56 protein-coding genes and 3 pseudogenes (1 of these 59 running past the window's edge) are annotated in these 57,671 nt (G+C 33.4%); 19 read left to right on the top strand and 40 right to left on the bottom strand.

Features of this window, described 5'->3' with window-relative positions; genetic code table 11:
• The 3 genes from MKY90_RS12235 to MKY90_RS12225 all read right to left on the bottom strand — a co-directional run.
• On the bottom strand, positions 1-254 hold the 5' portion of the coding sequence (locus MKY90_RS12235) for a hypothetical protein (RefSeq protein ID WP_098168196.1). Its footprint begins 13 nt before the window's first position; only the first 254 of its 267 coding nucleotides appear in the window; the start codon lies at positions 252-254; its stop codon lies off the left edge, out of view.
• A 78-nt stretch (positions 255-332) separates the two neighbouring features.
• Positions 333-1,616: a PTS sugar transporter subunit IIC gene (locus tag MKY90_RS12230; RefSeq protein ID WP_002136305.1), complete on the bottom strand. Its 1,284-nt coding sequence runs from the start codon at positions 1,614-1,616 to the stop codon at positions 333-335.
• A gap of 11 nt (positions 1,617-1,627) precedes the next feature.
• Entirely contained in the window at positions 1,628-1,933 is a 306-nt protein-coding gene (locus tag MKY90_RS12225) for a PTS sugar transporter subunit IIB (RefSeq protein WP_000865888.1), read from the bottom strand.
• A gap of 226 nt (positions 1,934-2,159) precedes the next feature.
• Between MKY90_RS12225 and MKY90_RS12220 the strand changes: the two genes are divergently transcribed.
• Positions 2,160-3,719 (top strand): glycoside hydrolase family 10 protein, encoded by a 1,560-nt coding sequence (locus MKY90_RS12220; RefSeq protein WP_098168195.1) that lies wholly within the window; start codon positions 2,160-2,162, stop codon positions 3,717-3,719.
• Between the two features lie 56 nt (positions 3,720-3,775).
• Here MKY90_RS12220 and MKY90_RS12215 read toward each other — a convergent pair whose 3' ends face one another.
• From MKY90_RS12215 to MKY90_RS12205, 3 genes are all read right to left on the bottom strand, one after another.
• On the bottom strand, positions 3,776-4,609 hold the full coding sequence (locus MKY90_RS12215; RefSeq protein WP_002035109.1) for a DUF3974 domain-containing protein: 834 nt from the start codon (positions 4,607-4,609) through the stop codon (positions 3,776-3,778).
• 24 nt (positions 4,610-4,633) lie between these two features.
• Complete coding sequence (locus MKY90_RS12210) at positions 4,634-5,746, bottom strand: toxic anion resistance protein (RefSeq protein ID WP_002085564.1); 1,113 nt, start codon at positions 5,744-5,746, stop codon at positions 4,634-4,636.
• 348 nt (positions 5,747-6,094) lie between these two features.
• Entirely contained in the window at positions 6,095-6,688 is a 594-nt protein-coding gene (locus MKY90_RS12205; protein WP_002085565.1) for an O-methyltransferase, read from the bottom strand.
• A gap of 305 nt (positions 6,689-6,993) precedes the next feature.
• Here MKY90_RS12205 and MKY90_RS12200 point away from each other — a divergent pair, with 305 nt between their 5' ends.
• Positions 6,994-7,152, top strand: a complete 159-nt coding sequence (locus tag MKY90_RS12200) for a hypothetical protein (RefSeq protein ID WP_098168194.1) — start codon at positions 6,994-6,996, stop codon at positions 7,150-7,152.
• Between the two features lie 35 nt (positions 7,153-7,187).
• Here the strand turns inward: MKY90_RS12200 and MKY90_RS12195 are convergent, their stop codons facing one another.
• The 3 genes from MKY90_RS12195 to MKY90_RS12185 all read right to left on the bottom strand — a co-directional run bounded on the left by MKY90_RS12195 (position 7,188) and on the right by MKY90_RS12185 (position 9,745).
• A complete protein-coding gene (locus MKY90_RS12195; protein ID WP_098168193.1) occupies positions 7,188-8,057 on the bottom strand; it encodes a sigma-70 family RNA polymerase sigma factor in 870 nt (289 codons plus the stop codon).
• Positions 8,035-9,345, bottom strand: coding sequence for a phytoene desaturase family protein (locus tag MKY90_RS12190; protein ID WP_061689417.1), 1,311 nt, complete (start codon positions 9,343-9,345; stop codon positions 8,035-8,037). Before MKY90_RS12190 ends, MKY90_RS12195 begins: the two co-directional genes overlap by 23 nt.
• A 94-nt stretch (positions 9,346-9,439) precedes the next feature.
• On the bottom strand, positions 9,440-9,745 hold the full coding sequence (locus MKY90_RS12185) for a luciferase domain-containing protein (protein ID WP_002085572.1): 306 nt from the start codon (positions 9,743-9,745) through the stop codon (positions 9,440-9,442).
• A gap of 206 nt (positions 9,746-9,951) precedes the next feature.
• Here MKY90_RS12185 and MKY90_RS12180 point away from each other — a divergent pair, with 206 nt between their 5' ends.
• Entirely contained in the window at positions 9,952-11,340 is a 1,389-nt protein-coding gene (locus MKY90_RS12180) for an HD domain-containing protein (RefSeq protein WP_149190498.1), read from the top strand.
• Between the two features lie 293 nt (positions 11,341-11,633).
• Positions 11,634-12,266 carry a cupin domain-containing protein gene (locus MKY90_RS12175; RefSeq protein WP_063219359.1) on the top strand — a complete coding sequence of 211 codons (633 nt, stop codon included), beginning with the start codon at positions 11,634-11,636 and terminating at the stop codon, positions 12,264-12,266.
• A gap of 619 nt (positions 12,267-12,885) precedes the next feature.
• Here MKY90_RS12175 and MKY90_RS12170 read toward each other — a convergent pair.
• Positions 12,886-14,160, bottom strand: coding sequence for an exosporium glycoprotein BclB-related protein (locus MKY90_RS12170; RefSeq protein ID WP_341091446.1), 1,275 nt, complete (start codon positions 14,158-14,160; stop codon positions 12,886-12,888).
• 475 nt (positions 14,161-14,635) lie between these two features.
• Here MKY90_RS12170 and MKY90_RS12165 point away from each other — a divergent pair, with 475 nt between their 5' ends.
• On the top strand, positions 14,636-14,926 hold the full coding sequence (locus MKY90_RS12165) for a DUF4183 domain-containing protein (RefSeq protein WP_063219527.1): 291 nt from the start codon (positions 14,636-14,638) through the stop codon (positions 14,924-14,926).
• 62 nt (positions 14,927-14,988) lie between these two features.
• On the opposite strand, the gene MKY90_RS12160 is transcribed toward MKY90_RS12165, so the two are convergent.
• Positions 14,989-16,053, bottom strand: a complete 1,065-nt coding sequence (locus MKY90_RS12160; RefSeq protein WP_341091444.1) for a DUF4183 domain-containing protein — start codon at positions 16,051-16,053, stop codon at positions 14,989-14,991.
• A 323-nt stretch (positions 16,054-16,376) separates the two neighbouring features.
• Between MKY90_RS12160 and MKY90_RS12155 the strand changes: the two are divergent.
• Positions 16,377-16,811, top strand: a pseudogene (locus MKY90_RS12155) (BclA C-terminal domain-containing protein).
• Between the two features lie 323 nt (positions 16,812-17,134).
• Here the strand turns inward: MKY90_RS12155 and MKY90_RS12150 are convergent.
• Positions 17,135-17,692 carry a helix-turn-helix domain-containing protein gene (locus MKY90_RS12150; protein ID WP_002141752.1) on the bottom strand — a complete coding sequence of 186 codons (558 nt, stop codon included), beginning with the start codon at positions 17,690-17,692 and terminating at the stop codon, positions 17,135-17,137.
• A 117-nt stretch (positions 17,693-17,809) separates the two neighbouring features.
• On the opposite strand from MKY90_RS12150, the gene MKY90_RS12145 reads away from it, so the two are divergent.
• The 3 genes and pseudogenes from MKY90_RS12145 to MKY90_RS12135 all read left to right on the top strand — a co-directional run bounded on the left by MKY90_RS12145 (position 17,810) and on the right by MKY90_RS12135 (position 20,334).
• Entirely contained in the window at positions 17,810-18,394 is a 585-nt protein-coding gene (locus MKY90_RS12145) for a LysE family translocator (RefSeq protein WP_002141751.1), read from the top strand.
• A gap of 142 nt (positions 18,395-18,536) precedes the next feature.
• Positions 18,537-19,292 (top strand): annotated as a pseudogene (locus tag MKY90_RS12140) (glycosyltransferase family 2 protein).
• Between the two features lie 181 nt (positions 19,293-19,473).
• Positions 19,474-20,334 carry an exosporium protein D gene (locus MKY90_RS12135; protein ID WP_098168188.1) on the top strand — a complete coding sequence of 287 codons (861 nt, stop codon included), beginning with the start codon at positions 19,474-19,476 and terminating at the stop codon, positions 20,332-20,334.
• 158 nt (positions 20,335-20,492) lie between these two features.
• Here MKY90_RS12135 and MKY90_RS12130 read toward each other — a convergent pair whose 3' ends face one another.
• The 6 genes from MKY90_RS12130 to gabT form a co-directional block, all read right to left on the bottom strand.
• Positions 20,493-22,289, bottom strand: coding sequence for an ABC transporter ATP-binding protein (locus MKY90_RS12130; protein WP_002085618.1), 1,797 nt, complete (start codon positions 22,287-22,289; stop codon positions 20,493-20,495).
• On the bottom strand, positions 22,282-24,042 hold the full coding sequence (locus tag MKY90_RS12125; protein ID WP_341091439.1) for an ABC transporter ATP-binding protein: 1,761 nt from the start codon (positions 24,040-24,042) through the stop codon (positions 22,282-22,284). The genes MKY90_RS12130 and MKY90_RS12125 overlap by 8 nt, the downstream gene beginning before the upstream one ends.
• A 262-nt stretch (positions 24,043-24,304) precedes the next feature.
• Positions 24,305-24,901, bottom strand: coding sequence for a DUF1349 domain-containing protein (locus MKY90_RS12120; RefSeq protein ID WP_002127357.1), 597 nt, complete (start codon positions 24,899-24,901; stop codon positions 24,305-24,307).
• A gap of 33 nt (positions 24,902-24,934) precedes the next feature.
• Positions 24,935-25,819, bottom strand: coding sequence for a GNAT family N-acetyltransferase (locus tag MKY90_RS12115; protein WP_002085624.1), 885 nt, complete (start codon positions 25,817-25,819; stop codon positions 24,935-24,937).
• 262 nt (positions 25,820-26,081) lie between these two features.
• Complete coding sequence (locus MKY90_RS12110; protein WP_002136285.1) at positions 26,082-26,771, bottom strand: MOSC domain-containing protein; 690 nt, start codon at positions 26,769-26,771, stop codon at positions 26,082-26,084.
• Positions 26,772-26,785: 14 nt separating this feature from the next.
• Complete coding sequence (gabT, locus tag MKY90_RS12105; protein ID WP_002136283.1) at positions 26,786-28,111, bottom strand: 4-aminobutyrate--2-oxoglutarate transaminase; 1,326 nt, start codon at positions 28,109-28,111, stop codon at positions 26,786-26,788.
• A 129-nt stretch (positions 28,112-28,240) separates the two neighbouring features.
• On the opposite strand from gabT, the gene MKY90_RS12100 reads away from it, so the two are divergent.
• Complete coding sequence (locus MKY90_RS12100) at positions 28,241-29,143, top strand: LysR family transcriptional regulator (RefSeq protein WP_085963395.1); 903 nt, start codon at positions 28,241-28,243, stop codon at positions 29,141-29,143.
• A gap of 308 nt (positions 29,144-29,451) precedes the next feature.
• Here the strand turns inward: MKY90_RS12100 and MKY90_RS12095 are convergent, their stop codons facing one another.
• Positions 29,452-29,781: a heterocycloanthracin/sonorensin family bacteriocin gene (locus MKY90_RS12095; protein ID WP_002141746.1), complete on the bottom strand. Its 330-nt coding sequence runs from the start codon at positions 29,779-29,781 to the stop codon at positions 29,452-29,454.
• 1,146 nt (positions 29,782-30,927) lie between these two features.
• On the bottom strand, positions 30,928-31,080 hold the full coding sequence (locus MKY90_RS12090; protein WP_002012858.1) for a hypothetical protein: 153 nt from the start codon (positions 31,078-31,080) through the stop codon (positions 30,928-30,930).
• A 432-nt stretch (positions 31,081-31,512) separates the two neighbouring features.
• On the opposite strand from MKY90_RS12090, the gene MKY90_RS12085 reads away from it, so the two are divergent.
• Complete coding sequence (locus tag MKY90_RS12085) at positions 31,513-33,141, top strand: YVTN family beta-propeller repeat protein (RefSeq protein WP_341091435.1); 1,629 nt, start codon at positions 31,513-31,515, stop codon at positions 33,139-33,141.
• Between the two features lie 362 nt (positions 33,142-33,503).
• Here MKY90_RS12085 and MKY90_RS12080 read toward each other — a convergent pair whose 3' ends face one another.
• Entirely contained in the window at positions 33,504-33,755 is a 252-nt protein-coding gene (locus tag MKY90_RS12080) for a DUF3947 family protein (RefSeq protein ID WP_061688794.1), read from the bottom strand.
• A gap of 1,151 nt (positions 33,756-34,906) precedes the next feature.
• Positions 34,907-35,221: a hypothetical protein gene (locus MKY90_RS12075; RefSeq protein WP_341091434.1), complete on the bottom strand. Its 315-nt coding sequence runs from the start codon at positions 35,219-35,221 to the stop codon at positions 34,907-34,909.
• 2 nt (positions 35,222-35,223) lie between these two features.
• On the opposite strand from MKY90_RS12075, the pseudogene MKY90_RS12070 reads away from it, so the two are divergent.
• Positions 35,224-35,310 (top strand): annotated as a pseudogene (locus tag MKY90_RS12070) (tyrosine-type recombinase/integrase); the annotation flags it as partial.
• Between the two features lie 112 nt (positions 35,311-35,422).
• On the opposite strand, the gene MKY90_RS12065 reads toward MKY90_RS12070, so the two are convergent.
• Complete coding sequence (locus tag MKY90_RS12065) at positions 35,423-35,686, bottom strand: hypothetical protein (protein ID WP_044441703.1); 264 nt, start codon at positions 35,684-35,686, stop codon at positions 35,423-35,425.
• A 53-nt stretch (positions 35,687-35,739) separates the two neighbouring features.
• Entirely contained in the window at positions 35,740-36,864 is a 1,125-nt protein-coding gene (locus MKY90_RS12060) for a C45 family autoproteolytic acyltransferase/hydolase (protein ID WP_061688798.1), read from the bottom strand.
• A gap of 376 nt (positions 36,865-37,240) precedes the next feature.
• On the opposite strand from MKY90_RS12060, the gene MKY90_RS12055 reads away from it, so the two are divergent.
• Complete coding sequence (locus MKY90_RS12055; protein ID WP_061688792.1) at positions 37,241-37,672, top strand: hypothetical protein; 432 nt, start codon at positions 37,241-37,243, stop codon at positions 37,670-37,672.
• Between the two features lie 107 nt (positions 37,673-37,779).
• Here MKY90_RS12055 and MKY90_RS12050 read toward each other — a convergent pair whose 3' ends face one another.
• Positions 37,780-38,823: an aspartate-semialdehyde dehydrogenase gene (locus MKY90_RS12050; protein WP_061688791.1), complete on the bottom strand. Its 1,044-nt coding sequence runs from the start codon at positions 38,821-38,823 to the stop codon at positions 37,780-37,782.
• A gap of 129 nt (positions 38,824-38,952) precedes the next feature.
• Between MKY90_RS12050 and MKY90_RS12045 the strand changes: the two genes are divergently transcribed.
• Positions 38,953-39,822: a LysR family transcriptional regulator gene (locus MKY90_RS12045; protein ID WP_061688790.1), complete on the top strand. Its 870-nt coding sequence runs from the start codon at positions 38,953-38,955 to the stop codon at positions 39,820-39,822.
• 113 nt (positions 39,823-39,935) lie between these two features.
• On the opposite strand, the gene MKY90_RS12040 is transcribed toward MKY90_RS12045, so the two are convergent.
• From MKY90_RS12040 to MKY90_RS12030, 3 genes are all read right to left on the bottom strand, one after another.
• A complete protein-coding gene (locus tag MKY90_RS12040) occupies positions 39,936-40,541 on the bottom strand; it encodes a PRK06770 family protein (RefSeq protein WP_002085644.1) in 606 nt (201 codons plus the stop codon).
• A gap of 257 nt (positions 40,542-40,798) precedes the next feature.
• Positions 40,799-41,440 (bottom strand): AAA family ATPase, encoded by a 642-nt coding sequence (locus MKY90_RS12035; RefSeq protein WP_061688797.1) that lies wholly within the window; start codon positions 41,438-41,440, stop codon positions 40,799-40,801.
• Positions 41,441-41,457: 17 nt separating this feature from the next.
• Complete coding sequence (locus tag MKY90_RS12030) at positions 41,458-42,354, bottom strand: CPBP family intramembrane glutamic endopeptidase (protein WP_341091428.1); 897 nt, start codon at positions 42,352-42,354, stop codon at positions 41,458-41,460.
• Between the two features lie 383 nt (positions 42,355-42,737).
• On the opposite strand from MKY90_RS12030, the gene cspD reads away from it, so the two are divergent.
• Positions 42,738-42,941, top strand: coding sequence for a cold-shock protein CspD (cspD, locus tag MKY90_RS12025; RefSeq protein WP_002012849.1), 204 nt, complete (start codon positions 42,738-42,740; stop codon positions 42,939-42,941).
• Positions 42,942-43,027: 86 nt separating this feature from the next.
• Positions 43,028-43,213 (top strand): cold-shock protein, encoded by a 186-nt coding sequence (locus MKY90_RS12020; RefSeq protein ID WP_000286202.1) that lies wholly within the window; start codon positions 43,028-43,030, stop codon positions 43,211-43,213.
• A 43-nt stretch (positions 43,214-43,256) separates the two neighbouring features.
• Here MKY90_RS12020 and MKY90_RS12015 read toward each other — a convergent pair whose 3' ends face one another.
• Entirely contained in the window at positions 43,257-43,808 is a 552-nt protein-coding gene (locus tag MKY90_RS12015) for a GNAT family N-acetyltransferase (protein WP_002031946.1), read from the bottom strand.
• 230 nt (positions 43,809-44,038) lie between these two features.
• On the opposite strand from MKY90_RS12015, the gene MKY90_RS12010 reads away from it, so the two are divergent.
• Complete coding sequence (locus MKY90_RS12010) at positions 44,039-44,587, top strand: hypothetical protein (protein ID WP_098168179.1); 549 nt, start codon at positions 44,039-44,041, stop codon at positions 44,585-44,587.
• Positions 44,588-44,652: 65 nt separating this feature from the next.
• Here MKY90_RS12010 and MKY90_RS12005 read toward each other — a convergent pair whose 3' ends face one another.
• From MKY90_RS12005 to MKY90_RS11985, 5 genes are all read right to left on the bottom strand, one after another.
• Positions 44,653-46,053 (bottom strand): protoporphyrinogen oxidase, encoded by a 1,401-nt coding sequence (locus tag MKY90_RS12005; protein ID WP_002031950.1) that lies wholly within the window; start codon positions 46,051-46,053, stop codon positions 44,653-44,655.
• Positions 46,054-46,113: 60 nt separating this feature from the next.
• Complete coding sequence (locus MKY90_RS12000) at positions 46,114-46,842, bottom strand: alpha/beta fold hydrolase (protein ID WP_002141734.1); 729 nt, start codon at positions 46,840-46,842, stop codon at positions 46,114-46,116.
• Positions 46,843-46,956: 114 nt separating this feature from the next.
• The gene (locus tag MKY90_RS11995) at positions 46,957-47,106 is read right to left on the bottom strand and encodes an aspartyl-phosphate phosphatase Spo0E family protein (protein WP_002012842.1); all 150 of its coding nucleotides are present in this window, start codon (positions 47,104-47,106) and stop codon (positions 46,957-46,959) included.
• A 241-nt stretch (positions 47,107-47,347) separates the two neighbouring features.
• Positions 47,348-48,298: a hypothetical protein gene (locus tag MKY90_RS11990; protein ID WP_098168178.1), complete on the bottom strand. Its 951-nt coding sequence runs from the start codon at positions 48,296-48,298 to the stop codon at positions 47,348-47,350.
• A 486-nt stretch (positions 48,299-48,784) separates the two neighbouring features.
• Complete coding sequence (locus MKY90_RS11985) at positions 48,785-49,402, bottom strand: XRE family transcriptional regulator (protein ID WP_176523433.1); 618 nt, start codon at positions 49,400-49,402, stop codon at positions 48,785-48,787.
• 114 nt (positions 49,403-49,516) lie between these two features.
• Here MKY90_RS11985 and MKY90_RS11980 point away from each other — a divergent pair, with 114 nt between their 5' ends.
• Positions 49,517-50,407 (top strand): DMT family transporter, encoded by an 891-nt coding sequence (locus MKY90_RS11980; RefSeq protein WP_098634986.1) that lies wholly within the window; start codon positions 49,517-49,519, stop codon positions 50,405-50,407.
• A 201-nt stretch (positions 50,408-50,608) separates the two neighbouring features.
• Here the strand turns inward: MKY90_RS11980 and MKY90_RS11975 are convergent, their stop codons facing one another.
• The 5 genes from MKY90_RS11975 to catA form a co-directional block, all read right to left on the bottom strand.
• A complete protein-coding gene (locus tag MKY90_RS11975) occupies positions 50,609-51,514 on the bottom strand; it encodes a DUF2935 domain-containing protein (protein ID WP_078185920.1) in 906 nt (301 codons plus the stop codon).
• Between the two features lie 305 nt (positions 51,515-51,819).
• Positions 51,820-52,332 (bottom strand): GNAT family N-acetyltransferase, encoded by a 513-nt coding sequence (locus tag MKY90_RS11970; RefSeq protein WP_012260925.1) that lies wholly within the window; start codon positions 52,330-52,332, stop codon positions 51,820-51,822.
• Between the two features lie 187 nt (positions 52,333-52,519).
• Positions 52,520-53,464, bottom strand: coding sequence for a GNAT family N-acetyltransferase (locus tag MKY90_RS11965; protein WP_176523432.1), 945 nt, complete (start codon positions 53,462-53,464; stop codon positions 52,520-52,522).
• A gap of 37 nt (positions 53,465-53,501) precedes the next feature.
• Positions 53,502-54,026 (bottom strand): GNAT family N-acetyltransferase, encoded by a 525-nt coding sequence (locus MKY90_RS11960; RefSeq protein WP_002141727.1) that lies wholly within the window; start codon positions 54,024-54,026, stop codon positions 53,502-53,504.
• A gap of 224 nt (positions 54,027-54,250) precedes the next feature.
• On the bottom strand, positions 54,251-54,901 hold the full coding sequence (catA, locus tag MKY90_RS11955; protein ID WP_098168173.1) for a type A chloramphenicol O-acetyltransferase: 651 nt from the start codon (positions 54,899-54,901) through the stop codon (positions 54,251-54,253).
• A 201-nt stretch (positions 54,902-55,102) separates the two neighbouring features.
• Between catA and MKY90_RS11950 the strand changes: the two genes are divergently transcribed.
• Positions 55,103-55,285: a DUF4021 domain-containing protein gene (locus tag MKY90_RS11950; RefSeq protein ID WP_002012828.1), complete on the top strand. Its 183-nt coding sequence runs from the start codon at positions 55,103-55,105 to the stop codon at positions 55,283-55,285.
• Between the two features lie 48 nt (positions 55,286-55,333).
• Here MKY90_RS11950 and MKY90_RS11945 read toward each other — a convergent pair whose 3' ends face one another.
• The gene (locus tag MKY90_RS11945) at positions 55,334-57,565 is read right to left on the bottom strand and encodes an MMPL family transporter (protein ID WP_341091418.1); all 2,232 of its coding nucleotides are present in this window, start codon (positions 57,563-57,565) and stop codon (positions 55,334-55,336) included.
• Between the last annotated feature and the right edge of the window lie 106 nt (positions 57,566-57,671).

Genomic DNA, 57,671 nt, shown 5'->3' with positions numbered 1-57,671 from the left:
ATGTAAGTAAACAACGTACAACCTACAGAAAACAATATAAATCTAAAAAACAACTGTGCTTTCGATGCAAACGATCCATCAATGAAAGAAACAACTACCGTAAGCAAAATACTTGCCGAAAAGCTTGTAACGAGCCATATACTATGCATTTGTGATAGATTTAGCATTCTTAATAAAGGTACGAAAAGTAAATTTGCACATATCACTCCAAATAACAATAAAAATACACCTTTATAGCTAAATTTTATATTCATTCTATTTCACCCTCTCTGGACTTAATGTGAAAGAAGTGATAGACAAAATGCCTATCACTCAAAAATAAAATATAAAACTTACGGATTAACAGCTTCCCCATCACCATTTTTCTCAATTTCAAGCATGTTTTTGTCGTACATTTTAAAAAATGGTAGGTAAATAAGGAATGATATTGCTATATTTATAAAAACTAATACCACTGCACGCCAATCTCCACCTGTGGCTAAATACGCGCCAATTGGAGCTGGTAATGTCCACGGCGGCATAATATGTGTTGGCGTTACAAATCCCATCGCAGTTGCTGAATATGCAACAGTTGCTGTTACGAGTGGTGTAATGATAAACGGGATAATTAAAATTGGATTTAGTACAATCGGTAATCCGAAAATAACAGGTTCATTAATATTAAAAATACCAGGAACAATACAAGTTCTTGATAATGCTTTCGAATATTTTGATCGACCAAATACAATCATAGCTAATACAAGCCCTAACGTCGCACCAGAACCACCAATCCATATAAACCATTGGTATAACGGCTCTGGTGATATGAATGGCAACTGATCTGCTCCACTAGCAACTGCTTCACCATTTTTCCCTAAATATACTTCCCATAATGGCCGGGCAACAGTTCCAACAACCGACACACCATGGATTCCGAATGACCAAAAAAATGTAATTAAAAATACTGGAATGATTACACCGAAGTAACTATCACCAGCTTTTACTAACGGTGCCGCTAATTTATCAACTACATGATGTAAATCAATACTAAAAACGACAGTTACTAAACTCATTAAAATAATTACGAATGCAGCAGGTATAAGTGCTTCAAACGAACGTGAAACAGACGGCGGTACTTGTTCTGGCATTTTAATCATTACATTTTTCGTCTTACAAAATCTTAAAATCTCTACTGATAAAATAGATACGATCATCGTTACGAATAATCCATGCCCCCCGAGATTTGTCATCGGAAGCATAAATCCTTTTTTATCGATTAATTCGGGCGTCAATGTTAAAAGTAGTGAGCATACTGCTAACTGTGCCCCTGATAAAGCATCTAACTTATAACTTTTCGCTAAATTGTATCCTATACCAAATGCTATATATAAAGACATAATAAACATCGTTAAACGATATGGTATTAATATACTTGTTTGATTTTTCAATGCCCAAACTGATATGAAACTATCTTTCGGTAATGGTGGAAATGCTACTATTAAAAAGAAACTCCCTACGATAATAAATGGTAACGCCGAAATAACTCCATCACGGATTGCTTGTAAATGCCTCTGTTCAGAAAGCCTTGCCATCGGTCCAGATAAGTTTTTATCAAGAAACGTGACAAACTTATTCATAACGCTTCCCCCTAACTAATTAATTCATTTACAGTTTTTAATAAAGTCGGTCCACCAAGCGGCGTGTATGCTTGCGGCGGAATAATACCGCACGGAATAGATTCTTGTTCTGTAAGTTTTTTTACAGCGTCAAATCGATGTCTAACTTGAGGTGCAACCATTACAACATCCCAACCATTCTTTACTTCTTCCTCCACCTCACTTGTTCCAATAGCATGCACTTCCATGTTCATACCTTTTTTCTCTGCTTCTTTTTTTAAAGCGTTTACAACAATTGCGCTGGACATTCCTCCAGAACAAACGAATAAAACTTTCATTATTGAATCCTCCTATACTTATAAATTGTTTCTTTCAAATGAAAGAAAGTTTCACTTTACTAACAAGCATATGAAGAAATGAAACGATTTAGTTATACTGAAAGTAAATTTCACTAAAAATATTTTTCCTATTAAATTAATGTTTCAATGTTTATTTTTCTCAATTGCAGGGCCAACCTAACATCATATATTATTTTAAATAATCGTATAATAGGGAGGCGTATAAATGATTATGAAACGTTTAGTAATGATGTGCTGTATCGTCATATTGTTTACTCCTTTCTCTTTCATTTCCCCTCACTCTACTTATGCTGAAGTAAATATTACTTACAAAAAACATGAATTACGCGCTGTATGGCTAGCATCTGTTCTCAATATTGATTGGCCTTCAAAAACTGGCTTACCTATTGAAAAGCAGAAACAAGAATTTATAAGACTATTAGACGATGTAAAAAACACTGGTATGAATGCAGTCGTTGTACAAATTAAACCGACTGCTGATGCTTTCTATCCTTCAAATTACGGTCCTTGGTCTGAATACATTACGGGTACACAAGGAAAAGACCCTGGATACGATCCGCTCGCATTTATGATTGAAGAAGCACATAAAAGAAATATAGAATTCCACGCATGGATTAATCCATACCGAATAACGATGAATCACACTGATATAAATCGATTATCAAATAATCACCCTGCAAGACAACATCCCGATTGGGTTGTACCTTACGGCGGGAAGCTATATTACAACCCTGGTATTCCAGATGTGAAAAACTTTATAACGGAAGGCGCTTTAGAAATCGTAAAAAATTATGATGTTGATGCAATTCATATGGACGATTATTTTTACCCTTATAAAGTAGTTGGCGAAGAATTTCCTGATCAAAAAACATATAAAACGTATAATAATGGTCAGTTTTCAAACATAGAAGATTGGCGACGTAACAATGTAAATGAGCTTGTAAAAGGATTAAATATTGCTATAAAACAAGAAAAATCATACGTGAAATTTGGCATTAGTCCATTTGGTGTATGGCGAAATATAGCTGACGATCCAACTGGCTCTAATACAACCGCAGGTCAAAGAAACTACGATGACCTTTATGCTGACACACGTGAGTGGATACAAAAAGGGTACATTGACTACATTACACCTCAAATATATTGGAATATAGGTTTCACACCTGCTGCATATGATATATTAGTAGATTGGTGGGTAAAAGAAACAAATAACAAACCGATTCACCTATACATCGGTCAAGCGGCTTATAAAATAAATAACAACTCTGTGCCTGCTTGGTCTGAGCCAGAAGAATATCCAAAGCAAATCGCTTTAAACCATCAATATCCACAAATAAAAGGTAGTATGCATTTCAGTTTAAAAGATATAAATAACAATCCACTTGGAATTAAAGATAGACTCTCAAAAGACATATATAAACACCCTGCATTAATTCCACCTATGCCTTGGCTTGATCATGATCCGCCAAAACAACCTACTTTAAAAGGTGCCATTCCAAGAGATGAAGGTATTGCCGTAGGAATAATTGACAATAGAGATAATGACTCTTCTTATTACGCCATTTACCGTGTGAATGGAAAAAATGAAGTGGATATACAAAACCCAAAACATTTACTTACTACTGTAAGAAAAACAAAACTTGGAGAAATTTACGTAGATAAAACGGCTATTTCTGGAGAAACGTATACGTATGTGGTAACTGCAGTTGATCGATTGCATAATGAAAGCATTCCTTCTAGCTTTACTACTGTTAAGGCAAAATAAAATCTCAAAAAAAACGCCTTAAAGCTGAGAAATACTTAGCTTTTAAGGCGCCTTTTTTATTTATTCTTAAACTTCTCAGTCGCTGCTCTCATCTTCACATTCAAATCATGATCAATGGAGTCGCGAATATCACGCTCTACTACTTCCATTTCTTTTTGGAAATTTTGCAAGTATATTTTTAGTTCTTCTTCTTTTTCAGGACGTTGTGATGGTGGTAATTGTACCACTAATGATAACATCGCTGTTAAATCTTTCATTAAGAACGTTTCAAGTTTATGTTGTTGTTCAAACATGCGTTGTTCTTGATAGTACGGCAATGCATTTAATACTGAAATTGTAATGTCATCAACCGTTCTTTGTAGTGAAGGATTAATCGAGCGTTTATATGCTTGAATTGTATTTAATGCATCTGGATATCGATCATAGAAATACAATTTATAAAACGATAAGTCTGTCGGTTTTACAGTTTGCTGCGTTTCTTGTCTTAAGAAATCTTTCACTTTCATCGCGGCCACATCGATATCTTCATTTGTAAGCTTTTTCGTTGTTTTTGCCATTACATGCACTTTTTTCTGTTTTTCTTTCGGTAACATTGAAAATACTTGTTCTCTCGTACGTTGACCTGATGTACAGAAAAGAGTATTCAATGTATGTTGTTCTTTCTTTCCTTCCGTACGAATCCAGCGATAAAAGAGTGGATGTTGCGTAAACTCTTGTAAAAACGGTGTCGATTTGTTTGATAATTTCTCAATGGAATCTTGTGCTCTCTTATATGGTTTCGTCCATGAAAAATAAAGTTTACGTCCGAAGTATACAACTAAAACAACGACAGTAAATGCGATTAAAAGTAATGATCCTAATAGTAATAATACTCCTTGAATGAAACTCATTTTTTCACCTCCTCTAAAAGTCTGTTATTTCCTTGGACGCTGAATGAGTTTCTGCTTCATCTCATCATTAAATGTATCTAGTTCAATTACAAATTTCTTACTAGACTCAATAATACGTTCTGACGATTTCTCAGATGCTTCAATAGCGGCAAATACATTTTGGAATGATTCACGTAATTTATCCATGCTAATTGCAGGATTTTCAAGGAGTTTTGTTGTTTCTTCTGTATTTTGTTTTAATGCTTGAGAATTGCTTAATACCATTGATTCAATCGCTTCATTTGTCGCATTAACTGCATCAATTGTTTTACGTTGATTTGTTAATGCGAGCTGAATTGCAGCTGAAACCGTTATAACGTTTTGCGTCATCGTAATTGCATTACGAATTGCCTCTGATAGCTTTTCATTATTTTTCTTAATGATGTCTACAGATGCGATAGATTGTAATAATACACTTTTTGCCTGTTGCATATTACGAGTACGCACAAGTATCTTTTCTAATGCATCATTTATTAACGGAATATCCCTTTGACGTTCTGGATTTTGTTTCTCAGCTTCAAGCATACCAGCAAGTTTTCTTCCTAAGTATACTTGTTTATCAAGAGCGTGAATTTTATCGTGTGATTGCTCTTTTAACATTTCAAGACCAACCGTATCCTCTTGCAAGTTATCACGGCCAATGAGAAGTGATCTTATAATCTCCTCGATTTGCTTATCTATAGATTGATATTTATGCACGTAATTTTCAAGCGGATTTTTCTTAAACACTTTAAACATAAGTTTCTTCATACCAGTTGCTTTTAATGAGTTTGGATCAAGTTCTGATACCACTTTTCGTAATTCTAACAATGTATTTGGAATTTCTTCATTCTTTCCATTCATCATCGCTGTCACAGGACGTTTTAAAGCTGATAGCGTTTGTCCTGCCGCTTGCTGCTCTTTATCCCCTAAGTCTCCAAGCTGCGACAATACTTTTGATAAATCTGTATTTTGCTCGCTATTTAACTTTTGTACATAAAGATCTGCTTCTTTATTCAGTTCTTCAAGTTCTGCATCTTTTATTACTGTATCCACTACTACTTCTACATTATTATCTTTCACAATCGATACAGGTTCTTTTTTCTCGAGTTCAGTCAACAAAATCGCTCCTTTATTTATATGTGCGAATTTATGTGCACTATATTTCATCTAATATATCGTATTTCATATACATTTTTGCTTGCTTGAAATCGATTTTTCAAGAAATACCTGCTTATGCAGTCATTCCCTGTTTCATAGTATAAGTATACCTGTTCTCGTCATTATTTTCCTCAGACTTAAGACCTAGAGAACAACATACTGAAGACGGATTCTTCATAGCTTACCTTACTTATCACCACTGACTATTAATTTGAAATTCCATTTAGTTACCTTCTTAAATTCATACAATGCTCCATCTTTTGACATATACTATCTTTCAATGTGATAATTATATTAGGTCCACTTCTAATTATTCTTCCGCGCAACAAATGCTCCCTTTTGAAAAGCTAATAACACGGTTTCAAACGTAACGTCTTCTTCAATCATCTTTATAAATCCAGCTAATTCCCCCGCATGAGAAGTTGCATTATCAATTACAAGAAAACCTTTTGGCTCTAAAATACGTTTTATATGTTCCCACCACCACATGTATTGCGTGCGCTCTGAATCTAGGAAAATAAAATCAAATGAACGATCTACTTGCGAATCTAAAAATGCCCCAGCCTCTTGATTATGAATATCGATTCTCTGTGTAAGATTTGCCCTTTCAAAATTTCCAAGTGCCTCTCCAACCCGTTCTGAAGAAAGTTCTACAGTTATAACATTTCCATTTGTTTCTTCTACCGCATTTGCTAGCCACAATGTAGAATAGCCATTTGAAGTTCCAATTTCTAAAATTTTTTTTGCATTGCAGCCCTTTACTAATACTGATAAAAACTGCCCCATTTCACGAGAAATATTTCTTAATTTTTCTTCTCTTTTTTCTTTATGTCGATCATGCTCTTCTCCATATTGTTCAAGTTGCAATAATAATGAATCTAGAGTATTCATTTTCTCCATCGCCTTTCCAAGCAATATGATGAAAAAGTACATGATGCCCGTCTACTTTTCATTATATGCGAAATGCACACCTTTTTCCTGTTATACGACAAAGAATTAAAATTTTTTATAGCATATTGTTTCGTTTTTTGGTAAAGTTAATTTCTACGTGCAATTATTTAATTCACATTATTTTACAATCAATTTTCAATTATAAGATAATCTAAACCCCATTTAAATGAATCGGTATTTCTAATTCAACTAAGCGCCCTTTTCGGACGCATTTTCTTTTGTTTATATATTTCTGTAAGAAAGGATGCTTACACATGAACGTGATTAACTTAGATGCTGCTAGAAGACGTAAACAGCATAAACAACTAATGATAACTATACCGATTATTAAACGCATTTATGAAGAAGACGGGGAAATTAAATTCGAGGTAGCCGGCGAAAAAGATGTACCTCTTGAAATGTTAGAAAAATAAAAAAAAAGACGCACTTCTAAAGAAATGCGTCTTTTTTATACTATTACATTTAAGTGCATAAGTTTTTCTGGATTAACCATCATATAAATGTTTGAAATTTTCTCATCCTCAAATATGAATGAAAATACATACGTCACTTTATTATTTATTGTAACTATAACGCCTGGTGCACCATTTACTATTTTGAAATCAACACTATACTTTTCTGGCAATCGTTTTGCAATTCCAAAGAACAAACGTATAATTTTATCTGCAGAATAAATCGGATTAATTGCAGTTGTAACTTTACCACCACCATCTGCTTTAAATATCGCATCTGTTTTTAAAACTTCTAACATGCCTTGCGTATCCCCACACTGCAATGATGATACAAATTTCTCCACGTAAGCAGCTATCTTCTTCGTACTTAATGTTGACTGCTTCGGCTTATCTAAAATACTTTTTCGTGCACGTTGAAAGATTTTTCGGCAATTCACACTACTCTTTTCTACAATCGAAGCGATTTCTTCGTAGTCATAACTAAAAACCTCTCTTAATATGAAAACAACCCTCTCTACCTCAGTCAGTTGTTGTAAAAGTAATAAATATGCCGTAGAAATTGATTCTTTCATTACAAATGACTCTGATGGATCATCAATCTCTTCCACAAATGGCTCTGGCAACCACATTCCGACATATACGTTACGTTTATGTGCTGCCGAACGTAATTTGTCAATTGAGCGATTTGTTACCATTTTACATAAATAGGCTCTCATATTTTCTATAGATTGAACGTCCTCCATATTATTAAACGATATAAATACGTCATGGACGATATCTTCGGCATCCATAACACTCCCAAGGATTCTATATGCTAACGAAAATAATAATGGTTGATACGCTTCATATAACTGCTCCGTTTCCATGATGAACTGCCTCACTTTCAAATTTCTTTAAAATGTGTAACGCTGCACGTTTCCCGCTTGCTACCGCAGCATCAGCTAATATTTCATCATGCCCAGCCCAATCTCCTGCAACGTAAACACCTGGCATTTCAGGTATATTAGGGCCTGGTTTTTCAACACGGTCAATATGAGGAAAATCATGTACTACCGTAATTTTCGGTAAATATTGCTGTGCAACAACTTCTCTTTTCCAATTCGGATGTAACAATTCCATCATATTTTCTAACTGTTCTTTCTCTTCTTGAATATGATTCAGTTCTAGTACAGGGTTATGGTATTTAATTAGACTCACTACAATTGATCCATCTTCACTTAATTTAGCTGCTCTCGATTGATTCGTGAAAAATATAGGTTGATCCAATCCCAATGCAAAATGATGCAAAGGATTCGGTAATTGTTTTAAACCAATATCTAACGCTGCCACGGTCACTTGTATAGATTGTTCACTCCATTTTTGCAAACTTGTTCCTTCTGTACCTTTTATAATTTTACATGCCTCTTTCGGTGGAGTTGTTACAATAACTGCCCCTGCTTCAAATACTTCATCGTCAACACAATGTATTCTTTGTTTTCCTTCACAATGCTCTATTTTTAAAACATGCTTTTTAGCCAGAAATTGTACACCACTAGTATTCGCTATTCCTCTTAAATTTGTTATTATCGTCTCCCAACCACCATCTACATAAAGTACTCCTTCTTTCATAGAAAGCTGTATTTGCTTTAGTACGGAAGATGCTAATTGTATTGTAGGAGCATACGTATATGTTGTTGTTCGGCATAATGCATAAAATATATTTCGAACCATTGGATCTTTAATTTCATTTTCTGCCCATGTAGTTAGGCTTATTTTCGGAACTTTTTCTACATCTAAGTTTCCTAAATGAATCATAAGACGAGCGAACTGTACTTTTGCAGACCATGAAAGTAACGGTGTTGATAAAATAGAGCGAAAATCTGTTGGAATGGTATAAATATCCCCTTTCCATATTCCATGTGCTTTTGTAGATGGGATTCCACCTGGAAGATTTACTCCTAGCTCATTAAAAGTTATAAACGCTTCTCCACCTCTATATAAAGCATGTGCACCAAGATTCATACAAATGCCGTTTTTATTTATAGTCATCCCTCGACCACCGAAGTGACTGGACTTTTCTAATACAATAACTTTCCTTCCAGCTTTCGCTAAATATATAGATGCTGTTAATCCAGCAAGCCCACCACCAACAATTGCTACATCAAAATGTTTCATAATAAAATCCCTCCTTATCCGTTCTACATACGAGACGAACGATTAAGGAGGGATTTGACATGAAAATATATTTTTACTTATCTATTTTATTTCATTATTTTTTTATTCTGTCATATTGCATACGAAATAACTCAATTGCAAATGGAATATCATCTTCACTCTTTATATAATAACTTATCCATCCTGATTCAGGTAATACGTGATGTGGTTTCACCAATCCTTGGCTCACTAATTCATCCCGCTTTACCTTTGGAAATGGTAAATCAACTAACTTATCGCCATGCAAATGACCAAGTTCTTTCTTACCATAATTTATTTCAATACCACCAAATCGATGCGGCTTTTCAGAAACACCTGCCCAGCCAAGTACTTCATTTCTAATCATTTCACTAAATGACATGAACCTTCACCCCTTTTTAATGATTGATGTAATATTAAATTAACACGTTCATTACTTTTTTCCATCAATCCAAAGTATGAATGGATATACGAATATAGTTTAATCTCAATATCTTTATTTTTTTTACACACTTAAAACAATTTCAAAGGGTATTTATTCTATTATATAGAATTATTATTAAAAATAAATTTAAGGGATGGATATATATGAGCAAGGTATTATTACAAAAGGCAAATTATCTACGATCTGATGAATTAAAGCTTTTGAAAAAAGCTATACATTTTGCAGAGCAAGCACATGATGGACAATACCGTCAAACTGGAGAACCATATATTATTCACCCTTTCGCGATTACAGAAATACTGCTAAATTATAAAGCTGACATTACAACATTGATTGCTGCTTTATTACACGATGTTGTAGAAGATACCGAATACTCTCTAGAAGAAATTGAATCACATTTTGGTGCGACTATTCAATATATTGTAAATGGATTAACAAAAGGAAAAAAACTTCAAGATCAAAACAAAGTATTATACGAAGCAATTAATTTCAAAAAATTACTAGTATCCTCTCAACAAGATATACGTGTTGGCATTATTAAGGTTATAGATCGCCTTCACAATATAAAAACATTGAGTGTTAAAAAACCCGCAAAACAAGTAGCTTATGCGAATGAAACATTAACACTATTTGCGCCACTTGCAAAGCGATTAGGGTTATATACAATCCAGCATGAATTAGAAAATCTTGCTTTTCAATATCTACATAAAGAAAGATATACTGAAGTACATAAATTTTTAACCGAATATGTGCCACACCTTCAAAAAAATATAACTCATTTAAGAAAAGGGATACATTCTTTTTCTAATACAAACCTTTCATTTGAAATAAACTATGCGTTCCCCCCAGTATATACTGCATACTCACAATTACAAGAAATACAAAATGTATCAGGTATTTCACAAATTTGTATTACAACTACAAGTGTACTAGATTGCTATAAAATTCTTGGAATAATACATCAATTATATAAACCAACTATAAACTATTTCGAGGATAATATAGCACTTGAAAATAGCCATTTTAATAACAACTTAAAAACTAAAGTCAATATGAATGATGCTGAACAAACAATTATCATTCAAACACAAATAGCAAAAACGTTGAAAGATAACGGTATTTTTTCTTTATTGAATGATAGAACTGCAAATATTCAAGCAATATCTTATAAAATAATGGATGATACAATTGTGAATAACAATTTATTAACTACAGATCCAATCACTTTCCGTAGTTTAGTATCGTATGAACTATTTGAAAATACTATTACAGCTTATACTACAGATTTACAACCAGTTTATTTACCTGATGGTGCTACAATCATTGATTTTTCTTTCTCTGCATTTCCAAAAATTGCACATAGCATGAAAAAAGTAAAAGTAAATGGGATGCCTGTTCCACTTAAAACAAAGATATCTCATTTAGACGTAATTGAAATCCATTTTGATTCAAAACAAAACTTGGCAATAGAATGGCTAAATTACGCCAATACTGCTAAAGCACAATTAATGATTCATCAAAAACTATCTTAAATAAAAGGCCAATTCCTTTCTATAAGGCATTGGTCTTTTCATATAACGTAACCATTAAAATATACGAAATAAATTTCAATATTTTTACTCCTAACCTAACATCAATAATTCCGACTTTCATTAGTTCGCTCTAATTTTTATCCGTATTTACATTATGAGAAATAAGAAGCACAACCTATATTCTTTATAAAACAGGTGAATTTATTATGATACAGACAAATGCACATAACTAACACTAGGCACATATCCTAAAGTTGTATCCATACTTACCTATAGAAAGGCGGGTAATACAATTGACTTCTAATATCGACTACACTTCCCCCTCAACTAATTTCACTCATGATTTAAGTAAAAGTAATTTTTTTAAGAAAGATGCCCAAAATTATATAAATGTACTTGGCATAAAACAATTAAACACTTTAGAAAATACTTCTTTATTAGATATTTATTTAAGTACAGGCAACGTTGTAGAACCACATATTCATCAAAATGCAGCTGAACTTGTTTACTGTATTTCAGGATCTGCTGTTGTTTCTTTACTTAATCCATTTACGAATCAAATATTAAACTTACCGATAAAACCAGGGCAAGTTGCCAACATTCCACAAGCGTGGTGGCATTATGAAATTGCTTCAGCAGATAATACTCATTTATTAGCTATATTCGACGCCCCAACCCCAGAAGTTGTTTTTGGTTCTGATATTTTAAGATTAACTCCCGCTAATATGATGGCTCATACTTATTGCCTCAATGAACAACAATGGAAACAAGCCGTATCCCCAATTCAATCCACTACGGTAATTGGTCCTCCCGGAAACTGTAATCAAAACCGCGACATGATAAATCAGTCAACTCAGCCCCCTACTCAACAACAAAATCTATATTACCAAGATTCTTATTACTTCCCTCTATACTGGGGGTATTAATTAGTATCATTTTAATAGAACCACCATTTATCTCCTCGGAAAATATCGAGGAGATTTTTTATCGTAACAATTAATAGAGTACATACATATAATATTTATATATTTAATTGGAGGTGATAGTACTATGAGTAATTATAACTATCGAAAAAACTACTCTAATAATAAAAATAGTAGCTCTTCAGCATCCTCTCAATCTTCGAACTCTCAATCTTCCGATTCCCAGTCACAAAGAGATTTAGCCGAGCAAGGCTATGTAAAGAAAAAAGGATGTAACTGTAATAAAAATAAATAGTTTATTACTAATTTGAGCAATGACATTTCACCGCTCATGATTAACAATTTAACCCACTAGTATATAGTTTATTTAATGGATGAATTCTGTTTTTAATAGAATTCATCTTTTTTGTTTATATGTAATTTTTCAAACCATATAACTTATTCCATAAACAATAAAGTGTAAATCATAAATTTTGATTTTTCTTATATACCAACTTAACAAAGAGTAACTTTTCAATTGATTTATTTCTAATTTCCCACAAAAAATATAGCCCCACCTAATAAAATTAGGTGGGGCTATATACAAATGCCTGTTTAAATTTCAAACAAACATTGTAACAAGTTAGACGATATTAATACCTGCACTTACAAATCCAGCAACTGCAGCTATTGGACTAGCAGCTGTTAATGAAACATATAATAATACTTTATCCCCAGCGGCTACCGGAATTGCTTCAGGTATGATACCTGATGCTGTAGCACCAATCGCTATTACAGCAAATGCTGGTGCTAATAATAAAGGCGCGCCCTGTACTGTAAACGTATTACTTGCTGCTGGTGCAGTTAATATTTGTATCTGCACTTGAACAGGTGATAATGGAGCTAATGCAGCTGTTGCACTAAAGAAACCTGCTAATGACGTAATAGTCCCTGCACGTGGTGCTACAAATGCATAAGAACCTATCCCTAACGCTAATGTGATACTTGTTCCACCCGTTAAAGCTATGCCAGGCTGACTAAATCCAAATCCAAGAAGAGTTCCTGTATTAGCTATTAACGCGTTAACTAACGCAGATGGTGTTGTACCTGAAGCAAACGGAATAATAGCTCCGCCACCAGTTGCTCCTGTTGCTCCTGTCGCTCCTGTTGCTCCTGTCGCTCCTGTCGCTCCTGTTGCTCCTGTTGCTCCTGTTGCTCCTGTTGCTCCTGTTGCTCCTGTTGCTCCTGTTGCTCCTGTTGCTCCTGTCGCTCCTGTCGCTCCTGTTGCTCCTGTCGCTCCTGTCGCTCCTGTCGCTCCGCCTCCTGTTGCTCCTGTTGCTCCTGTCGCTCCTGTCGCTCCTGTTGCTCCTGTTGCTCCTGTTGCTCCGCCTCCTGTTGCTCCTGTTGGACCTGTTGGACCTGTTGGACCTGTTGGACCTGTCGCCCCTGGAGTAGCATTGATTAATTGAATTAATAAACCAAAAAGAACTTGTAAAGTTGCAGGATCGATATTTGAGTTGCAGGATATAGGGATAAGATCTAGAGCGAAGAAGAATTGTGCAAGAGCGCTATAAAATTGTTGCAATAATGTTGACAATTGTCCTAAATTAGGTGCTGGAGATTGTAATAAAACTATAATACTTTGAGTTAATTGTTTCAAAAAATTAACTTCTGGGGAAGGTAATAAGGAATTTAAGAAAATTAAAAATTGATTAAATAAATCGAGTAACGCTAATCTGTTTGCATTACTTGGATTTGCAAAAAATGCTGCAATAGCTGATATTAATGAATTTAGTAAAGTTATTAATTGACTTAATTGTTGGCTAGTAATAGGAACTGACTGTGGATTTTTACAACAATCTGCTGAAAAAACAATCGGATTGCAGTTATTATGACCAAAACAATTATTTTGTGACATTTATTTCCTCCTTACTTTTCTTATAGTTGAGTGTTTTCCTATTCTAAGAACTATAAAAGATGCGATTGTAAAAAGTAGTTGAGTTATATGTTTCTCTTAAAATAGGAAACATGAATTATAATCAAACTTGAAAACGTAATTTAATTATGTTCATGACTCACATATTAATTATATGTTTTTAATAATTGACTGCTTAGATTAAACACCTAAACTTAAGAGTTTATTTTATTTTTCCACGTTTATCTATTAGGTCCAAAAGCACATTTTCATTTAAAAATTAAAACATAAATAAATCATTAGCATATATTCCACAAGTAACAACATCATTCTTTCAAATAATTAAATGATACCTTTACTAATATTGTGTTCCTTCTATAATCATGAAGCCGTTTCTATTATAAAAAACTTTCATACAATATAGTGGACAAGTTATTCTATACTTCGTTCAAAAAATAATTAAAGGAGTGAAATTTAATTGCCAATTATTCAACCATTTATCGCTTCTAGAAGATTTACATCTACACTAGGAGCTGGAACAGGAACAGGTGCAGCTTTTGCAATTGCTGCAACAGCTTGTTTAAACGATGCCGGTACTACTGCAACTGCCTTTCCGACTTTTACGTATTACAACCTCTATGTAAACGGCGTAATTCAACCTAGCGTGAACTCCAGTGTGACCACAGGTCCTACTGGTGCTATTACAATTCCTGGCGGAGATGTATTAGACGGTGGAATTCCAATTACAATTGAATTTATCGTCACTTAATTTTAACTAACCAAATTCAGAACAAAAAGGACAGATTTCTCTTTATAGGAAATCTGTCCTTTTTAATTGATAATAATAAATTGTAGGATAATTGAAGATCCTTGTGAGGGTGGTTCAGCATCTAATAAAGTTAACTGACCAGCTGTAACTTCATAAAAAGGTTGTGGTTGAAGAATTCCATTTATAAATAGATTAATATAAGAAACTTCACTTGGTGATAAGATTTGTGTTGTACCGTATTGTGCTATACCATCTGCATTAGTATATATAAGTTTTTCCCCATCTGAAAAAGTAAAATATAATAGGTTTGTTGTTGGGATTGTTCCCGGTATTCCCGTTGGGCCGGTTATTCCTGTTGCTCCTGTTGGGCCGGTTACTCCTGTTACTCCTGTTATTCCTGTTATTCCTGTTGCTCCTGCTGCCCCTGTTTCTCCTGTTATTCCTGTTACTCCCGTCTCTCCTGTTATTCCGGTTGCTCCGGTTGCCCCTGTTTCTCCGGTTTCTCCTGTTGCTCCTGTTTCTCCCGTTATTCCTGTTGCTCCTGTTGCTCCTGTTTCTCCGATTTCTCCCGTTATTCCTGTTACTCCGGTTTCTCCGGTTTCTCCCGTTATTCCTGTTGCTCCTGTTTCTCCTGTTTCTCCCGTTACTCCGGTTACTCCTGTTTCTCCTGTTTCTCCGGTTTCTCCGGTTGCCCCTGTTTCTCCGGTTGCCCCTGTTGCTCCTGTTATTCCTGTTGCTCCGGTTGCTCCGGTTTCTCCTGTTATTCCTGTTGCTCCGGTTGCTCCGGTTGCCCCTGTTGCTCCGGTTATTCCTGTTGCTCCTGTTTCTCCGGTTTCTCCGGTTGCCCCTGTTTCTCCGGTTTCTCCGGTTTCTCCTGTTTCTCCTGTTTCTCCGGTTGCCCCTGTTTCTCCGGTTGCCCCTGTTGCTCCGGTTATTCCTGTTGCTCCTGTTTCTCCGGTTTCTCCAGTTGCCCCTGTTGCTCCGGTTTCTCCGGTTTCTCCGGTTTCTCCGGTTTCTCCGGTTGCTCCGGTTGGAAAATTAATAGACGGAAGAGGTGGAAATGTAGGACCGATATTTTTAGAATCCATAACTTCCTTAGACATTGGTAATTTGTCATATCGATTCAAATTTGCATCTCCCTTCTATAGTATTTATTAAATGTTAGATGTTCCGAAATGTTAAAAGAATTTTCTAAAAAAACACTATTAATCTCTCGATTAAAATCTTTGTACAAAATCAAATTTAATGTAACTTACTAAAAATGAATGTATTTTAAACAGCATGCCGTTACTATAAAAAATATTATTAATAGAATATATGAAAAGTATCTCCTTTATCATAAAAATGAGATGATTTTAATTAAAAATAAAGATAGAGAACATCCCCAAAATAATGACGTACAATTATCCTTCCTTATAGACTAACTGGTCCTACTGGTAGTACTGGACCCATGAGTAATACCGGAACATAAACGTTACAACAAATTCTATATTTGCAAATAATACAGTGGATGGAACAGTTTCAGTTGTACTAGGGTGGTACTAACATACTACTTTCAAACAATCAAAGCCTTGATAGCTTTGCAGTCAATAGTGCGAATAATTTATTTACAGTGCCTGTAACGGGACGTTATTATCTTTCTTATCAAATTAATACTACAACTGCACTTCTTGCGGGTTCAAGACTACTTTTAAACGGATCTACATCGCTTCTGAGCTCAATTCTATCTCCTGCCTTATCTACTTCAAGTTATAATAATAATTTAATTACAATATTAAATGCAGGTAATACTATTTCTCTTCAATTATTCGGTCTCTTATCAATTGTCAATTTAGTCGGTGGTGGATCAACTGGCGCCTCTCTAACAATTATACGAGTTGATTAATAAATGATTCATTTTTTCTTCTTAGCTTTAAATGCCATTCCCCTATATAGATAGTAGAAACTATCTATACTAAATATTCCGGATAAACATTATCAATTTACTCTATACGCTATCAATGTTAAGTTATTTATGAAGACAGTTTCTCCTTTACTAATCATCTCAATATGTATTTGAGAAACATTCTCCAATCCTATACGCGAGAGAAGTACTGTGTTGACACTCAAATGAGTGTCTTTTTTTTGTAAATTGTAATAAATAAAACCATCTCTTATAGATGGTTTTATCAAAACATATCTCTTTATATTCTAAATAAAATAGCAAGTTTATGAAGCTGGATAATAAATGGTCATACTTAACCGAGTTAGCGTTCGTCCGGAATTATGATAAGAGTGCGGTCTATCCGCCTTAAAGCGAATTGAATCTCCGCTATTTAATGTATATTGACAATCATTTATTTCAATTGTCAATTCTCCCTCAAACACCGTTATAAATTCTTCGGTCCCTTCTTTATGGCCTTCCGAACTTAATTTTCCTTCCTTTTCAATTTCAACCGTATAGATTTCAAAGTTCCTATCATCTTGAAAAGGAAAAGAAGGATACACTTTATATCTCCCATTGTCTTCTGATAATATTTGAACATCGTTTCGTAAAACCACTTTCGTATCAGGCTGTGGATTATTAATTAAAGACGTAAAAGACACTTTTAAACCATTCGCAATTTTCCATATCGTTGTTAGTGTCGGGCTTGAATCTCCTCTTTCAATTTGTCCAATCATCGTTTTACTCACACCCGTTAATTGGGAAACCTTTTCTAAACTTAATTTTTCTTTCTCACGTATTGCTTTTATATTTTTCGCCAAAATAAGTTGAATTTCTTCCATAAAAAAACACTCCTATACTATATACAACATAACGACCGTTATGTATAATAAAAAGCACACGTTATATTGTTCTTTTCGGTCATTATAACACACGAAAAATACTTAGGGGGTTTTGAAATGCCTTTATTTTCTTTTTTATTATTTGTTTTTATTAGTAGCTTCACACCCGGTCCTAACAATTTTTTAGCTATGACATACGCAAATCAACTTGGTTTGAAAAGGAGCATGCAATTTTGCTTTGGAGTAGCTTTCGGTTTTTTCCTCCTCACTTCTTTATGTAGTTTCTTTAATATCGTACTAATTAATATTTTACCCAAAATCGAATTACCTTTAAAAATTTTAGGAGTAGCATACATGCTATATCTAGCTATTAAAATACTCATTAGTAAAGGCAGTACAGATCCCGATGAAAAAGATAATAAAAACTTATTTACAGTGGGGATTTTTCTTCAGTTTGTTAACCCTAAAGGGATATTATTCGGACTGACTGTAGTTTCTACTTTTATTCTCCCTTACTACAATTCATATTCTAGTTACCTTCTTTTTTCATTATTTTTAGGAGTAGTCGGTTTAATGAGTACATTTAGTTGGAGCCTATTCGGTTCAATGTTCCAAAAACTTTTATTAAAACATAACCAATTCTTTAACATTATTATGGCAGTTTTATTAATTTTTAGCGCTATTTCAATTGTTATCAACTAACTCCATAACCATCCCAATTCTTAATTTAACAGTCAATCCGAAATAAATAATTATCCTTACACCTATCATCTTTATTTTTCTAGTTTTAAGGTAGGAACCTTCTAGCGATAAGATTCCCACCTTATCGTACTAAATAAGAAGTTTGTTATATAAGGAGGAGGTTTTCATTAAGACTACTTTAAGTTCTCATTTTTACAATGAAGAATATTTACTTCCATGGTGGTTAATGCATCATACAAAACTATTTGATCACGGTATTCTAATTAACCGAGGATCTACTGACCGTTCAGTGGAAATATGTAAGTTATTTGCACCTCATTGGGAAATTCGCAATTCAAAAGTAGTAGAATTTGATGCCTATCTAGTTGATCAAGAAGTTATGGAAATTGAAAAAGAAGTTACTGGATGGAAAATGGTATTAAATACGACAGAGTTTCTTTGGTGTTTTAATAAAGAACAATTCTTCACTTAACTCTAATGGAGGGAACAGGTTTTCCATTAGAGTTATAAAGATGATCGATGAACGTTATCACGGTATTTTAATCCACCCCAGTCCCAATCTGCTTTATCTCAACGGTAGATTAATTCACAATATTTTTCATGGTGACTACAGAGTCGGCAGACATGGCTCACATTATCCACATAGCATTTACATGCAGCCTGCTTTCGTTTTAAATTTTTTTATAGTCCATGGAACAAGGCTATGAAAAAAAGAAAATTACAAATTGGACCCACTCTTTCTAAACATAGTGTACAGCGTGGTTTAGGTTCTCATCATTTAACAACACTTGAAAAATTAGAAAAAAACTATACGCACTATGTGACCTTAACTACTGATCTTCGGTTAATCCCAGAATATCAAACTGTATTTCCCAATCTATGCTTTCCTAACTATTAATATCGTAAAAAGGTTAGCTATACATTTCTTATATTTGGGTTGACTGAAACAAATTCTACAGAACATACTTCTAAATTTTTTCTCTTATTTTCCTAAATAGAACTTTTTTCTACCTTGTACAAACATTTCTTACTTTTATTAAATACTATATATAGACAAATAAAAGATAGGAGATTAAAGAATGGCTGACTATTTTTATAAACATGGAAAAAAATACTATAAAAACTATTCTTATTCTCACCACAAAAAAGAGAACTGTTTCATTGAAACGCATACGATTGCCGGTTCAAATATACCTCTAGATATTGTCGTACCAGCTAACACTTCAAGAATAGTTTTCGAAGATTCTACTAATAATCACAACAAAACATTACTTCAGTTTCATGTTCCTGGCACCTCTGCACCGATTGTAATAACTATTCGTACAAGAAATGCTCGTAGACCAATTATTGCTACAATAGCTACAGGTGAAACAAGGATTTTTCAAGTAGAAAATTTTGAAAGCCTCACTGTCACAAATAATACCAATACAAGTAGCGATATTGGTATTTTTATTCAAAAAACGTTTTGCATCTGCTGTGATGACCAAAATGATTACTATGCAGAACAATCACATTCTCTTAACCAAAAGAGTAACTGTTTTATTGAGACTCATACCATAGCCGGTTCGGGAACTTCCTCAACTGGAAATGTACCTCTAGATATTATCGTACCCCCTAACTCTTCAAGAGTGGTTTTTGAAGATCTTACTATTAATCACAACAAAACATTACTTCAAATATCTGTTCCTAACGATTCCGGTCCCATTGAAGTAACTATTCGAACAAGGATTTCTAACACACCAATTATCGCTACGATAGTTCCTAATGAAACAAGGATTTTTCAAGTAGAAGATTTCCAAGAACTTACCCTCACAAATAATTCCGATTCCTTTGATTTTATCGATATATTTATCAATAAAACGTTTTGTATTTGCTGCAATGATCAGAACATCCCTTGCGATGAATGTTGCAATGAATACGACAATGATTATGATTGCTAGAATAACCGAAAAAGAAATCTCTCCTTTTACATTTTCCCATTAATACAAAAGGATGCTGTTAAAACATTTAGTGAGAGACTATTCGGATAGCAATGTTTGCAAATACAAAAAATGCGGTTTCTCTTATCACGAGAAACCGCATTACATCAATATTTTTGTTAAATTTTAAACTGACTTGTATACAAATCAAAGTAGAATCCTTTCTCTTCCATAAGAGATTCGTGATTTCCTCTTTCAAAAATACTACCATCTTTAATTACAAGTATTTGATCTGCTTTTTCAATCGTTTTCAGCCGATGAGCGATTACAAAACTTGTTCGCCCTCTCATTAAATTATTTAATCCAGATTGAATTTGTAATTCTGTTCTCGTATCAATATTAGATGTTGCTTCGTCGAGAATTAATATATCTGCATCTGCTAAAATCGCTCGTGCAATCGCAAGGAGTTGTTTTTGTCCTTGACTTAAATTCGAACCTTCTGAAGCAATTTCCGTTTCATATTGATTCGGTAGATGTTTTATAAAAGAATGTGCTGATGCTGCTTTTGCTGCTGCAACTACTTCTTCATCACTTGCATCTAAACGTCCATATCGAATATTTTCCATAATCGTTCCTGCAAATAAATACGTATCCTGTAAAACAACCCCTATTTTACTCCGCAAAGAATTAATATCATAATCCTTTATATCTTTTTCATCAATGCTAATTTGCCCTTTTTGAATGTCATAAAAGCGAGTTAACAAATTAATAATTGTTGTTTTTCCTGATCCAGTTGGACCGACTAAAGCGATTGTCTCCCCAGGATTCGCCTCGAGACTCACATCTTTTAAAATCATGTTGTCCTGTGCGTATCCAAATGAAACTTTCTCAAGCCTAACATGTCCTTGTAAATTTTGTACAAGTACTGCATCTTTTTTATTTTGAATTTCTGGTACTTCATCCATAATTTCAAAGACACGTTCTCCTCCAGCAACTGCCGCTTGAATCGTATTCATTAAAGTTGCAAATTGACTAAGTGGTCTTGAAAATTGTCGAGAATAATTAATAAAAGCTGCAATGACACCTACTGTTGTCATTCCGTTTAATACCATTACCGATCCAGTTCCAATTACAAGCCCCATTCCTAAGTTATTAATAAAGTTCATACTTGGAAAAATAAATGCTGAAAACGTTTCAGCCTTCGTTGCTGAAATTCTTAGCTGTTCGTTAATTTCATTAAAGTTATGTACGGTTTCTTTTTCTTTTCCGTATAACGTAGTTACGTCTGCGCCTGTAATAGCTTCCTCAATAAATCCATTTAATTCTCCTAAATCCTTTTGACGCTTCGCAAAGTTTTTCCCACTATAAGCAACTAGTTTTTTCGTAACGAAAAACATAATAGGTACTGTAATTAAAGTTACAATCGCTAAAATCCAATCTAATGAAAACATCGCAATTGTTACACCTATAAACGTTAACGCTGATGAAATGATTTGCACAACACTTTGTGTCAAAGCTTGATTTAAGTTATCAATATCATTTGTCACACGGCTCATTAAATCACCTTGAGAACGTACATCAAAGAATCGTAGAGAAAGTGTTTGGATTTTTTCAAAAATATCTTGTCGTATTTTTTGTATAGTCTTTAATGCAACATTAATCATTACAAATGTTTGTAACCATGTTAATAATACGGTTATCCCATATATCGCAATGAGTAGCATGCACATTCTGGCTGTCCCGCTTAAATCCTTCGGTACAATGTATTCATCAATGATGACCCCCATATAATATGGTCCAAGTAAACCTAGTAATGTCGTGATAAATACAAGAATAATAACGAACATAAGAGATGCTTTTTGATACCCCATATAGTTCCATACTCGCATTATAGTTCCTTTAGTATTCTTAGTTTTTCCCGTTTTCGGATTGTTACGTCCACCTTTATTTCCAAATTGTCCTTGAAAATTACGCACGCTCTTCCCCTCCTTCTTGCTGCAGGCTACCACCTTGGGAAAGATAAATTTCCTGATACACTTCACAAGTTGCCAATAAATCCTCATGCGTACCATTTCCAACTAATTCACCGTTATTCAAAACGAGGATTTTATCAGCATCTATAATAGAAGATATTTTTGATGCAATTAAAAATGTCGTTGTGCCACTATATCTTGTCCTTAACGCTTCCTGTATTACAGCTTCTGACTTCGCATCAACTGCCGATGTAGAATCGTCTAATACAAGAATAGATGGCTTTCTCACTAGGGCTCTTGCAATAGATATACGTTGTTTTTGACCACCAGATAGATTGGTTGCACCTTGTGTTAAGTTATATTGATAAGAGTCTTCCAGCTTATTGATAAACTCAGTCGCACAAGCAGATGAAGACGCTAATTCCAATTCATCATAAGTGGCATCTTCTTTTCCATAACGTAAATTCTCTTCTATACTGCCTGAAAAGAGAAGTGCCTTTTGTGGAACGAAGCCAATTGAAGCACGAAGTTTTTGCAAATCGTACGCTTTCACATTGACATCGTCTATATATATTTCACCTTGATCAACATCGTAAAGTCGCGGCAATAGTTTCGCTAATGTAGATTTACCACTTCCAGTAGATCCAATAATCCCTATTTTTTCACCTTTACGTACAGTAAAGGAAATATCTTTTAAAACATATTCATTATTTTTCGTATAACTATAACTATAACTAACATTTTTAAACTCTACATTACCATCCACTTGCTTTGGTTCATATACGTCGCCTTCAGTTGTAATGTCAACTTCAGTATGTAAGACTTGTTGTACACGATCAGCTGATGGAAAAGCACGGGCAATTTGAATAAATACCATACTAATAGACATAAGTGACATTAAAATGATATTTAAATAATTAATGAAAGCTAAAATGGCCCCTACTTGGAGTGTACCGTTAAAAACTTTTTCGCCACCAATCCATAAAGTTGCTACAATCCCGCCATTTACAACTAGCATAATAATTGGCATCATCAATGAAATAATTTGTATAGCACGAATATTTATTCCAGTTAAATTTTTATTTACTTTCTCAAACTGTGAGATTTCATATTTTTGTCTTACATATGCTTTTATAACACGTACACCGGATAAATTTTCTTGTAGCTTTGTGTTTACTTTATCTAATGCTTCTTGTACTCGCTTAAATGAACCGCTCGATTGACCTGCAATCAATACAATTGCAACTAATAATACGGGTACCACAACAAGTAAAATTGGAAATAGGTCTCTCGCTGTTACAAAGACTATAATGATACTTCCAATAAATAATAACGGTCCACGGACAAGTACACGTAACGTCATCGTCATTGCCGATTGAATAGATGTAATATCATTTGTCACGATTGTTAATAATTTACCTGTTCCAAATGAATCACGATTTTTGTTAGAAAATGTTTCTATTTTCGCAAACACATCTTTTCGTATATCTGTAGCGAAATTAACAGCAGCTTTTGTAGAATACATCATACAACCAAGTCCTCCAATTAAACCGATTGCTGCTGCTCCTATCATAAGAAGCCCCATTTTTATTACATAATTCAAATCCCGGTTTGCAATTCCAACATCAATAATATGTTGCATTATTGTCGGTTGAATTAAGTCCATCGCAACCTCAAGTACCATAAATAGCGGTCCAATAATAGCGAAGAACATGTATGGTTTTAAATACTGTAACAACTTGCGAAATGATTTCATACACAATCTCCTTTTTTCATGAAATTACCATCGAATAATTTATAGTCCTCCTTATTTGAGCAATATAGTCTGTAATTTCTCCATTAGTCCTATTATATTAGGCAAATTAATATTTAACATTATTAAATGATAAGTTTTAAATCATTTTTAGTCAATAAAATGGAACTTTAATCTACCAGGCATTTTCACTGCCAGTTGATGTGAATACTCTTTAACTTAATAAAAACCGCATTCTCATTTAGTAAGAATGCGGTTTTCCCATCTATATTTGTTCAATTTTAAAATCGAAAACCTCGGTCTCGAATCCATTATTTTCAGAAGGACTACACGTATAAAAACCAATTTTAACAGGCTCATTACCTATGTCCTCCATCAAATGAGCGATTCTTATTTGTTCCCATCGCTGACTCGTTTTCACATATATTGTATAATCGCCAAGTTTTCGAATAATTCGAAAACGTAATTGTTGCTTAGCAAACTCATTTGGATAGTCTTGCGTTGACCAATCAGAATAGCCATTATTCGTTACGACAGCACCTAAATGTGATGGGCCCTCAGGAATATATTCTAAAGATGTTTTTAACCAACACTTCTCAGAAATCATAACAAATAAACCCGCTTGATCGTATGTCGCATTTGGATTCATGCGCAATTGAACCTCAGCCTGAAAATCTGTCATTATCTCATCATAAAATACATGGCCATTCATTACTTCAAAACCATAATGGGTTTTCAGCCAAAAATCTGTTTCTTCTTTCGAATGGACAATGAATGTATCATTGTCTTCAAGTTTGTAAAATTTAGGTGCGTTCATTACAGTAAGTTGCTCAATATGATTTGGTATATATGATGTTTTCATAATTCCTCCATAAAAAAGCATTTAAATTAATATTTAAAACTCAGTTAATACCGGGAATTTATAACCTTTAAAATCTAATTCTTTATTACTTCGAACCATTAAATACTTACTAGTCTGTAATTCTGTATATTGTACATCATCAATTCCTAATTGATCTGGGTAGAAATAAAATTCAATCTCCGTAAATTCCCCAGAGATTTCCTCACATAATTCATCTAAAATCGGAATTACCGGCGCAAATACTCCAAATAATTTTAGTTTTTGATTTTCTACTGTAAAAACAATCAGCGCATCTAATTTCTCTGAATAATAAAGGTTTTCATTCCATGTTGAATCATACATATTTAAATAAAACGAAGAGCGGTAATTTAACGTTGAAAATTTATTAGAAAGCCTTTGGCCATTTTCAATAATCTCATGTATTAATTGTCTATCCTCTTCATTATAAAAATCTAACTTTTTAAGTTGAGAATCTTTGTAACCTTTATTTTCGCATGATACTGTCATCAAATATTCTTGCACAATTTGAAAACCAAATGGTTTATATAGTTCCGGATTTTCAGTAAACAAGACCGCACACTCGCATTGCTCATCAATTTCCTCTATCATCTTACTAAACAATTGTTTCATTAATCCTCGTCTACGATAATTCGGATGTGTCATTACTGATTGAATACCCGTTGCATTTATTTTTTCACCATTAATTAAAAGCGGAAGTGAAAATGCCGCAACATTTGCAATCGCATTATCATCTTGTAAAAATGATAATGCTTTATATGTATAATCCCAATACCCTTTCTCTGAAAAATCCTGCAATGTTTGGCTCGTAATCCCAAACACTTCTTCAAATAAAGGAAATAACTGTTCTCTTCTCGGTTCTTCTAATAGAAAGTTTGCCATTTTTTTAACATTCCCCATGTTGTCCCTCCATACGTCGATTCCATTAATTTAGATATACTTATATGACCTACTCTCAAAAAATAGGCCTTTCAAATCAATATAGTATCATAAAACTTTTAAAAATGGTTTAATTTATTTTATGTTTTGATTATTAAAAAACAAGTCGAATAAACTAGTATTAAGATTTTTGAATAATATCATGTTTATTATATAGCAAATGGTGCTTCCTACTTATCTTTCCGATAATAGAAATACACCATTTTATGCAAATATAATTCACCTATTCTTTGGTTCCCTCAAGTCGCTCCTTCGTACTAATTTCTTCTCCCTTCACTCGCTTTTCAAACGTCTTTCTCCAACTAGTAGACAGTGCATTTACTTCTAAAATCCTTTTTAATCCTTCAGAGTTTTGTTTTTCTTTATGCATTATGCGATTCGCAAACAAAATTGACACACCTTTTGGATCAGGCTTCAACAATTTTAAAGTATCTACCGGTAATATCCACCCTTCTTTTAATACTCGAAAATAAAAACCTGTGTATCCTGTATCTTGAAAATATAATGGCAACTTTGGAATATTATATTTCTTCGCTAATTTAAAACAAGGTTGTCTTGGCTGCGTTACTTGTACAATCGCTTCTCCGAGTTGAAACGTGTCACCAATACAAACATCTTCTTCACGCATTCCGCTTACTGTTATATTTTCACCGAAAGCCCCATATACAAGTTCCTGATTCAACTCTTTTTCCCAGTAAGGATAGTGGTCACCAGTATAAACACAAACCGCTTTATCTACCCCTCCATGATGAACTAAATCCGCCTGTCCATCTCCATTAAACTTTAAAAATGATAAAAAAACAGGTTCCTTTACTTGCTTTTTATTTATCCCTGTTTGAATTAACTTCCCACCATACATAACCTCTTTTGGTAGTCCTATATTTAAAGATAGGATTTCATATACTTTAGTCATTCAAATTCCTCCTCTTACTTGCGGCACAACTTTTCAAAAGACTCATTTATTATTTCAAACCCTCTATCTATTTCTTCGTTTGAGATAACTAGAGGTGGTAAAAAGCGTAGTACATTATCAAATATCCCCGCTCCAATACTTATAAGCCCATTCTTCCAAAAATCTTCAATTAGCTTTACTGTTAGTTGTTTTGCAGGTTCTTTCGTTATGCGATTCGTTACAAGTTCCATTGCAACCATCGCACCGATTCCACGAACATCACCAATCACTTCGTACTTTAATTGCATTTGATGTAGATGTAACATTATTCTATTTCCAATTTGCTGAGCCCTTTCAACTAGATTTTCTTCTTCCATTATTTCAAATACAGCAAGACCAGCTGCACAAGATAACGGACTACCTGCAAAAGTTCCACCAATTTGTCCTCTCCCAGGAATGTCCATCAACTCCGCACGACCGACAATAGCACTTAATGGTAAACCGCCAGCAATTGATTTTGACAAAGTCATTATGTCAGGCTCTATATGAAAATGTTCTGTTGCAAACCATTTCCCTGTTCGGCCAAATCCAGTTTGCACTTCATCCATTATCATTAAAATACCGTATTGATTACAAATTTCTCGTAATCGTTTTACAAATGTAATAGAAGGAACAATAAACCCACCTTCTCCTTGTACTGGTTCCATTACGATTGCTGCTACTTTTTCAGGTGATACTTCTTCTAAAAACTTTTCAAACTGATAAATGACTTGAGAATCCACTTCTTCAGTAGAAACTCCTTCTTCAGCTCTGTAATAGTACGGATACGGCAATATATGCATGTCTGAAACGAACGGACCAAATCCTGCTTTATATGGAGTTTCTTTGGTCGATAGAGACATTGTCATTAATGTTCTCCCATGAAATCCTCGTTCAAACGAAATTACTTTACTCCTCCCTGTTACTTTACGTGCGATCTTTACAGCATTTTCAATCGCTTCCGCACCACTATTGGCAAACATCGTTTTTTTCTTACTTGTACCTGGCACTTTCTCATTAATTTTCTCCGCTAAAGTAATATAATTTTCATATGGAGTTACATGAAAACAAGGATGTATAAATGATTCTGCTTGTTTTTGTACCGCTCTTACAACTTTCGGATGACAATGTCCAACATTTTGCATACCAATTCCACCAGCAAAATCAATAAACTGATTTCCATCTACATCTGTTATTATCGCTCCCCTTGCTTCTTTTACATATAAAGGCGTTAAATGATATATTCCTGTCGGTACAGCCTCCTCATACCTTTTTTGAAGTACTTGTGAATAACTACCCGGTAATACACTAGATTTCAACAATTCTTCTTCACCTCATCTAATTTTTTAATCAATCCATTTCTGATAAAGTGATTATATATCCCACAAAACCATTGTTCAATTCAATTATTTATATAATAATGATAGGTATATCCTATGATTAAACTTGAGGTGATTTCAATCGAATTACGACAATTAGAATACTTTTTAGCTGTTTCGAAAGAATTACATTTCACAAAAGCAGCCGAGAAATTAAATATTTCACAACCTTCACTAAGCCAACAAATACGTGCATTAGAACATGAAGTAGGCATGCCACTTTTCGATCGAATTGGTAAAAAAATATCTTTAACTGAAGCAGGCAGAGTTTTATTATCGCACAGTAAAACAATCTTTCACGAAGTCGAACAAGCTCGTTCTGCCATTCAAGATTTAAATGGATTACATCATGGTTCCTTAACAATAGGATCTTTGTTAACCGTAGTAAATTATTTACTACCACCAGCTATATTAGATTTCAATAAGCAATATCCAAATATCGAACTCTCTGTGTTGGGGCTTCGTACAGGAGAAATTCGTGAAAAATTATTACAAAATGAATTAGATATTGGTATTACATTTCTCCCGGTGCAAGATAAAGAGATTGTTTCTATCCCACTATATAAAAGTGAACTTACATTAGTCGTGCCAACCAGCCATTCTTTAACTGAACGTAAGTATGTATCTATTGAAGAATTACAGGACTATCCTTTAATTCTTCTACCTAAAAATTTCTATTTAACAGAACTAATTACATCTCATTGCCAAAACTTTAACTTTAAACCAAAGCCAATTTTAGAAATTAGTACAATGGAATCTTTAATTCAAATGGTCGCACAAGGTATGGGGATTACCGTGTTACCAAAACCATATATAGACTTTTTGCAAAATGAGCACATACAAGCTATTAAAATTGAAAACCCCACTCCAACAATAGATATAGGACTTATTTATAGAAGAGATAAATATATGTGCGCTGCTACCCGGAAATTTATTGAGCAACTCAAAATAACAGTACATTCTTTACAAAAATAAGCATAAAAAGAGATTATCCTATGCAGCCGTTACACAACGACCTATTAGAATAATCTCTTTTTATTATGATATAAAACATTACATTTTATGGTTTCTTTTCTAATAACCTATTATTCATTATAAGTGCTAAATTATTATCGTATTATTAAGCTACACATCAGCGATATTTTATGTCTATTTCGTATAGGTGTTAGCAAGTCCGTTTGCAAACTTGTTAGCACATTTTTATAAAAATTATATAATGCTTCACAAAGTAGGAATCCGTTTCGATCAATCTTTTTTCAAAATGGATTCCTTTTTGTCTCTTATCAATATTCAAATGTTACAGTAGTACCATTAAAACCATCAAAACAATTAGAGCAATTAGAGCAATTAGAGCAATTAGAGCAACCACCACAACCAAAACAACTAAAGCAACCGAAGCAACCAAAACAACGGAATCCACCACAACGACCACCGCCACAACGACCACCGCCGCCACAACCACCACAACGACCACCGCCACAGCCGCCACAGCGACGAGCATCATCTGTAATATAGTAATATGGATATTGGTTTTGCTGGTCCCAATACACAATATTTCCAGGCTGATAATCATTAAGGCTTAACGCTTGTAGTTCTTGTTGAAAATTATTCATCTTCATGACCTCCGTTTATAAACTAAAACCCCATCGATACTTTCCTATATTTCTGTTCGTTAAATCTAAGTAGAAATAGCGCTATAAAGTGAAACTTTAATCAGTAGGGGTTTTGTTCATCCCCCACTGATTATTAGCCCGCACCAATCGGGCGTTTACTGGCAGCAGGGCTCCCACCTAATTTCTTTGCTCCAGTTGAATTTTGAGGTGGGAGTTTTACTGCCCACAAATAGCGGGCTAAACTAAGTTCAATACGTACACCAACAAAATATGACCTATCACTAGATGATGCACCTTGTTCATATGCCTATTTTTAGGTTATTTTTACTATGGGCTCATTTTTATAAAGTGAAACTTTAATCAGAGGGGGTTTACGGGCAGTTAATGCGGGCTAAATGGACATTATAAAATATGAATTTAAACAATAATATTTAGATTTATGTCATCATTTTCTAGTTCTATAGTCGTATATTCCATAATTTTGTTTGGTCATCTTCGTATTTCCAATATGCACTCCCATCTTTATTTTTCTTCGCTTCAATATCTGCTATATCAGAGCTAATTTTATAAGTATTTATAATTAGTGATTTCTGCTAAGAAAAGTCTATTTTTATGAATGGCAAATCAGCGATGTTTTATGTCTATTCCGCATACGTGTTAGCACTTTCTTATATTTCTTCTATTGCATACACCTTCATAATTTCAATATATTTTCCCTTACCACATGGACATGGTTGCTCTCTTCTATATGATTCTTCCCAGCTCATTTAAACACACCTCTTTAACTACTTAATTTATATTATTATATAAAAAATCCCTGCCACAAGGCAGAGCGAGTAAGATGGATTACACGTATCATATAACAATTTATATTAGTAACACAAAAGATCATAATTTCATCTTCACTAAAATAAAACCACGTTCATATAATCCCTAAAGCAGTAGCTATCAAACGGATAGCTATTTTTTTATTCTCATAAAAACTATCACGCCTCATCATCAATTCATTATAAACATAGGAATCTTTGACTTTCTCACTCCCAAAATACTTCAATTCAATTATCTGACGTTGATCATTATCAAGAGCATATTTCAATGTCCGTTCAATTTGTTTAAAACGTATCTCATGATTCTTATCGTCACCTTTCATTTTAGGAAAAAGAACGATGCCCCCGCTTGAGCCTGTTCTTCTTGATTTTTCATCCGAACGCACAATGCTTTGTAGTTTTTCAGCTCCTTCACCACAAGTCTTCGCATCTCTTTTTCATCGATGTCTTCAGAAAATGACAATTGATTCATACGATACGGTTCCCCTCCGTTCGATTTACTTACTTATAAAAGGATTATTTTATTAAGTTTTATTTCCACTAAACAATCCAGTCTCTTAAATGTATTAAGATACTGGAAAAAATTCAAATCAGATGCCCGTTATATGGAATGCGAGTCATATTAATAAAATCATATGTCATAATATCTTCTATTCCTATGATTACAACATCCTATTAGTAACTAAGTATTGATTATATGTACTATAAAAATATCTTCATTTTATTTATATATATGATTACATGTAAAATAAGATCTTCTTCACTTTATTGACATATACTTTGAAGGAAGAAAAATTTCTGAACATTTTATATTAAACATATACCCATAAATACTTTAAACTCAGTTGCTAATATAAATTATCAAGACATATCTAACATTTAAAATTTTTTAGAGGAGTTATTTATGAGACATAATAATAAGTCAAATCCACCAAATTCGTGTGATAAGTTTCAGCTCCCCTGCTTTATTTCTGTATCCCCTTGTAATCAAAGTAATTGTTGTACACCTGTTTTTTTCTCAAATTCTCAACAACAAGAATTATTGCAAATAATAAACCAATTAAACCAAGCTATCCTTTCTTTCTTCACAACACCAAATCCTACAACTAGACAAATACTCCAAACAGCATTACAGGCATTAAATGATTTATTAATAGCAGTACAACCAAATACACCAAATAGAAATTTAGTTTTACGAACTATAAACCAATTAATCAATTCCTTACCTACTGCAACTCTCACTCAAATTTCAGCATTATTCCAATTTCTATTCCAAAACTTGTCTTCACTTATTAGTTGTTCAAATATATCGGACCCCTTGTTACAGCAGACATTTAGCTTAATTTTACAAGGAGTCTTGAATAGTTCACTATTCAACATTACTGGAACGACGGGGCCTACGGGGCCTGAAGGGCCTGAAGGACCTACTGGACCTCAAGGCGTGCAAGGCATTCAAGGAACTGAAGGGCCTGAAGGACCTACTGGACCTCAAGGCGTGCAAGGTATTCAAGGGCCTGAAGGACCACCGGGACCTACTGGGCCATCGGGAGATTGTGATTGCCCACCGGGGCCAACTGGACCGACGGGACCTACTGGGCCTACTGGGCCGACGGGACCTGGATGTAATTTCCTTGTTTATGCTACAAACGCAGGAGCCATTGATGATCCTGCAGATGATACAGTATCTGTAATTAACACCGGAACAAATACAGTAGTCGATACAATCACTGTAGATAATGCACCTCTTGAAGTAACAGTTTCACCAAATGGGACTCGTGCTTATGTTACTAATATTTTTTCTAATACCGTTTCCGTTATTGATACTGCCACTAATACAGTTATCGCTACCATCCCTGTTGGAAATAATCCAATTGGTGTAGCTGTTTCTCCAAATAACACAACTGTTTATGTTGGAAATCATGGTAATAATACAGTTTCTGTTATTAACGCTGCTACCAACACAGTTGTTGGTACCATTAATGTTGGAATCGCTCCGCAAGGAATTACTGTTTCACCAAATGGGGCCCTTGCGTATGTTGCAAACGAATTAAGTAATACAATTTCTGTTATCGCTACTGCTACCAACACAGTTGTCGGTACCATTAATGTCGGTATTCGACCTAGGATAATCGTCTTCACACTAGATGGGACTCGTGCTTATGTCACAAATCAAAACAGCAATACTGTTTCTGTTATTAACACCGCTACAAATTCCGTTATTGATACAATTAACGTAGGTACCGAACCTGTTGGTATAGCTATTACACCGGATGGAGCTCGTGTTTACGTTGTAAATAAAGTAAGTAATAATGTATCTGTAATAGGTACGTTGACAAACACCGTCATCGATACCATTCCGGTTGCACTATCACCAGACCAAGTGACTATCATACCAGATGGCACTCGCGCCTATGTTACAAACCAAGCTAGTAATACTGTTTCTGTCATCAATACTGCTACAAATACGGTTATTGATACGGTCCCAGTAGGTGTTGCTCCAACTGGTATAGCAACCGGAATTATTTGCGAATAATATAAAAAACAGAGAGACACTAATCATATTTCTCTGTTCTTCCATTAATCCCCATCATATCCGAGCAGTTAGCTTTTGCTAGCTGCTTTTTTTACAAATAATAATTAATTTACCCAAGAGCATTTCAAAATATTTTCGTATGATATGGTGTATTCCTTTCTTTTGAGTGAATGATCTCGTCATGAGAGCACTTTATTAAGTGCTCTTTTCGTGTTTCAAATACATACAAAATAAAATTTTTATATTAATCTTAATTACACATTTAATTGAATATTAATTCATCAGATACGAATCATTTCTTATAAGGGCGCTCTGTACTTGCGCTCTTATATAAATACTTAAATTTATTCCCCCGCATATTTTTATAAATTGTATACAGTTCCATATGGAATTGTTGAAACAGAAATTCCGTATGGTGTAATATGATGCATTGGGTAATAATACTCCATAGATGGATAGTACGATTGTATGCCTTGCTGTATTTGTTGCATTTGCTGCTGTGCTTGTAACGCTTGTTGAACAGCTTGAATTGTAGTTTGTGCTCCGCTATACGTAATACCCGCGGTACCATACGGACGCATTCTATCTCGGGTATCAAAATATGAATAAAACATTAGTATTCAACTCACTTCCATATAAGTTATTACAAAGTATATTATGAGTATTAATTTCAGTGAGTGTTAAAAACTAGTCAACTAGCTTTTATTCAAATAACGTTTTTGTTGAACTGCCTTTTTTTAATCTCCACGCCTTATCAAAATATAATCTTATATTTCTTTCAACTTATTATGATGCAAGTGTCTACACTAAATTGTTAGACAAGCATAAAATAAATTAAGTCTAATAATAAAGGAAAAATAAATATGCAAAACCGTTACATGCTTACAGTCAAACTCACCTCATTTAACGGGACAACGCTGACTGGCATTACTATAGAAAGTATCACGCTGACAGCGAACGTCACGTTAAGAACAACCTATCATCAAGCAATTCTCAATCGATTTCCCCCTCAGGACCCAGTTCGTCCCCTAGTCGTGAACTATAACGTAGCCGTCAAATCTGGCAGAAGATCTGCTATCTTGAATGCCGTGACGCAGCTCGCGAATGCTGGGGTAAGCGCGCAGGTCCGTCTGGATTCCTGTAACAATACCGTGGCATCCTTCCGTCCCGTTCCCTCAATAATATAAGTCAGATACCCGTCACAATAGGATAACGACTGTGACGGGTACGAAGCTGTTCGAGTGAATAGCCCTCAAATTTGTCCCCATCCCATTTCCCTTCACTCCTTGAATATTTTTTCAAAACCAATACATACTATTTTCAAGCCGCCGTATCCACGGCTAATACTTCTTTCTTTTGTTACAGCAGAAGCAGGTAGATTCGTCACTTATCTGCTTTCTCTGTATATTTTTAAAAATATCGAAAAGACTACCTACAAGCTGTTTGAACTAGCAGCTTCACTCTTCTTGTAATGGGAAAGCAATTTATCACAATCAGCTAACTCATTCGACTCACTGGCAGACAACCAAAATTGTTGTCTGCTTTTTGTATGGAATTTTTCATTTTGCATATACTACTTTTGAGCCTGTTTACCAATGTAAGCCATTTTGGTGTTTTGAATTCCGACTAAGCTTTTTTGTTGCATAAATTATTACATCTTTGACAACACTGGTTAAAAGCGCGTTTTCTGGTTATTCGTAGTTCTAGTCCAGAATAATTTTTCTCCTATAAAGGACAGTAGGTACGACTGCTCGTCCTTTTTTACTTATATCGCATACTCTCCCTTTTGACAGCTATGAACCACATTGCCCTCTTCATCGAAGTAAGCAATTTTCCAATAAGGGGGGCAGTTGTACGCTTCTATTTCCCCATCGAACAAAACGAACAAATTAGTTTTCCAGTTTCCAACGATCGTACCCCACTTGCCAGCTACATTTACTCGCATACCCATGTAAGCAAAATGTAGATTTCGGTGGTTCTGCATTTTCTTGAAAGCTTTTTCAGCGCTGTACATCTGCTTGATGTCAAAAACACCTTCGTTCTCGCACTTTACAAACTTCATGAATTCTGTCATTGACATTTGATATCTCTTTAACTTTAAGGGTATATTCTCATGTCTTACCCAATATGCAAGAAGATGCAGCGAAAACATTCGCGAAGAGTATATTTCGATATGTGTTTACAAAATGTTTGCAAACACATATCGAAATGCTCAAAAGCATTGATTTAAAGGCATCTATAGCACATTGAAATAAAACATTACATATAAACTCGTGTAATTTTAGTGCACCTTTTTTGAGATTGGAATATATTTTGTAAAATACGCCCCCACTAGCAACAATACGATTGAGACTAGCCAAGTAAAAATACCCCCAAAATGAAGCCAATATGCAAACAAATTTAAGATTGCAATTAAAAAGCAACAAATAGAAGTTAATGAACTTTTTAATCCTTTTATCCCCGCTTTTTTTCTTTTTTGATATGTTATATACATCAAAGCGACTAGAAAAAGGATTAGAACAATTGGTAACATAGCTTGTAGCAATGGCAATCCCTCCTGTCTATTCCCACCCCTTCATTTTACCATCTTATTCCTTTTTAATCTTTAGGAGTCATTTCATTTTTCTCTTCTCTCCAAAAGTCAGCATAAGTTTTATTTTTAAAGTTCACATTCACTTCGGAAAACGGAAGGCTTTCTCCAACTTTCAATGAGTACCACTCGTTTAAAAGTGGCGATCCGAAGCAAATATTCAATGTACGATCCTGTAAATCAATTAATACAGAATGCAAAGTCCCAAACCACTCTTCATAATTATGCACCGTCACCCCGATAGGATATTCTTCTTCTACCAATCCTTTTAAAGATTCCATGCTCACCTGTTCATTTCGATTTAAATGCTCATGTAAAATGTGATATCTTTTTGTAGATTGTTCTAATTTCCTATTATTTAATTTCTGAATAGGTGAACTGACTGCATGGTTTGTTGATACGGTAAAAGCTTGACTTTCCTCATTAATTGTTGTTATTGATTTATGCCCGTCAAATATTTCAATATGTGCTGCGTTTAAAGGATCCGCTACAATTATATTAATATTACTTGCTATAGGCATTTCTTTTATTAAAGATGTAGCTTCATGCGTATTTCTACATTTCTCCAATATTACTCGAATTACCGCAAAACATTGCAAACCATTTACCATCGGTTTTCTTAAACCTTCAATATTCCCTACAGGTTGACCACATGCTGAAAATGTAATAGATAACCCATGCTCATTAACTCCTTCTGTTCGGCCAAAATATTGAGTAGAAAAACCACTATGTGCATATGCACCTTCAACATGCGTCGAACAAAAACGCATATCATCTATTTTGGGTGATAAATCAAAATTTCTTAATACATATGTATGCTTTAAATCAGTTTTTTTAGGTAATACTGCACAATGACTACAACCTGCTTTTAATAGTGTCTGATAATAATACATCATATTCCTTGAAGGAATTTTCAATACTTCGCAAAAGCCTTCAATTTCTTCATTAATTCCTGGACAATATTGTTTTAGTACATTTCTAGATTCTGTCCAATGGTTATCCCATATTAAATTTTCTTGCTGTATAAATTGTGGAATAAGATACGGATGTTTCTTTACGAATTCTCCTTGTTGCTTACCAATTTCATAATGATCTCCTTTTAGTGACGAAAAATACCCCTTTATTTGATACACCATAATCTCCCCCTCACATTGAATATATTCCATATCATACCAAAACACTTTTGTTCATTCTTGATGTTTTTTGCTATTTCCCCCATCACAACCACGGTTTTCCTTTTCAAAAGGCATTATTTACTGTCTAGTTAAAACCTTGTTAAGATTACCGTAAGAATAGACTTTTAATAGGTTGTAAAAATAAGTTCAACATTACAAAACTAGATTTAATAATATCAAATGGATAATACTCTACATCGAAACTTCTTATTTGCGATCAACTATTTATTGAAACGAGCAAACTTGTATTTATAGGATTGCAAATAGCCACATTTTACAATTAATGAATAAATTTTTTACTCATCCATTTTCATGGCAAAAGGAGTATATATTAATGTGTAATAGCAAACCAGTTGATGAATTGACTATTGAAGACTTGAAACAAAACCCGATATGGGAATGGGAAATAGATGAAGAGGAAAATGAAGAGTGCGATGAAACGTGGGTAAAACCAGTGGAAACTATAAATTTCACAGAAGAATTAAACGGTTCAATAGTACTGGGCGAATTAATAATACATAATGATGAGAAATTCCCTATGATGTGTAGTATTGATATTGAAAATAACGAGGTATTAATTAGTTCCATTGTTTTTTATAACGAAAAAGAAAATGAGTATTTTGCTATAGAAGATGTAGTGAAAAAGGTTGAGATGCCAATCTCAATTAATATTTATCTCACAATTAATGGAGAGCCTAGATTTTTAAAATTCTCTGCAAATAAAATTGATATTTATAGAAACACTATAAAAACTAACTTACATTAAATTCAAATTGAAGTTAGGAGAATACTCATTAAGTAAAAAATGGGAAACCATTATAATTAACGGTTTCCCATATATCCTCCTATTTTCAATGTTTATATAAATTTATACTAAATAATCCCCTTTTCCACCAATGTCTCTGCGATTTGAACTGAGTTCCAAGCCGCACCTTTTAATAAATTATCAGAAACAATCCAAAGATGGAATCCTTTTGGCGTATCCGGATCTTTGCGTATTCTACCTACAAATGTATCTCTTTTACCCTCTGCATATAATGGCGTTGGATAAATTTGTTCACTAGGATTATCTTGTAAAATAACACCTGGTGCATTCAGTAGTACTTCTTTAATTTCTGCAACGGTCGCTTCTTTTTCAAGTTCAATATAAACTGATTCAGAATGCCCCGATACAACTGGAACTCTGACGCAAGTAGCTGCCATTTTCAGATTTGGATCTTCTAAAATTTTCTTCGTCTCTTGAATCATCTTTACTTCTTCGAATGTGAAATCGTTGTCTGTAAATATATCCACTTGCGGCAAAACATTAAATGCAATTGGATAATGTTTTTTATCTTTTTTCACTGGTAATATAGTGCTCTTCACTTCTTCACCTGTAAGCATTGACTTAGCTTGTTCTTTTAATTCATGAATCGCATGAATTCCTGATCCTGATACGGCTTGATACGTTGAAACAATAATTCGTTCTATACCAAATGATTTCCGAATAGGTTGAAGAGCTGTTACCATCTGTAGTGCTGAGCAATTCGGAACTGCAATGATCCCTTTATGTTTCCTTAAAGTATGTGCATTTACTTCTGGAACGACGAGTGGTACATCGTGTGCCATTCGGTATTCACTTGTGTTGTCAATTACAATTGCACCACTAGAAACTGCATGATTTACATATTGTCTAGAAATTTCTCCTCCAGCACTAAAAAATGCAATGTCTACACCTTCAAAACTAGTTGATTTTGCCTCTTGTATTTTAATCTCCCTGCCTTTAAATTTTACTGCCTTGCCAGCAGAGCGTTTTGACGAGAGTAATGTAATTTCTTCTATATTAAATTTCGTTTCTCTATCTAACAATGCAATAATTTTTTGCCCTACTGCACCTGTAGCCCCAACTACAGCTACATGATAGCTCTTTTCACTCATTTTTTCTCCTCCAATTTCACTTGAATAAATTTCTCCACAACTTAATTTTAAAAGAAATTTAATGATTTGAAAAATTGAAATACATGATATAATCATTCACAAATCATGATAATAAAAGAGGTATCACTTATGGAAATGAGACATGTTAAAACATTTTGTGCCATTGTTAAATATGGTAGCTTTTCTAAAGCTGCTCATGCATTAGGTTATGCGCAATCTACTGTGACAGCCCATATTAAAGCATTAGAGAACGATTTAAACATTCCCCTATTCGATCGATTAGGAAAAAAAATACTTCTTACAAAAGCAGGTCATCAATTTCATCCGTATGCATTAGAATTACTTACTATTTATGATAAAGCGCAAGAAATCCCTCAAAACAGTGACCATTTAGAAGGAACATTGGCTATTACATCTAATGAATCATTGGCAGTGTATCGGTTACCACAATTATTACGTACTTACAAACAGGAAAATCCGAAAGTAAATATCGTACTTGAGACAAATACCAATGAGCAAGCATTGAAAAAACTACATGAAGGAGAAACCGATGTTATCTTCATAATTGGAGAAAGTATAGAGCATAATGATTTTATTACGTGTAATTTATGTAATGAAACATTTGGATGGATTTTCCCTGCTCATTTCCCTTCAAACACTGATCCACTCCTTTTATTACAAAATACTCAATTTATATTTACTGAACAAAGCTGCGGCTATAGACCGATGGTAGATCGTTTTTTACGTCAAAGCGGGAATATTCCCGCTAAAACATTCGAAACTTCCAATGTTGAAGTCATTAAACAATCTGTGATGTGTGAGTTAGGAATTTCAATTCTCCCTTACATCGTTGTACAAGAAAGTTGTCAAAAAGAGCAACTCTGTTTTCAGCCCATCGAAACTCCAGCAGTCATTCAAAGCCACGTAATCTATCATAAATCTAGATGGATATCACCAGTTTTACAATCGTTTCTTACATTATTAGAGAGAATAGAATAGAAAAGTAAGCGAGTAATAACAAAAATGAGTAACTGCTCTAAAAAGCAATTACTCATTTTTATTAAAACATTTGTGTTCATAACAATACAGGTGTTTCAAAATCAATATGTATATTATTTATTAGCTTGTACCTCACCTGCAATTAATTTACTACCTGAATATGTACCTTTTTGTATAAAAACTTGATTAATTAATTCTTTTTGCTCCTTTTCTGACATTACTCCTTTCCCTTCTCCTAAATTCCCACTTTGTAATTTCCAAATCTTGTTGTGGTCTACATCAACCTTTTCATATTTTCCTTGTTTCCATCGTTCTAAAATATCCACATATGTACTTTTTTGTGCAACATCATTACTATTTATAATTTCGAGTAAACTTTCAATACGTTCTTGTGTAATAAAAATATAGCCCCATTTTTGATCAGCTTTCGTTTTTTGATGTGCCATTTCATGTAGGGCTGTCTGTATGTTCTCATCTGTCCACTTAAAATTTTTATTAAAACCACTATTCGGTAATGAATGATTGCCATTTTCTAAAAGCTTTGCATCTTCAGCTTTTACATTACTATCAGCTAGCACTTCTACTGCCGGAGCGGCTGGTGATGCCTTTTTCGCAGCTGGTTTACTATTATTCAGATAATACAGCATACCATACGTTACACCTACCCCGATTACCGCCATACCAGCTATAATTCCTATGATTTTAAATAATGTTTTCATCTTGCTTGTTTCCTCCCAAATATCTCTGTTCTTACTACCTCATTATTTCTTATATAAAACAGTTCCGTCATTCAAAATAGTTCATCCCATCCCCTATCATATTATTTATATATATTTCCTTATATTGTATTTCTTTTTTCGTGAAATTGAAAGATTATTCTGTTAAAAAATAAAGATATTCTACAAAATTTCCCTTTATATTTATATGGAAACAAAAAAAACAACGAGCGCCTTCTAAAACACTCGTTGTTTTTACTTTATGCACGATTTTCTTTTAACCACTTCGTAATAACATCTAGCCTCGAAACATCAAAACGTCTTTCTTCACATACTTTTAAGCTGTTTAAACTTTTCACAATTTCTAATTCATTCGACTTTATACTTTTTGCTTCAATCAATTTACAGTACCCGTCTGTGACGGTATTGAGATTTTCATAATAACGCTGAAATGCTTTAGATATATGTAAATGTTTTTCAAAGTTTCTTCTTTTTTTCGTCCCATCAGACTCTTTCCGTTTTCTAAGCTCTTCATCACTTGTATATAAATAAAAATATTGATCTGGAAAACCAATTTCTCTATTTATCATCTTTTCTTTATAAAAGTTTTCTATTAAAGATAACGGCTGATTAAATATATCAAAATGAAAACACCAATTATAACTAAGTGGCTGATATATATCCCCATCGAGTATTACTAATTCATATTGCTGCGACTTCTGCACTGCTATATTCCAGCGCTCTACTTGTTTTTCAAAATACCATGTTCTATGTTCATTTTTTGGTCTTTCAAATAAAAAATTCACTTCAGGTATAATGAATGCTCCATAATTGTTTTCTAGTTCACGGCATGTGCTACTCTTACCAACAGCACTCGCTCCCTCAAACGCTATAATCCCCATAGTTTCTCCCACTTTCATTAACTAAAATCTCGTTGTTTCGCTCTTCTCCCCCATAACTGTCTCCATAAAACGATTGAAGCGATAGAAAGCATTATTGTTGTAATGATACTACCTTCAATACCAAATGAGCCTCCATGAAGGACTTCATTGCCATTTGTTACAGGTTTAAATAGTGGTGTTGAATATATCGTTATGCCACTAACTGCAAAACCATAGACATTATATTGTGCCCAATTCCAAATGGAATGCCATGCACAAATCCCCCAAAGACTACTGTCCTTTAATACGTAAAAAGCTGCAAATACACCAACTAATATTATATTCGATATTGAAAGGATTGTAATACCAGGATTAAGTAAATGCAGAAAACCAAATAAAAAGGACGTCACTACAATCCCAATCCATATACGACTTCTAACAGAAATAACTGGAAACAACCAGCCTCGTACAATAATTTCTTCCGTTGCACCTTGTATTAAAAAAGCAATTAAAGATCCTACAATACCAAATATGGCGGTTGCCGTAATTTGTTGCATTTGTAGTTTTACAATCCCTGTTAATACAAGTACAATTACTGGCATTGAAATGAAGACAAATCCTATTAACGCACCTCTCAAGTAATTTCTCATCCATTGCACTTTCCAAAAACCAATGGATGAAAATGACCTTTTTTCTACAAACCTAATCCATAAAAAAATAAAAAATATAGCCCCACCAAACGTTAATATCATCTCAATATTATTATAAATTGCCTTTACAAATGATGTATCCGCTTTCGGTAAAAACAGCATAAATAACATAAAAAATTCACCTAGAGTTAAAAATACAATAGCTAGTATTACAGCTAAAATAGGATGAACTTTTCTTCTTCCTTCTTTCGCAGCTTCGATTATTTTAAATTGAGTATTTCGCAATATTCTCTCCTCCTAAACAAATAAATCACAACTGTTCTTAAATATATCTATCCTTTCCCTTATACATACTTATTAATTAAAATGTTCTCAGTTTAGCATAAATCCAAATTAGGCATAATATATAAATAAAAGAGATGTCTTTGTGCCTTTTGCTATAAAACCCCCTATTTTTTCTTGATTTTCCCAACACTTGCTATTTCCCACCATTTGTTGTAAGATAGTAATTAAGGTCAATTTAGCACTATATTTTCTTTGCATATTATCAAGTATCAATCAGGAATGTTTTGTACTCCTTATGGATTTTTGATAATATGTGAACTTTTATTTTCAATCGAATAAGGCCGATCATATTGTAATCTTTTTAAATTTTAGGAGGCATTACCATGACATTAACAGGTAAAGTAAAATGGTTTAACAGCGAAAAAGGTTTCGGTTTCATCGAAGTTGCAGACGGTAGCGACGTATTCGTTCACTTCTCAGCTATCACTGGCGACGGCTTCAAATCTCTTGACGAAGGTCAAGAAGTTAGCTTCGAAGTTGAAGACGGTAACCGTGGACCTCAAGCTAAAAACGTTGTAAAGCTATAATTCAATCAATAAAAAGGTTGTTACCAGCTCGGTTAACAACCTTTTTAATATATAACTAAAAATTTTTACATAAAAGGAGTGGTTACATGTATCGCAATCGAAAGAACGATGTAGCAGAAGTACCACCAGAACAAACCCCTGTTTGGGAATGTGAATCAGAGGATTGTTTAGGATGGATGAGAAAGAACTTTTCATTTGAAGAAGAGCCTAAATGCCCTTTATGTAAAAGTAGTATGAAAAGCGGAGAACGTTTATTACCTAAAATAGGTTGATTTTTACAAGCCCCTCTTATTTTAAATAAGAGGGGCTTTTTTATTAATAATGAATATCCTCTACATCTGTTCGTACAATAGAATACATTAATGCATCGTGTTGTTTATTTCCTTGATGAATGTATCCACGTAACAGCCCTTCTTGTTGAAAACCTAATTTAGATAACATATTACACGAAGTTATATTTTCAGGATATGTAATAGCTCCAATTCTAAATAAGCCTAAATCTCGAAATCCATAAGTAATAATTTCTCGAGCAGCTTCAGAAGCATAACCATTCCCCCAATAACGAGGATGCAAATCATATCCAATCTCTGAGCGTTTACTCCAAAGTTGTAAATTATTTAATCCAATTGTTCCTACTAAATTATTTGTGTCTTTTAATACAATCCCCCAACGCATTGCCTTTTTCTCAAAGTAATTTTTTGAAAAAGATTCAATCATACGTGAAGCTTGTCCAAACTCAGTAAAAGAATTCATACCGTAATAACACGTTACCTCATCTAATGAGAATATTTCATATATTTTTTGACAATAAGATTGTTCTATTTCAACTAAGCGCAAGCGTTCTGTTTCTAACATAGGAAATACCATAGGATCACTCCTTTCTCTCTACTCATTTATTATAGCAGAAAAAGTATTTATAATTAGGAAAGTCCTTAATGTCCCACAAATCAAATATTTCTAGCGATGTTTATCCTATTAATAATATATAACTTCGTTGTATTTATTAATTCCCCTCTAAAAACCACCCCTAATTTACACCCTCTCATGTTAAAATATAGAAAAACAGTAAATGTTTCTTACGGAGGTGCTTAAACTTTATGTATATTTTCATTGGCTTATCCCTCTTGCTCATTTTACTCATTTTTTTATTCGCAAAAAAATTCACACCAAACTCATTTATGATGACAAGTTTTAAAGGAAATAGCTTTAAGACATTTTCAGTTGGTATATTAATCGCTGCCACAATCTCTCTTTCATACGGAATGTATCACGCAGCAACATATCAACCTAGATATTTAGATATTAAATTGCAAAATCAAAATTTCACTGTTTTTGGTAATGTTGGTGAGTTTGGTTATTTCTCAGAAGAATTACTAAAAAAAGATGCAGAAGTTGAACTGTATTTTGTCTCTTGGGAAACAATACAATTAAATAATCCAGAAATAATAGTAGACTACCCTTCAGGCAAACAGGAAACATGGAAGCCTAATATAACATTAATTCCTACAAATAAATTAAAAGAAAAACATAGTATTAAAGAACTTTATCGGCTCTCACCGTATTTCTTTGAAGAATCTGGAAAAATAACATTAACTATTAAAGAGAATAAAGCCAATCATAAAAAGATTGTAATTAATGTTAAATAATTACAAATAAAATGTCCCTCCATTATGTTGGAGGGACATTTTATTTACATATGTATTCAATATTATTATTTTGACTGTTCATTCAATGTCGTAATTATTTCATTGGCAGTATTCTTTCCGTTTCCAATGCAAGCACCAATTCCTACACCGTAATATGAAGCACCAGCTAAGTATACATTAGGATAAAGCACGGCCAATTTTTCTTGTAATGATTGAACAGCTTGATTATGTTCTAAATGATATTTCGGCATTAAATCTTTCCAATTTGTAACTTCAATTACTTCCGGTTCACCTTTAATTCCGAGGCTCTTTTCAATATCATATAAAGCAACTCGTACTAATTCTTCTTCACTATAACTTTTGATCGTTTCATATACTGGATTAGTGCTCTTATAAAACATTCTTACTAATAGCTTTTGTTTACCAGATGTATGTTTCCACTTCCTGCTTGTCCATGTGCAAGCATCACAATGTAAATCACTGTTTTCCGTTACGATAAAACCTGTGCCGTCAGCCGGTAGTTGTTCATCTAGTATGTCAAAACCTAAGTAAATACTTATAAGCGATGAATTTTTAAATTTATTAAAATGCTCATTTAACTCATTAGACTGTAATAACGTTTGTGCGATATCATGTGGAGCTGCTAAAACGACATAATCAGCTTGTATTGTCTCATGATTTGCAAAAGAAACCTCATACCGATCCCCTTTTTTACTTATCACTGTTGTTACAGCACCTTTATTAATGACAGTCTCCGTCAGCACTTCTTCTAAGCGATTAATAATCGTAGATAGTCCACTTTTAAATGATACAAACTTTTTATTTCCTGCTGACTGAAATTGTTTTTTATTCTCTTCAAAACCTTTAATAATACTTCCATATTTATTTTTATACTCAAGTAAATATGGTAACGTAGATGCCATTGTAAGCTCATTCAATTTACCAGAATATACACCTGACAGCACAGGTGCAATTTGTCTTTCCACTAATTCTTTCCCTAAAAAGCTTTCTAAAAATACAGCAAGTGATGTATCCTTTGTAAACTCCTTATTTTTCGTAATAAAATCTTTTAAAGCAACGATTTTCCCTTTTTTTGAGACTAGCGTACTGCTAAATAATGATTCAACACTCATAGGAATCCCAAATATAGTGTCAGCAGGAATTGGATGTAATATGTTATCAGAGTATATGTAAGAAATACCTGTTTCGTTATATACCATTTCATTTTCTAAATTTAAATCTTTTACAAGTGGCAAAACATGTTCATTACGAGCTACAATAGAATCTGCTCCAGATTCCATAATAAAATCATTTTCTTCCACACTGTGGATTTTACCACCTAAATACTCTTCTTTCTCAATAAGGATTAAATTTAAATCTATATTATAATCCTTCTTTAATTTTTCTAAATAAAACATAGTAGAAAGTCCAGTAATACCTCCACCGATGACAACGACTGTTTTCATATTTGCTGCGCCCCTAACCGATACAATTAATAATTCCTTTATTATTATAACCAAAAATTATCATAGTCGACTAGCAGCTTGCGCATTCTGTAAGAAATTAGACAATATATATGAATATATTTTAGGCTGATCATTATGCACTAAATGACCTGCAAACGGAATAACAGCAATATGTATATTGTTGTTTAATTGTTTAAACGTTGTAGCGGCTGTAACTTCATCTGCTGAATCTCCCCCAACAATACACAGTGTAGGTACTTGAAGATTAGCTACATCACCTGTTTCATGAAATGGGTACCACTCCTTAACTTGCCACGATTTCAGCAACCCTTTCCAATCACTTTTTACATGAATTTGATTCATATAAGTTACAACTTCTTCATTTTCCATCAACTGTTGATGACACTTTACTTCATACTCCTGAGACTCTTCCCAATTATCTCGCTCAATAGGAAAGATACCTGAAAAAGTTAATGTCCTCACTTTATCTGGATATTTTTTTGCAAATAATAAAGCGGCTATCCCCCCTAGTGAAACACCCGCTATATGACAACTATTAATTTGCAAATGTTCTAGTGTATCATTCAAATCATCAGCAGAGCAAAGAAAATAATTATCTAATGTACCTCCTGATTCTCCATGTCCCCTCAAATCAGGACGAATTACTTTATATTGTTTTTCTGTAAAAAATTCTACCTGTTCTTCAAACTCTACTAAACCTGTCATACCACCAGAATGTAAAAGCACAATTGGTTCCCCTTCACCTGAAATATGCGTATGTAGTATCATTTATCCCTCTCCTTTAAAACTGGATATTCTATTTATTGGTAGTATATCGAATATATTTCTAAATTACCAAATAAAAAAGAACTATAACATATTCAACTCACGTCATAGTTCTTTCTATTTTAAAAACATAAACCAGTTTATTAATTTGTCAATTTCTTGGCTGAGTGCTATTACTTTTTCATGTTGAAGTCCATAATTTGAGACTAGATTCAATAATTCTTCTTTTTTCAATTCAATTATTTTTTCTAACTTCACTAATTCCATGTCGTCTTTATTCGCTCCAATTTCAAAATATATGTATTTTAGTATAGCCTACTTACATAATAAGTAAAAGTCTCATGCTAATGTAAAATCTTACATATTTGAAAAAACAACATACTACTAACAAAAAAAGAGACTTAAACTAAGCCTATTATTACAGGTCATTATAATTTTCTACCATTTTTTATAAATATGTTAGTTTATGAATGTGTACCATTTACTATTAATTTAAAGTTAGACACTTTTACTCATTAATAATACAACAGAATTTCTCAAATGTTTTATCTTTATATTCTGGAACCCTTGTTAAGTGATCAAAATAACTATATGAAAATTTAAATATGTGTCCAAAATCCCAATTAAATTCGCTGTAGTCTTTAAGCCAGAATGCATTATCTAGCGGAAGTGTATCAACTTGTTTTGCTTTTGTAAGAGGTAAACGATCTACAGGAGAATTCAATATTATTTGGGCATTCGGCATTAAATTGCGACTTTTTCTAAGTACATAAACTAGCTTTAATAGTGGTTTTATTCCTCGTTGAAATAATTCTATATGCCCTAAGTCATATAATATATTAATCGTATGTGAGAAGGTAAGCATATGACCAATTAAATCGTGATGTGATTCTGCCTTATATATAACGTTAAATTCAGATAATTCACTTAAAATAAAATCAGATAATTGCTTCGGGTTTTTAATTTCGCTTTGAATCTCCTCATCATTTATAATTAGTTGCTTTACTTCTTTAGTTGTAAAACCAATCCAAGATCTACCGGGAATTGTTTTTTGAAACGATAATATAAGGTTTGCTATATTATTAATATCTTGCTCACTCCCCCAATGACTTAACTCCTTAATGGCTAGTAAACTTAAAGAAGCGTAAATTACATTATGACCAACCCAATGGAGTTCATCAATCGTTTGTTCCAAAGATTTAATTATCGTTTCTTCAGCACTTTGATAATCGACACCTTGTTTATTATCAATTGTTTCGCCTAACCTTTGCTTATGGAGCATCATTTTCGCTTGAGAATAAATGTTACAGGCAGTTTTTTCATCAATGTTATTGTTTTTCGTAAAAAAATAACTAGCAATGGCAGCTGCTCCGAAATGTGCATGCCAAATATCATTTGTTTCTTTTTTACATTGAGATATAATTGAAAGCCCATCTTTTAATACACTTATATTTTCCATCTCTCTTATCCCCTCTAAACCCTAATAAAAATGGTTTTTTAGCATCTACAAAGTCGGCAAAAAGCCAGGTGAAAACTCTTGAAAAGTTTCCTCCTTTACAGTTATAAATTAAAATTGCCCCTGTCGCTCAACAAGAATTAAATTTGCTTCTAATAATATTTTGAGATGATACTTATTCATCCCTAATGCAGTCTCAATCTTCCACAATTGTGATTGTTTTGATTATGAAATACATAACGAACAATCTCTCGTTTTACTCCTGCCAAAGCCTTAAAAATTTTCACTCTTTGTTTATCTGAATTATTTGGTTTGATAGTCATGGAACTATCTTATTTTTTTGTCAAATCTCTCATCTTCTTAAACATACAAAGTGAAAATCAAATGTGTATGTATTTATAGATAGTTGTTTTATTATATACGTGAATCTTTATGTAATTGATACTTTCTATTATGTTACCACTTAGTATGTATCCTTAAGCTACTTCCTTAGCTTAACGAAGGTGTTAATACAAATAAGATGTGATTCATTTCATCACTCTTATTCAAAAATCTATGTTTCACGTTCGGTGGAATACGCACAACATCTCCTTCTTCTAAAAAATATTCATTCCCTTCCAATTCCACATACACTTCCCCTTTCATTACAACTGCAATTTCTTCCTTATCTTCGTGGGAATAATGACTTTCTGTTGTATTTGCATATCCGTTTAAATCCATCATTAATATTTCAATGCGAGCTTTCATAAAATCTGGTGTTAACACATCATAAACAATATGATCATTATTTTCTCGATATACTTTTTTCCGATCTTTCTTCTTAGAAATAAGTGAGTCTGTATCAATATCATTAATAAAAAGAGTAAACAGCGGTACATTTAATGCTTTCGCTATTAATTCCAATACATTTAAAGAAGGATTGGCATGTCCTCTTTCAATTTGACTAATAAGTGAAGTACTGATTCCTGCATAATCAGCAAATTCACGAATTGTCATATTATTTTTCTTACGATAACTTAAAACAGTTTGACCTAGCCGATAATGAATCATTGTTACAACTTCCTTTCGTCCATCATAATACATCTTTTGTCCCTTTTGTGCTGACATACTAAACAGTGGCAATTAATCCTTCCTTATTTCATCTTAGGCTTATATACTAGCTTTTGTACATTATATTATATACAGTTCATTATAATAAACAACCAATCGGAGGGACAAACTTTGAAATCACCTATTCTTTCATATTTCATCTTATTTTTTGGCGTGTTCGCCTTATCTACTTCAGCTATCTTCGTAAAAATAGCCGATGCCCCTGCAGCAATCACTGCTTTTTATCGATTATTGTTTGCTACGGTAATTCTTTTACCGTTTCTAATATTTAATACAAACAATCGCAGCGAACTTCGCTCATTATCAAAAAAGCAATGGGGATTTGGACTCTTATCTGGATTATTTCTAGCAGCTCATTATGTACTATGGTTTGAATCATTACAGTATACTTCCATAGCAAGTTCTACAGTTATCGTAACGTTGCAACCTTTATTTTCAATGGTCGGTGGTTATTTTTTATTTAAGGAACGGTTTACGAAAGGTGCGATTATAGGCTGCCTTATTGCAATTTCAGGAAGTATCGTGATTGGGTGGCAAGATTTTCAAATTAGTGGTGAGGCTTTATACGGCGATATTTTAGCTTTTATTGCTGCTGGCGTCATAACAGCTTACTTTTTCATCAGTCAATATGTTCGTAAAGACCTATCCCTAATACCGTACTCGGTAATTAGTTATGGCAGTAGTTCACTCTTTCTCGGTATATTTGCTTACACACAGCAGTCATCTTTCTTCAATTACACTGCACAAACATGGTGGTCCTTTATAGGTCTTGCATTCATTGCAACGATTTTAGGACAAACAATTTTCAATTGGTTATTAAAATGGATGAGCGCTACTGTTATCTCGATGAGTATTTTAGGAGAGACAATTGGAACTTGTATTTTAGCCTATTTCATTTTAGATGAAACAATTTCTTTACAGCAAGGACTAGGAATTCTACTTATTTTCATTGGATTAGCAATATTTTTATTACAACCGAAACAATCAAATCACAATTTATAAAGTGAAACTTTAATCAGTGGGGGTTTTGTTCATCCCTCGCTGATTATTAGCCTTCACCAATCGGGCGTTTACGGGCAGCCCGACTCCCACATAACTTCTTTGCTCCAGCCAAATTTTGAGGTGGGAGTTTTACTGCCCACAAATAGCGGGATAAACAAGAAAAGCATGACATTAGTTTGCCATGCTTTTCTTGTTTATTTATTATTGCGGAGATTGTTCCACTTGCTTTTGCTTTAGCCTTTGCTCCAATACATGAATCATGAAGAGGAAATGCTCTGCCTCTCTTGTAACATGATCAGCAAGCAATGGATTTATGACATTTCGGATTTGACATGTTTGAATTAACTCTAATCCTGCTTTTTTGAAATCCCTTAACTCAACAGTGGCATTTTCACTATCTTTATTCATTTTTCCTATAATCGGGTATGTCGGTTCTTTTTGATATAACATCGATTCAACATCTCTAGCTTGATTAAGCAAAATTTCGAAATCATCACCGAATTTCAACGCTGTATGAACAAGATTTCTTTCCGATTGATCCAGTAATGATCCAATAAAACGTGAGTGTTCCATCATAATACGCAGCCAGAAAACATTCTCACTAATAATCGCATCTTGAATAGGATCCATTTTCCCTTCGTTAAACTTTTGAAGTGTCCGCATAAAATATTCTGCTTCTCGTGCAACATGATCCACTAAAAGTGGGAAATTAAACCCTTTCACTTTACAATTGATGATTAAAATTAGTAAGTTTCTTTTATAATTACGAAAAGCATACACTAACTGAATGCTCTCTTCATTTAATTGCCTTACCGCTTGAACAGTTTGTGGAATAGTAAATGCTTTTTGCAGTTGCCTATCAAACTGATTATAAAACTGTTCTACTTGCTGAATTAAATTTTTATCGTTACGATTAAACCCCTCACCAAGAAACAAAGCATGCTCTTTCATAATACGTAACCAAAATCTATTTTCAGTTATAGATCGTTCAATAAATAATTGTTCTGTTAATGATTCAGGTGGAGCTGCTTTCAATTCCGGTGGCAACAGCATAGCCCGCTGTGGGTCCATAATAAAATGTCCAGGAATAGGTTGGTCTGTCGACATTACAATCACTCCTTGTTCCTTGAATGCGCAATTATGCTATGTATGAAAATAAATAAAATTTAAATATACTTATGCGATGGTTTTTTCAAGGTTTTTGAAATTTCCACATATGCATTCCCCTTGCACATAGAAATAGATTCTATTAAGTCATATGCTTTCCAGATCAAGATGATTCCTAATGCTTCATCCGTTAAAACATTCGTTAAATAAAAATTGCTCTTTATTTTTAACAAACTAAAAAAGCATGGCGTCCTTTTGCCATACTTTTTTCAAAACAAATCGATATTTTCGTTCAATTTACACCTCTATTTATTATGTACAATCAAACCATTTGGTCTAAAACGACTCATCATGATTTCGTTAACAAATTTCCCATGAGCCTTCAAATTCCCAACCTTTACACCTTCTTCTTCAAATCCAAATTTTTCATATAATACTTTGGCTCTAGGATTCGTTTCTAATACACCAAGCTCCACTCGCTCTAACATTAGCCAATTATCAGCTAAATCAAGCATTTTTGTAAGAAGTGCTTTTCCAATTCCCTTATTGTGATATTCACTATCTACTCCGATGAATAAATCACCCGAGTGAGATCTTCGTCCTGGACTTTGGGTTAAACCGACAAATCCAACAACTTCTCCATCATATTCTGCTACAAATTCAAATTGATTCTGTGCTAAATTTCGAATTCTATTCTCCATTGCATCTACACGCATACTAGGTAGGAAAACCATATATGGTAAAACATCCTCTTGAATGCATATACGATGAATTGCTCTAGCATCTTGTGTTTCTACTGCTCTAACGTTAATCCCCATCTTTCTCTCCTCCATTCAAATATTCATATTCTAATATCCCATATTAAAATCCTGCCAACCCTTATTTCTTTGTGTTATTTTTATATAATTATTTCGATATAATATTCGCTTTTTGAACATCATCTCTTATATTCCCTCTCGTTCAAAATGAAAAAATCACTTAGAATATGCTAAGTGATTTTTTCATTTAATTTTTCACCCTATTATACAACTCAAGCAGTTCTTCTACTGAAATACCATTTATTTTCATACCGGTAATATCACAATTTTCTATTTCAATATTTTTCAGATTACTACTACGTATTGTAGTACTTTCCAAATCACATCTATCAAATGAAATAGGATCTTTATCCTCTCCAAGGCTTGTATCTCTAAATTGAACTCCACCTAAAGTCACAAAATTAAATTTACTGCCAGAAATATTTAAATCTGCATATGAGGAATTTCTAAAATTAATATTTCTAAATTTTGATTGACTTATATTACAATTACTCATATTCATATGCATTATATTACTACCAACAAATGCACTATTTTTTAAATTTACTTGATAATATTCTGTATTAACCAAATTACAGTTTTCGTATTGACCATTTTTCATATCTTTATTTTTAATTAGGTTCTCTCCAACTGCATCTACATTTTTTCTTTTTACATAGCAATACTCATCTTCAGATTTAAAAATTATTTCATAGCCCATTTTTTTATAAAAATGATGATTATTAATTTGTCTACTAGATGTTTCAAGATCCCAAATCCTTATGTTCGGAAATTTTTCTTCTATTAACTTAATAACCCGCGATCCAATTCCTTTTCCTTGAAGAAAAGGCTCTACAAAAATACGATCGATTCTTCCGTACGATTTACCAGAGATCGTAACTATAATTCCCCCGATTACTTTTTCACCCATTATCACTTTGTAAGTATCCAATTCTTCAATTGAATATTTCATCATTTCAACTGAAGAATATCCTGGCGGTTGAATGTTATAATCAATTACATCACCTTGGCCGTATAACCATCGCTTTGCTTCTTCATCAAATGTTCTTTTCATTATTTCTGTTAACTTTTCAGCATCTAAAATTGTAGCTTTTTCTATAGATATTATTGTCATTTTTGTTTTCCCCTTCATTGTTATAAACCGATAACTTTTGTGAACGATATAGTTATTAATTTACTTTTGTCTTTAATATTTTTCCCATTATTACATATGGAGCATCACTTTTACTTGGGTGAAATGGCTCTAATACATCCACCCAATCCAATCTTTTATATAAAGAACGCGCTTTTTCATTGTTTATTTGTGTTGTTAAAATACTCGTTCTATTTGAAATCCCTTCTAATAATTCATTATGTAATTTCATTCCAAGACCTTCATTTCGATATTGTGGGTGAACTGCTAACTCTACAAATTCAAAACAATCTTGTAACCATTCGTCTGCTTGTTCTAGATTTAACGCTTCTCTCATTAATTGATTATAGTACTGCCCTTCTAATGAGCGATAACCATAAGTAAAACCAACTACCTCATTTTCATCATTTATTGCTACTATACCTTTAAAATCTGCATATTCTATATGTCTTTTCATTCTCTCAATCATTTCAGTAAAATTTGTTTTCTCAAATGCTTTACAATACAATTTTGCCATATTATTAATTAGGATTTCATCTTTTTCAATACGTATGAATTTCACTTTACCTTCCCCCTATTAAAACATTTGAACCCTTAAATAATTATAAAATAAAGAAATTTAAAACTAATCACTCTCTTTACTATTAAACTACAAATCAACCTATATTTTCCACTGTTACTTAATATGAATGAATAAAAAGAAGAGAACATGTAATATACATATGTTCTCTTCTTTTTATTTTAACGCTTATTCATTTTCAATTTTATATAATTAATAATTAGATATTACTTAAGCCACTCGTTACAAGTATTAGCTAGCTCCTGTAAATCCTCTATAAATCGACTCGCATGATATCCATCACAAACCGCATGATGTACTTGCAATGAAACAGGTAGCATAACCCTGCTTCCATCATTGAAATATTTCCCACAAGTAATAATTGGTAATAAAGAATCACCATCATTATTAATATTTAAATTAAATCCTGTAAAACTAGTCCAAGGTATACCAGAAATCGGAAAAATATTTGGCTGAATATTTTCTTTCGGGAAGAAACCATGAACATTAGCATAACATCTCATATCCTCTTCATAGTTTTTATAGAAAATGTGGAAATCGCTAGAATAATCCGTCCATATACTTGAAAAAGATTTATCATCTTTATGAAAGATTGTATAACTAGGTATCATTTCCTCCCAATACCCTAAAACTCCTTCATCATTAAAACATGTTCGAAATTCTGTATGTTTATTTATCACTCTAGAAATTACATAAATAGAAGTCGGATAAAATTTAATTTCCTTTTGATGTATTTCCTCTAGCATCATCGTAATATCAACATTCGCTGTCATACTAAACGAACACTTTAATTTTAAATAATGTTCAAAATACTGCTCTCTATTCCAATTTTCTCTGTCAATTACATGAAACTTCATTTTAATAGCCTCCTAAAATTTTATTTTTATTTTAGAAGGCTAACTTTCTTGTTTTCACCACACTTGTTCACTCCTTACAGTTTAAATTTAATACTAAGCTTTTTATTTAACTATATAACATCTGCAGAAATTCGTTCACATATTTCTGGAAATCCATCCACATACTATTAATAAATCAAATGACGTTTGGAGGATTCAAACATGAATGACAAAAATGTAAATAAAAAAGAAAATGTTATCGAAAACACTACATCTATTCAAAATAATAATACTGCAAATCTTAATATCGAAGAACAAGCAATGAACGGCTTATATGGAATGCCCGAAACAACCATTGAAGATGCTGATCACGTTGTAACTGATGATTTGACTTCAAAAAATTAATGAACTACATAGAAAAGAGCCAAGGAAAATATCCTTGGCTCTTCTCTATTATATATCCAATTTTTTTACTTTTTCTCTCTTTTTAGAAAGTTTCCCTGGCCAAAAAGCAAAGCGGCCTAAAACGACTGTAATCGCAGGTACAAGCAGTGGTCTTACAATAAATGTATCTAGCAATACACCGATTGCTGTAACAATACCGAATTGAACTAAAACTTGAATTGGCAATGTACCTAATACTGCAAATGTTCCTGCTAAAATTAAACCTGCGGATGTAATTACACTACCTGTTTGTATAACACCATTTTTAACTGATTCTAAATGATTTTGTTTCTTTTTATTCTTCCATATTTCTGAAACCATAAAGATATTATAATCTTCCCCTAAGGCAACTAAAAATACGAATGCATATAACGGTATCGCACCTTGTATCGCGGGAGCTCCCATACCGAAATGCAGTAAAATCCAGCCTGCTCCTAATGCAGAGAAGAAAGATAAAACGACAGTTACAATTAAGTAAATCATCGCAACGATTGAACGTAAATACACGAGTAAAAGTAAAGCGATGATACTAATCATAACCGGAATAATAACCGCTTCATCCCGTTCAGTAATTTGCTTTGTATCATATAAGGAAGCTGTTTCTCCGCCAATCCATAAATGATTCTCAGCTTGACTAATTCCTTCATCTTTTAATACCTTTTCTACACTATTTTTCAATTTAGGGATTTGATCTAATGCTTCAATTGAGTATGGGTTTTCCACTAAAGAAACTTCATACATTTGCAATTGATTATTTTCTTTTCCCTTCATTGGCTCTTTCACTTTATTAACAAAAGATAATTTCTCTATTTCTTGTTTAATAGGTAAATCTTTTCCCTTTGAATCAACTACAATCTTTACTGGCGCTAATTCTCCAGCTGAAAAATGATCCGTAATTAATGTAAATCCTTCGCGTGATGGCATATCTTTCGGGAATGATTCTAATAAGTCGTACGTGTATTGAATACGCGGTACAAATGAAGCCAAGCCTCCTAATAAAAATACGGTTAGCATAATAATTGTCCACGGTTTACGTACAACAATATCCCCAAGTTTTTGACTAAAGAACCCTTTAGTATTTTTTACTTTTACTACTTTCTTTTTCTTTCTTGCAAACTCTTCATTCATTTCAGCTGTTCTCGGTATGAACGGGAAAAATGCAACTCTACCGAAAATTAATAATAATGCTGGAAGAATCGTTAAAGCAGCGATTCCCATAATGAAAACAGCCACACTAAATGGAACTGCGAATCGATGAAAAGCTCCATAATGAGCAAGTAATAACGTTCCTAACCCTAATACTACAGTAAGTGCACTCATTATAATTGCTCCACCTGATGCTTTTATCGCAAGTTGCAATGCTTTATACTTACTTTCTTCTTCTAGCAAGTACTCTTTATATCTTGAAATAAGAAATAAACAATAGTCCGTTCCTGCTCCAAACAGTAAGACAGTCATAATCGATATAGCCTGTGCATCTACTTTAATCCATCCATTGTCTGCTAAAAAGCCCAGTGTCGGACTGATAATTCCGTATGCAAAACCAACAACGAGTAAAGGTAAAATTGCTAAAATTGGTGAACGGTACAGTAAAATTAATAAAACCAATACTAGTAGTACAGTAGCAACTAATAATTTCACATCAGCTTGACTAAATAAACTTACCGCATCCGTTTGAATACCTACAGGTCCAGATAATCGAACATGTAAACCAGAGTCGGTAATTTTTTGTTTGAACGGATCTTCATCCACTTTACTATTCACTATTTTTCGTAACTCTTCTAAATTACCTTTTAATATATCCGTTCCAGCAGATTTATTAAAAAATATTGGTGTGACAAATGATGTACCATCTTTTGATCCACTTTTTGATAATACTTGCTCTGGAATTGTATCAAATGGTGGTAACAATGATTGTTCTTTTAAAGGGTCCGTTTTTAACTCTTTATAAACGTCCTGTATTAATTTGTAGTCTTTTGACTCTAATCCACCATCCCGATGCCATACAACTAACAACGGGTTTCCTGCATTATTAGGAAATTTTTTTTTCATAAGTGCTTCAGCTTGCTGTGACATAGCTGTTTCAGGTAAATTTTTCGGATTCGGTTCTTTCGTACTGTTTACTTGTGGTAACGTAAATGAAAGTACTAATGTAATAAGAATCCATACCGATAAAGTTATCCATTGCGTATTCTTCCCTGCTACAAGCCTCCCTAACATATGTAACGGGTGCTTTTTCATAAAACCCCACCTTCCTTTTTTCCTCCAATATTAATTATATATACTGGTCGGTTAATTAATCAAGAATGATTAAAAAATTATGTTATAATTATCTCAATAATAAATG

Origin of the sequence: Bacillus sp. FSL P2-0099 (assembly GCF_038007445.1) — a bacterium.
In the GTDB taxonomy this organism is placed as follows: Bacteria; Bacillota; Bacilli; order Bacillales; family Bacillaceae_G; genus Bacillus_A; species Bacillus_A mycoides.
Note: the sequence above shows the minus strand (reverse complement) of the source record. Positions and strands in the feature narration are given on the sequence as shown.

Excerpts from the sequence above, each read along its gene's own strand:
- MKY90_RS12230 (WP_002136305.1), bottom strand. The coding sequence starts at position 1,616 with ATGAATAAGTTTGTCACGTTTCTTGATAAAAACTTATCTGGACCGATG.
- MKY90_RS12225 (WP_000865888.1), bottom strand. The coding sequence starts at position 1,933 with ATGAAAGTTTTATTCGTTTGTTCTGGAGGAATGTCCAGCGCAATTGTT.
- MKY90_RS12220 (WP_098168195.1), top strand. The coding sequence starts at position 2,160 with ATGATTATGAAACGTTTAGTAATGATGTGCTGTATCGTCATATTGTTT.
- MKY90_RS12215 (WP_002035109.1), bottom strand. The coding sequence starts at position 4,609 with ATGAGTTTCATTCAAGGAGTATTATTACTATTAGGATCATTACTTTTA.
- MKY90_RS12205 (WP_002085565.1), bottom strand. The coding sequence starts at position 6,688 with ATGGAGAAAATGAATACTCTAGATTCATTATTATTGCAACTTGAACAA.
- MKY90_RS12200 (WP_098168194.1), top strand. The coding sequence starts at position 6,994 with ATGAACGTGATTAACTTAGATGCTGCTAGAAGACGTAAACAGCATAAA.
- MKY90_RS12195 (WP_098168193.1), bottom strand. The coding sequence starts at position 8,057 with ATGGAAACGGAGCAGTTATATGAAGCGTATCAACCATTATTATTTTCG.
- MKY90_RS12190 (WP_061689417.1), bottom strand. The coding sequence starts at position 9,345 with ATGAAACATTTTGATGTAGCAATTGTTGGTGGTGGGCTTGCTGGATTA.
- MKY90_RS12185 (WP_002085572.1), bottom strand. The coding sequence starts at position 9,745 with ATGTCATTTAGTGAAATGATTAGAAATGAAGTACTTGGCTGGGCAGGT.
- MKY90_RS12180 (WP_149190498.1), top strand. The coding sequence starts at position 9,952 with ATGAGCAAGGTATTATTACAAAAGGCAAATTATCTACGATCTGATGAA.
- MKY90_RS12170 (WP_341091446.1), bottom strand. The coding sequence starts at position 14,160 with ATGTCACAAAATAATTGTTTTGGTCATAATAACTGCAATCCGATTGTT.
- MKY90_RS12150 (WP_002141752.1), bottom strand. The coding sequence starts at position 17,692 with ATGGAAGAAATTCAACTTATTTTGGCGAAAAATATAAAAGCAATACGT.
- MKY90_RS12145 (WP_002141751.1), top strand. The coding sequence starts at position 17,810 with ATGCCTTTATTTTCTTTTTTATTATTTGTTTTTATTAGTAGCTTCACA.
- MKY90_RS12135 (WP_098168188.1), top strand. The coding sequence starts at position 19,474 with ATGGCTGACTATTTTTATAAACATGGAAAAAAATACTATAAAAACTAT.
- MKY90_RS12125 (WP_341091439.1), bottom strand. The coding sequence starts at position 24,042 with ATGAAATCATTTCGCAAGTTGTTACAGTATTTAAAACCATACATGTTC.
- MKY90_RS12120 (WP_002127357.1), bottom strand. The coding sequence starts at position 24,901 with ATGAAAACATCATATATACCAAATCATATTGAGCAACTTACTGTAATG.
- MKY90_RS12115 (WP_002085624.1), bottom strand. The coding sequence starts at position 25,819 with ATGGGGAATGTTAAAAAAATGGCAAACTTTCTATTAGAAGAACCGAGA.
- MKY90_RS12110 (WP_002136285.1), bottom strand. The coding sequence starts at position 26,771 with ATGACTAAAGTATATGAAATCCTATCTTTAAATATAGGACTACCAAAA.
- MKY90_RS12095 (WP_002141746.1), bottom strand. The coding sequence starts at position 29,781 with ATGAATAATTTTCAACAAGAACTACAAGCGTTAAGCCTTAATGATTAT.
- MKY90_RS12090 (WP_002012858.1), bottom strand. The coding sequence starts at position 31,080 with ATGAATCAATTGTCATTTTCTGAAGACATCGATGAAAAAGAGATGCGA.
- MKY90_RS12085 (WP_341091435.1), top strand. The coding sequence starts at position 31,513 with ATGAGACATAATAATAAGTCAAATCCACCAAATTCGTGTGATAAGTTT.
- MKY90_RS12080 (WP_061688794.1), bottom strand. The coding sequence starts at position 33,755 with ATGTTTTATTCATATTTTGATACCCGAGATAGAATGCGTCCGTATGGT.
- MKY90_RS12075 (WP_341091434.1), bottom strand. The coding sequence starts at position 35,221 with ATGTCAATGACAGAATTCATGAAGTTTGTAAAGTGCGAGAACGAAGGT.
- MKY90_RS12055 (WP_061688792.1), top strand. The coding sequence starts at position 37,241 with ATGTGTAATAGCAAACCAGTTGATGAATTGACTATTGAAGACTTGAAA.
- MKY90_RS12050 (WP_061688791.1), bottom strand. The coding sequence starts at position 38,823 with ATGAGTGAAAAGAGCTATCATGTAGCTGTAGTTGGGGCTACAGGTGCA.
- MKY90_RS12045 (WP_061688790.1), top strand. The coding sequence starts at position 38,953 with ATGGAAATGAGACATGTTAAAACATTTTGTGCCATTGTTAAATATGGT.
- MKY90_RS12040 (WP_002085644.1), bottom strand. The coding sequence starts at position 40,541 with ATGAAAACATTATTTAAAATCATAGGAATTATAGCTGGTATGGCGGTA.
- MKY90_RS12035 (WP_061688797.1), bottom strand. The coding sequence starts at position 41,440 with ATGGGGATTATAGCGTTTGAGGGAGCGAGTGCTGTTGGTAAGAGTAGC.
- cspD (WP_002012849.1), top strand. The coding sequence starts at position 42,738 with ATGACATTAACAGGTAAAGTAAAATGGTTTAACAGCGAAAAAGGTTTC.
- MKY90_RS12020 (WP_000286202.1), top strand. The coding sequence starts at position 43,028 with ATGTATCGCAATCGAAAGAACGATGTAGCAGAAGTACCACCAGAACAA.
- MKY90_RS12015 (WP_002031946.1), bottom strand. The coding sequence starts at position 43,808 with ATGGTATTTCCTATGTTAGAAACAGAACGCTTGCGCTTAGTTGAAATA.
- MKY90_RS12010 (WP_098168179.1), top strand. The coding sequence starts at position 44,039 with ATGTATATTTTCATTGGCTTATCCCTCTTGCTCATTTTACTCATTTTT.
- MKY90_RS12005 (WP_002031950.1), bottom strand. The coding sequence starts at position 46,053 with ATGAAAACAGTCGTTGTCATCGGTGGAGGTATTACTGGACTTTCTACT.
- MKY90_RS12000 (WP_002141734.1), bottom strand. The coding sequence starts at position 46,842 with ATGATACTACATACGCATATTTCAGGTGAAGGGGAACCAATTGTGCTT.
- MKY90_RS11995 (WP_002012842.1), bottom strand. The coding sequence starts at position 47,106 with ATGGAATTAGTGAAGTTAGAAAAAATAATTGAATTGAAAAAAGAAGAA.
- MKY90_RS11990 (WP_098168178.1), bottom strand. The coding sequence starts at position 48,298 with ATGGAAAATATAAGTGTATTAAAAGATGGGCTTTCAATTATATCTCAA.
- MKY90_RS11985 (WP_176523433.1), bottom strand. The coding sequence starts at position 49,402 with ATGTCAGCACAAAAGGGACAAAAGATGTATTATGATGGACGAAAGGAA.
- MKY90_RS11975 (WP_078185920.1), bottom strand. The coding sequence starts at position 51,514 with ATGTCGACAGACCAACCTATTCCTGGACATTTTATTATGGACCCACAG.
- MKY90_RS11970 (WP_012260925.1), bottom strand. The coding sequence starts at position 52,332 with ATGGGGATTAACGTTAGAGCAGTAGAAACACAAGATGCTAGAGCAATT.
- MKY90_RS11965 (WP_176523432.1), bottom strand. The coding sequence starts at position 53,464 with ATGAAGGGGAAAACAAAAATGACAATAATATCTATAGAAAAAGCTACA.
- catA (WP_098168173.1), bottom strand. The coding sequence starts at position 54,901 with ATGAAGTTTCATGTAATTGACAGAGAAAATTGGAATAGAGAGCAGTAT.
- MKY90_RS11950 (WP_002012828.1), top strand. The coding sequence starts at position 55,103 with ATGAATGACAAAAATGTAAATAAAAAAGAAAATGTTATCGAAAACACT.
- MKY90_RS11945 (WP_341091418.1), bottom strand. The coding sequence starts at position 57,565 with ATGAAAAAGCACCCGTTACATATGTTAGGGAGGCTTGTAGCAGGGAAG.